Origin of the sequence: Vibrio sp. VP6 (assembly GCF_028823755.1) — a bacterium.
Classification (GTDB): domain Bacteria; phylum Pseudomonadota; class Gammaproteobacteria; order Enterobacterales; family Vibrionaceae; genus Vibrio; species Vibrio parahaemolyticus.
This window is the reverse complement of the sequence record NZ_JAPEID010000034.1, coordinates 1-50,819: the sequence shown is the minus strand read 5'-3', so window position 1 is coordinate 50,819 and position 50,819 is coordinate 1. Positions and strand designations below refer to the sequence as shown.

General features: G+C 46.4%; 50 protein-coding genes and 2 pseudogenes. 24 read left to right on the top strand and 28 right to left on the bottom strand.

Annotated features, from left to right (window positions below; genetic code table 11):
* The 3 genes from OU793_RS18740 to OU793_RS18730 form a co-directional block, all read right to left on the bottom strand.
* The coding region (locus OU793_RS18740; RefSeq protein WP_274647819.1) for a methyl-accepting chemotaxis protein at nucleotides 1-1,374 on the bottom strand (1,374 nt) is incomplete at its 3' end.
* A gap of 179 nt (nucleotides 1,375-1,553) precedes the next feature.
* Nucleotides 1,554-1,940 carry a thiol-disulfide oxidoreductase DCC family protein gene (locus tag OU793_RS18735; RefSeq protein ID WP_140203378.1) on the bottom strand — a complete coding sequence of 129 codons (387 nt, stop codon included), beginning with the start codon at nucleotides 1,938-1,940 and terminating at the stop codon, nucleotides 1,554-1,556.
* Nucleotide 1,941: 1 nt separating this feature from the next.
* Nucleotides 1,942-2,769 carry a DUF4344 domain-containing metallopeptidase gene (locus OU793_RS18730; RefSeq protein ID WP_159404248.1) on the bottom strand — a complete coding sequence of 276 codons (828 nt, stop codon included), beginning with the start codon at nucleotides 2,767-2,769 and terminating at the stop codon, nucleotides 1,942-1,944.
* Nucleotides 2,770-3,018: 249 nt separating this feature from the next.
* On the opposite strand from OU793_RS18730, the gene OU793_RS18725 reads away from it, so the two are divergent.
* Nucleotides 3,019-3,657 (top strand): CatB-related O-acetyltransferase, encoded by a 639-nt coding sequence (locus OU793_RS18725; protein ID WP_029999718.1) that lies wholly within the window; start codon nucleotides 3,019-3,021, stop codon nucleotides 3,655-3,657.
* Nucleotides 3,658-4,201: 544 nt separating this feature from the next.
* Nucleotides 4,202-5,437, top strand: coding sequence for a sodium/glutamate symporter (gene gltS / locus OU793_RS18720; RefSeq protein ID WP_005464899.1), 1,236 nt, complete (start codon nucleotides 4,202-4,204; stop codon nucleotides 5,435-5,437).
* A gap of 100 nt (nucleotides 5,438-5,537) precedes the next feature.
* Here gltS (OU793_RS18720) and OU793_RS18715 read toward each other — a convergent pair whose 3' ends face one another.
* Genes OU793_RS18715 through OU793_RS18705 form a run of 3 tightly spaced genes read right to left on the bottom strand, consistent with a single transcriptional unit; the run spans nucleotide 5,538 to nucleotide 7,593 of the window.
* Entirely contained in the window at nucleotides 5,538-6,368 is an 831-nt protein-coding gene (locus OU793_RS18715; protein WP_021450404.1) for a hypothetical protein, read from the bottom strand.
* On the bottom strand, nucleotides 6,368-7,225 hold the full coding sequence (locus OU793_RS18710; protein WP_025593511.1) for an ABC transporter ATP-binding protein: 858 nt from the start codon (nucleotides 7,223-7,225) through the stop codon (nucleotides 6,368-6,370). The genes OU793_RS18715 and OU793_RS18710 overlap by 1 nt, the downstream gene beginning before the upstream one ends.
* A complete protein-coding gene (locus OU793_RS18705) occupies nucleotides 7,222-7,593 on the bottom strand; it encodes a GntR family transcriptional regulator (RefSeq protein ID WP_005464887.1) in 372 nt (123 codons plus the stop codon). The genes OU793_RS18710 and OU793_RS18705 overlap by 4 nt, the downstream gene beginning before the upstream one ends.
* A 434-nt stretch (nucleotides 7,594-8,027) precedes the next feature.
* Between OU793_RS18705 and gltS (OU793_RS18700) the strand changes: the two are divergent.
* Together gltS (OU793_RS18700) and OU793_RS18695 are read left to right on the top strand one after the other, a co-directional pair.
* Nucleotides 8,028-9,247 (top strand): annotated as a pseudogene (gene gltS, locus OU793_RS18700) (sodium/glutamate symporter).
* A 177-nt stretch (nucleotides 9,248-9,424) separates the two neighbouring features.
* Entirely contained in the window at nucleotides 9,425-10,291 is an 867-nt protein-coding gene (locus tag OU793_RS18695; protein ID WP_042770798.1) for a hypothetical protein, read from the top strand.
* Nucleotides 10,292-10,418: 127 nt separating this feature from the next.
* Here OU793_RS18695 and nagB read toward each other — a convergent pair whose 3' ends face one another.
* Nucleotides 10,419-11,219 carry a glucosamine-6-phosphate deaminase gene (gene nagB / locus OU793_RS18690; protein WP_005464933.1) on the bottom strand — a complete coding sequence of 267 codons (801 nt, stop codon included), beginning with the start codon at nucleotides 11,217-11,219 and terminating at the stop codon, nucleotides 10,419-10,421.
* A gap of 385 nt (nucleotides 11,220-11,604) precedes the next feature.
* On the opposite strand from nagB, the gene OU793_RS18685 reads away from it, so the two are divergent.
* Nucleotides 11,605-11,856, top strand: a complete 252-nt coding sequence (locus tag OU793_RS18685; RefSeq protein WP_005464900.1) for a DUF3081 domain-containing protein — start codon at nucleotides 11,605-11,607, stop codon at nucleotides 11,854-11,856.
* A 151-nt stretch (nucleotides 11,857-12,007) separates the two neighbouring features.
* Here OU793_RS18685 and OU793_RS18680 read toward each other — a convergent pair whose 3' ends face one another.
* On the bottom strand, nucleotides 12,008-12,361 hold the full coding sequence (locus OU793_RS18680; RefSeq protein WP_005464927.1) for a DUF413 domain-containing protein: 354 nt from the start codon (nucleotides 12,359-12,361) through the stop codon (nucleotides 12,008-12,010).
* A 148-nt stretch (nucleotides 12,362-12,509) separates the two neighbouring features.
* Between OU793_RS18680 and OU793_RS18675 the strand changes: the two genes are divergently transcribed.
* Entirely contained in the window at nucleotides 12,510-13,409 is a 900-nt protein-coding gene (locus OU793_RS18675) for a LysR family transcriptional regulator (RefSeq protein WP_005464903.1), read from the top strand.
* A gap of 120 nt (nucleotides 13,410-13,529) precedes the next feature.
* Here OU793_RS18675 and OU793_RS18670 read toward each other — a convergent pair whose 3' ends face one another.
* From OU793_RS18670 to OU793_RS18660, 3 genes are all read right to left on the bottom strand, one after another.
* Nucleotides 13,530-14,225, bottom strand: coding sequence for a pirin family protein (locus OU793_RS18670; protein ID WP_140361947.1), 696 nt, complete (start codon nucleotides 14,223-14,225; stop codon nucleotides 13,530-13,532).
* Between the two features lie 21 nt (nucleotides 14,226-14,246).
* The gene (locus OU793_RS18665) at nucleotides 14,247-14,690 is read right to left on the bottom strand and encodes a DoxX family protein (RefSeq protein ID WP_015312747.1); all 444 of its coding nucleotides are present in this window, start codon (nucleotides 14,688-14,690) and stop codon (nucleotides 14,247-14,249) included.
* A 348-nt stretch (nucleotides 14,691-15,038) separates the two neighbouring features.
* Nucleotides 15,039-15,242 (bottom strand): hypothetical protein, encoded by a 204-nt coding sequence (locus tag OU793_RS18660; protein WP_005464930.1) that lies wholly within the window; start codon nucleotides 15,240-15,242, stop codon nucleotides 15,039-15,041.
* 180 nt (nucleotides 15,243-15,422) lie between these two features.
* On the opposite strand from OU793_RS18660, the pseudogene OU793_RS18655 reads away from it, so the two are divergent.
* The 3 genes and pseudogenes from OU793_RS18655 to OU793_RS18645 all read left to right on the top strand — a co-directional run bounded on the left by OU793_RS18655 (nucleotide 15,423) and on the right by OU793_RS18645 (nucleotide 18,185).
* A pseudogene (locus OU793_RS18655) lies at nucleotides 15,423-16,788 on the top strand (DNA-3-methyladenine glycosylase 2 family protein).
* Nucleotides 16,785-17,267 carry a methylated-DNA--[protein]-cysteine S-methyltransferase gene (locus OU793_RS18650; protein ID WP_005464913.1) on the top strand — a complete coding sequence of 161 codons (483 nt, stop codon included), beginning with the start codon at nucleotides 16,785-16,787 and terminating at the stop codon, nucleotides 17,265-17,267. Before OU793_RS18655 ends, OU793_RS18650 begins: the two are co-directional and overlap by 4 nt.
* Nucleotides 17,268-17,366: 99 nt before the next feature.
* Nucleotides 17,367-18,185, top strand: a complete 819-nt coding sequence (locus OU793_RS18645) for a hypothetical protein (protein WP_047122918.1) — start codon at nucleotides 17,367-17,369, stop codon at nucleotides 18,183-18,185.
* 83 nt (nucleotides 18,186-18,268) lie between these two features.
* Here the strand turns inward: OU793_RS18645 and OU793_RS18640 are convergent, their stop codons facing one another.
* Nucleotides 18,269-18,877, bottom strand: a complete 609-nt coding sequence (locus OU793_RS18640; RefSeq protein WP_005464880.1) for a YitT family protein — start codon at nucleotides 18,875-18,877, stop codon at nucleotides 18,269-18,271.
* Nucleotides 18,878-19,078: 201 nt separating this feature from the next.
* Between OU793_RS18640 and OU793_RS18635 the strand changes: the two genes are divergently transcribed.
* The gene (locus OU793_RS18635; RefSeq protein WP_005464875.1) at nucleotides 19,079-19,474 is read left to right on the top strand and encodes a GFA family protein; all 396 of its coding nucleotides are present in this window, start codon (nucleotides 19,079-19,081) and stop codon (nucleotides 19,472-19,474) included.
* Nucleotides 19,475-19,511: 37 nt separating this feature from the next.
* Here the strand turns inward: OU793_RS18635 and nhaD are convergent, their stop codons facing one another.
* Nucleotides 19,512-20,942: a sodium:proton antiporter NhaD gene (gene nhaD, locus OU793_RS18630; protein WP_005482814.1), complete on the bottom strand. Its 1,431-nt coding sequence runs from the start codon at nucleotides 20,940-20,942 to the stop codon at nucleotides 19,512-19,514.
* A 410-nt stretch (nucleotides 20,943-21,352) separates the two neighbouring features.
* Entirely contained in the window at nucleotides 21,353-22,378 is a 1,026-nt protein-coding gene (locus OU793_RS18625; RefSeq protein WP_274647818.1) for an acyltransferase, read from the bottom strand.
* A 253-nt stretch (nucleotides 22,379-22,631) separates the two neighbouring features.
* Here OU793_RS18625 and OU793_RS18620 point away from each other — a divergent pair, with 253 nt between their 5' ends.
* Both OU793_RS18620 and OU793_RS18615 read left to right on the top strand, forming a co-directional pair.
* Complete coding sequence (locus OU793_RS18620) at nucleotides 22,632-23,222, top strand: TetR/AcrR family transcriptional regulator (protein WP_005468576.1); 591 nt, start codon at nucleotides 22,632-22,634, stop codon at nucleotides 23,220-23,222.
* A gap of 120 nt (nucleotides 23,223-23,342) precedes the next feature.
* Nucleotides 23,343-24,200: an alpha/beta fold hydrolase gene (locus OU793_RS18615; RefSeq protein ID WP_159404249.1), complete on the top strand. Its 858-nt coding sequence runs from the start codon at nucleotides 23,343-23,345 to the stop codon at nucleotides 24,198-24,200.
* Nucleotides 24,201-24,315: 115 nt separating this feature from the next.
* On the opposite strand, the gene OU793_RS18610 is transcribed toward OU793_RS18615, so the two are convergent.
* A complete protein-coding gene (locus OU793_RS18610) occupies nucleotides 24,316-26,862 on the bottom strand; it encodes a glycosyl hydrolase family 18 protein (protein WP_159404250.1) in 2,547 nt (848 codons plus the stop codon).
* Between the two features lie 369 nt (nucleotides 26,863-27,231).
* Nucleotides 27,232-27,735, bottom strand: a complete 504-nt coding sequence (locus OU793_RS18605; RefSeq protein WP_053806383.1) for a DUF2850 domain-containing protein — start codon at nucleotides 27,733-27,735, stop codon at nucleotides 27,232-27,234.
* 324 nt (nucleotides 27,736-28,059) lie between these two features.
* Between OU793_RS18605 and OU793_RS18600 the strand changes: the two genes are divergently transcribed.
* The gene (locus OU793_RS18600) at nucleotides 28,060-28,344 is read left to right on the top strand and encodes a pyrimidine/purine nucleoside phosphorylase (RefSeq protein ID WP_005464991.1); all 285 of its coding nucleotides are present in this window, start codon (nucleotides 28,060-28,062) and stop codon (nucleotides 28,342-28,344) included.
* Nucleotides 28,345-28,514: 170 nt separating this feature from the next.
* A complete protein-coding gene (locus tag OU793_RS18595; RefSeq protein ID WP_005464981.1) occupies nucleotides 28,515-28,796 on the top strand; it encodes a hypothetical protein in 282 nt (93 codons plus the stop codon).
* A gap of 19 nt (nucleotides 28,797-28,815) precedes the next feature.
* On the opposite strand, the gene OU793_RS18590 is transcribed toward OU793_RS18595, so the two are convergent.
* The gene (locus tag OU793_RS18590; protein WP_005464995.1) at nucleotides 28,816-29,973 is read right to left on the bottom strand and encodes a GGDEF domain-containing protein; all 1,158 of its coding nucleotides are present in this window, start codon (nucleotides 29,971-29,973) and stop codon (nucleotides 28,816-28,818) included.
* Between the two features lie 575 nt (nucleotides 29,974-30,548).
* Between OU793_RS18590 and OU793_RS18585 the strand changes: the two genes are divergently transcribed.
* Nucleotides 30,549-31,889, top strand: a complete 1,341-nt coding sequence (locus OU793_RS18585; RefSeq protein ID WP_159404251.1) for an MATE family efflux transporter — start codon at nucleotides 30,549-30,551, stop codon at nucleotides 31,887-31,889.
* Nucleotides 31,890-31,993: 104 nt separating this feature from the next.
* Here OU793_RS18585 and OU793_RS18580 read toward each other — a convergent pair whose 3' ends face one another.
* From OU793_RS18580 to OU793_RS18570, 3 genes are all read right to left on the bottom strand, one after another.
* The gene (locus tag OU793_RS18580; RefSeq protein WP_159404252.1) at nucleotides 31,994-33,673 is read right to left on the bottom strand and encodes a pseudouridine synthase; all 1,680 of its coding nucleotides are present in this window, start codon (nucleotides 33,671-33,673) and stop codon (nucleotides 31,994-31,996) included.
* A 117-nt stretch (nucleotides 33,674-33,790) separates the two neighbouring features.
* Nucleotides 33,791-34,411: a DsbA family protein gene (locus OU793_RS18575; RefSeq protein ID WP_159404253.1), complete on the bottom strand. Its 621-nt coding sequence runs from the start codon at nucleotides 34,409-34,411 to the stop codon at nucleotides 33,791-33,793.
* Nucleotides 34,405-35,271: an MBL fold metallo-hydrolase gene (locus OU793_RS18570; protein ID WP_021450395.1), complete on the bottom strand. Its 867-nt coding sequence runs from the start codon at nucleotides 35,269-35,271 to the stop codon at nucleotides 34,405-34,407. The genes OU793_RS18575 and OU793_RS18570 overlap by 7 nt, the downstream gene beginning before the upstream one ends.
* Before the next feature lie 126 nt (nucleotides 35,272-35,397).
* Here OU793_RS18570 and OU793_RS18565 point away from each other — a divergent pair, with 126 nt between their 5' ends.
* Both OU793_RS18565 and OU793_RS18560 read left to right on the top strand, forming a co-directional pair.
* Nucleotides 35,398-36,285: a LysR family transcriptional regulator gene (locus OU793_RS18565; protein ID WP_020841638.1), complete on the top strand. Its 888-nt coding sequence runs from the start codon at nucleotides 35,398-35,400 to the stop codon at nucleotides 36,283-36,285.
* A gap of 95 nt (nucleotides 36,286-36,380) precedes the next feature.
* The gene (locus OU793_RS18560; RefSeq protein WP_159404254.1) at nucleotides 36,381-37,184 is read left to right on the top strand and encodes an HAD family hydrolase; all 804 of its coding nucleotides are present in this window, start codon (nucleotides 36,381-36,383) and stop codon (nucleotides 37,182-37,184) included.
* Between the two features lie 92 nt (nucleotides 37,185-37,276).
* Here OU793_RS18560 and OU793_RS18555 read toward each other — a convergent pair whose 3' ends face one another.
* The 5 genes from OU793_RS18555 to OU793_RS18535 form a co-directional block, all read right to left on the bottom strand.
* A complete protein-coding gene (locus tag OU793_RS18555; RefSeq protein WP_236578058.1) occupies nucleotides 37,277-37,666 on the bottom strand; it encodes a hypothetical protein in 390 nt (129 codons plus the stop codon).
* Nucleotides 37,667-37,690: 24 nt separating this feature from the next.
* The gene (locus OU793_RS18550; protein WP_005464959.1) at nucleotides 37,691-38,782 is read right to left on the bottom strand and encodes a diguanylate cyclase; all 1,092 of its coding nucleotides are present in this window, start codon (nucleotides 38,780-38,782) and stop codon (nucleotides 37,691-37,693) included.
* Nucleotides 38,782-39,243 (bottom strand): oxidoreductase, encoded by a 462-nt coding sequence (locus tag OU793_RS18545; RefSeq protein WP_005482833.1) that lies wholly within the window; start codon nucleotides 39,241-39,243, stop codon nucleotides 38,782-38,784. The genes OU793_RS18550 and OU793_RS18545 overlap by 1 nt, the downstream gene beginning before the upstream one ends.
* A gap of 445 nt (nucleotides 39,244-39,688) precedes the next feature.
* A complete protein-coding gene (gene fghA / locus OU793_RS18540; protein WP_159404256.1) occupies nucleotides 39,689-40,528 on the bottom strand; it encodes an S-formylglutathione hydrolase in 840 nt (279 codons plus the stop codon).
* A 61-nt stretch (nucleotides 40,529-40,589) separates the two neighbouring features.
* Nucleotides 40,590-41,738: an S-(hydroxymethyl)glutathione dehydrogenase/class III alcohol dehydrogenase gene (locus tag OU793_RS18535; RefSeq protein WP_005464962.1), complete on the bottom strand. Its 1,149-nt coding sequence runs from the start codon at nucleotides 41,736-41,738 to the stop codon at nucleotides 40,590-40,592.
* 293 nt (nucleotides 41,739-42,031) lie between these two features.
* Between OU793_RS18535 and OU793_RS18530 the strand changes: the two genes are divergently transcribed.
* On the top strand, nucleotides 42,032-42,838 hold the full coding sequence (locus tag OU793_RS18530) for an arylamine N-acetyltransferase (RefSeq protein WP_159404257.1): 807 nt from the start codon (nucleotides 42,032-42,034) through the stop codon (nucleotides 42,836-42,838).
* 80 nt (nucleotides 42,839-42,918) lie between these two features.
* Complete coding sequence (locus OU793_RS18525) at nucleotides 42,919-43,788, top strand: LysR family transcriptional regulator (RefSeq protein WP_005464972.1); 870 nt, start codon at nucleotides 42,919-42,921, stop codon at nucleotides 43,786-43,788.
* Here the strand turns inward: OU793_RS18525 and OU793_RS18520 are convergent, their stop codons facing one another.
* The 3 genes from OU793_RS18520 to kdgR all read right to left on the bottom strand — a co-directional run bounded on the left by OU793_RS18520 (nucleotide 43,789) and on the right by kdgR (nucleotide 47,236).
* The gene (locus OU793_RS18520; protein WP_021821216.1) at nucleotides 43,789-44,499 is read right to left on the bottom strand and encodes an exonuclease domain-containing protein; all 711 of its coding nucleotides are present in this window, start codon (nucleotides 44,497-44,499) and stop codon (nucleotides 43,789-43,791) included.
* Between the two features lie 2 nt (nucleotides 44,500-44,501).
* Nucleotides 44,502-46,370 carry a DUF294 nucleotidyltransferase-like domain-containing protein gene (locus OU793_RS18515; RefSeq protein ID WP_005482867.1) on the bottom strand — a complete coding sequence of 623 codons (1,869 nt, stop codon included), beginning with the start codon at nucleotides 46,368-46,370 and terminating at the stop codon, nucleotides 44,502-44,504.
* Between the two features lie 83 nt (nucleotides 46,371-46,453).
* The gene (kdgR, locus tag OU793_RS18510; protein WP_005460804.1) at nucleotides 46,454-47,236 is read right to left on the bottom strand and encodes a DNA-binding transcriptional regulator KdgR; all 783 of its coding nucleotides are present in this window, start codon (nucleotides 47,234-47,236) and stop codon (nucleotides 46,454-46,456) included.
* Between the two features lie 255 nt (nucleotides 47,237-47,491).
* Here kdgR and kduD point away from each other — a divergent pair, with 255 nt between their 5' ends.
* The 5 genes from kduD (at nucleotide 47,492) to OU793_RS18485 (ending at nucleotide 50,789) form a co-directional block, all read left to right on the top strand.
* Nucleotides 47,492-48,253: a 2-dehydro-3-deoxy-D-gluconate 5-dehydrogenase KduD gene (kduD, locus tag OU793_RS18505; protein ID WP_005482916.1), complete on the top strand. Its 762-nt coding sequence runs from the start codon at nucleotides 47,492-47,494 to the stop codon at nucleotides 48,251-48,253.
* An 18-nt stretch (nucleotides 48,254-48,271) separates the two neighbouring features.
* Entirely contained in the window at nucleotides 48,272-48,796 is a 525-nt protein-coding gene (locus OU793_RS18500; RefSeq protein WP_005497706.1) for a YgjV family protein, read from the top strand.
* Nucleotides 48,797-48,803: 7 nt separating this feature from the next.
* Nucleotides 48,804-49,124: a cupin domain-containing protein gene (locus OU793_RS18495; protein ID WP_005467181.1), complete on the top strand. Its 321-nt coding sequence runs from the start codon at nucleotides 48,804-48,806 to the stop codon at nucleotides 49,122-49,124.
* A 40-nt stretch (nucleotides 49,125-49,164) separates the two neighbouring features.
* Nucleotides 49,165-49,800 (top strand): RpiB/LacA/LacB family sugar-phosphate isomerase, encoded by a 636-nt coding sequence (locus tag OU793_RS18490; protein ID WP_005460779.1) that lies wholly within the window; start codon nucleotides 49,165-49,167, stop codon nucleotides 49,798-49,800.
* A 77-nt stretch (nucleotides 49,801-49,877) separates the two neighbouring features.
* Nucleotides 49,878-50,789 carry an alpha/beta hydrolase gene (locus tag OU793_RS18485; RefSeq protein WP_159404258.1) on the top strand — a complete coding sequence of 304 codons (912 nt, stop codon included), beginning with the start codon at nucleotides 49,878-49,880 and terminating at the stop codon, nucleotides 50,787-50,789.
* Nucleotides 50,790-50,819 lie beyond the last annotated feature (30 nt).

The window sequence follows — 50,819 nt, the reverse complement described above, 5'->3', positions numbered from 1 at the left end:
TTCCATCGCACGTACAGCGGCATCTGAGCCAGATTTTAGTTGCTCAATCATTTTATGGATATCGCCCGTACTGTCTTGAGTGCGGCTTGCAAGCTTGCGGACTTCATCTGCTACTACCGCGAATCCACGTCCTTGATCGCCAGCTCGCGCAGCTTCAATCGCGGCATTTAGCGCAAGCAAATTAGTTTGCTCGGCAATATCTTGAATCACTTCTAAAGATGATGAGATGTTTTGAACGTCGCTCTCTAAACGGGCAATCACAGTGCTCGCCTCTGAAACTTCGCTTGCCAGCTCTTCGACAGAATTCGCAGCGGAATCGACGATGTGTTTCGCTTGTTGAGCGTTTTCATCGGCGTGTCGCGCTGATTCTGCTGCTTGGTTAGCGTTGTTCGAAATCTCATGCGCGGTGGCTGTCATTTCCGTCATCGCTGCGGCAACTTGCTCGGTTTCTTCACGTTGACCGCCAGCGAGTTCGTCGACTTGAGAGGCGCGTTGCGACATGTTGTTGGTTTCTGCGACGACTTCTTCACCGACTTGAGTCACGCTCTTGATGATGCCCTGCAGGCTTTCAACAAAGATATTGAAGTTATGCGCTAACTGTTTGAACTCAGGTACGTTGGATTCGTGCATGCGTGCTGTAAGGTCGGCATCGCCTTGCGCGAAGGATTGGATCGAGGCATCAAACTGTTCGATTGGTCGCATGATGCTACGATTCACAAACACGGCGAAGATAGCAACCACGGCAGCGATAGAAACACAGAACAGCGCAATGGCCACTAGAGTCGTGTTGAGCGCGTCATGGGCTGAAGCTTCCATTTCTGCAATGACGGCATCAATGTCATCGGTGTAAAAGCCGGTACCGATCATTAAATCCCACTCAGGAATGAACATTGAGTAGCTCAATTTCGGTAGCGCTTCTGTTTGTCCTAGTTTCGGGAAGTAATAGGTAGTGAATTCACCCGTTTTGGCGTTTTTCAGCAAATCTTGAATCAGGTAATTACCTTTCTTGTCTTGCAGGTTATAGAAGTTCTCACCGATGCCTTTGTCGTTCTTGCCGACCACAACACGGACGCCTTTGGAGTTATAACCGAAGATGTAGCCCGTCTCACCAAATTCCAGCTCTCGTAAAACGGGAAGAGCTTCTTCTAATGTCGCATTTCTCTTGAGTAGCGGTTCAATCGCCGAGCGAGCCATCTGAACATAGTTTTTCAGCTCGGCTTTTTTCATCGCCATCATGGTGGTGTGGGTCTGATCAATTTGCTGTTGGTTATAAGCGTTAGTTTGCAGGTAGGTGAACCACATCATACCTAGTGCAATGGTGAGTACTGGAATGATGGAAAGAATATACAGTCGCTTTCTTATGGTTAGATTCATAGAGACTTCCTTACTTCTCGGCGCAGCGTTACGAAAAGGCAAAATTCAATCGATTTGCCGGATAAATATATAGCTATTTATTTTTGTAGTGATTGCAGATTAACCGACTTAGTAGGAGAGAAGTACTGGAAATGCACGATTTATCGCGAGCGTATTAACATTTTCAAGCGTGATCACAATTACCGAGAGCAGCGGCCAGAATTACAACGAGAAGTGCCCGTTAACCAATATGAGATGCGATACCTATTTTGGGCGAAGCGCAGATAAAGCCAGTCCACAACAGGTCTGATGAGTGGCCAGCGCAGTGGTGCATACAACCAACCTCGTCCAACAAGCTGCCAAGCTCGGTAGGTCACATCCAGCCCGAGGAGTAAATTTCCTTGGTTGTCCAAGGCATGCAAAATGGTGTTGGCACGATCAGGGTCGATTTGCGGGTAGGCCGAAAAAGCGTCGCTGTAAATATCAACGGTGTTTATCTCTTGCTTATGATCGTGTTGGCGTAATGCCTTCATCTCTTTGGCGCACAGTGGGCAAGTGCCGTCGTAGAAAATAGTCAGTTTAGTCATATCAATTCGTCATTGCATTGGGGCTGCTTGATGGTTTCTCGCTGTTTTTACGTGGCGATGCTTCTTTGGGTTCATTGTGCTGCAGGTAGTGCTGCCAGTTAGTGCGAATGTTTTCGTAATTGTATTGGCAGAAGTCTTTGCGATCTCGAAGGTAGTCTTTTTCTACTTCGTCGAGTAACGATTTGTACTGTTCAGGATCGCTGCCATACACCAAGCACAAAGTGGAGAAGTAACGCTGTAGGTCAAAACTGTGTTCGTCAATGTACTCGCCGAAATCGTAATAGTCGGGTCTGTCATCGGACTCAAACGCAAACATGTCGGCGGCACTGATGGCCATATCGGCGCCATCGTCTAAATAGTCGATCAGTAAAATAGTGGCGAAATTGTCAACGGCATCTTCTTCTTTCCCCAACACAGGGATGCTTTGATCCTCGATGTACGCATGCCCAGCTTCATGCAGCAAAGTGTGTAATAAGGTATCTAATGCACCAGTCTTTGGCGATTTTCCGTAGCGATCTTCATATTGGTTGTTGGAGAAGTAATTGAGCGACTCCAAGTAAAACGTATAAGGAATATGGATGGTGTGCGTGTCGGGATCGTACATAGGGCCATCTTCGCCGCCATAGATCAGAGTGAGCGGTTTACGAAAAGGGAAGTAGTCTTGAGAAAGTCGAACAAAAATCGGGTTCACATCGCTGCTTTGAATGGATTGCTCGGCAAGTTTGTCATAAGTTGTTTCTGCGGGCATGTACTCGATACGAATATTGTTCGCCGCGTTGGCAGAAGCGGCGCAGAGTAATAGTACAGGGAGATGCGATTGAATTTTCATGTTGAGCTCTTGTTATTTGAATGGCTTGCATAAAAATTATACATGTTTTTGGCGAATGAATAATCGGGATTGGCGTTTGTCACTCTGCGCCAATTCGTTTTATAGTTCGCCTAAAGGAGATCACTATGCCTAATCCACTGTTGTTACAACCCCGAATCCAATAGGCGTTGTTGACTGAGAACGCAGCAACAGCGCCACGAGAAATCGTTCCGTGGCAAAATTTTACTCTCTATTGAAGAGGCAAATGCCATGACTAAACATTGGTCTAAAGTTCAGTATCTGCACCAAGTGGTGCAAAACGCCAACATCCATATTAAAGGTACTCACAGTTATTACAGCGATTGCTGGGATAATGGTTTTGAGCAATCCGTCGTTCGTTATCTGCTGGGGGATGAAATCAGCAAGCAGTGGCAACCCCGTTGGGAAGTCGACCAACTCTATATTGGTGATTATGTTTGTATCGCCGCCGAAGCGGTGATTTTAATGGGTGGCAATCACAATCATCGAACCGATTGGTTCTGCTTGTATCCGTTTCTTGATGATGTCGAACGTTCCTATCAAAGCAGGGGCGACACGATTATCGGAGATGCTGTTTGGATTGGAATGCGCGCGATGATCATGCCAGGCGTTACGATTGGAGAGGGCGCGGTGATTGCTGCAAACAGTGTCGTAACGAAAAACGTGCCGCCGTACACCGTGGTAGCGGGCGCTCCTGCTAAGCCGATCAAAACTCGTTTTGGCCCAGAGACGATTGATAAGTTATTGGCTCTTAAGATGTATTCTTGGGATGAGGCTAAGTTTAACGCGCTTCGCTCTTTTATCTGTGGAAATGATATTGAGCAGTTAATCATTGCGGAAAGTAACTATAAAGATGGCGAATGTCACTGAAATGAGGAAAATTATCAGCGATATGTTATAATCTCGCTCCGTTGTGACGAAAACTATTGTTGCAGCTTGTGCGTTTCCTTGGCATCGATTCGTTTAAATCACCATGAGTCAGAGTTGAAAAACTACGATAGGAACAAGCAAACTCAATTGTTTGAACGCGATCTCGGCGTTTTGACGGTTACAGCGGGAAGGAACTTTGTTCGATAGTAATCGACGCATTCTGTTTAAGTAAGGGAGCCCATTGCGCGGTTCAGAAAGTGTCACTAGAAATTACTCACAACATTATACCCGGCGCATTGACCACGCGTTTTTGGTTGAGGCAAAGGGCATTTGAAGGAGCTGTAAAGGCTCCTTTCACATTTAAGGGCGGCAAACAGCAAACCATTGGCACAATGCTTAACAAGCGCCCTTAAACTAGCCTAAGGCGCATGACACCATCTAATGAGTATTTTCGGAAATAAAGCGAGAAAATTTGCTATTGAATGAAGGTTAAACTAACACTCAATCATTACGGAGGATGAAGAGAACAATAATAAGAGGCGATATGAATCATTTAATATCTGTAGGTGCACTGGAATCCTTCTTGGTTGCGATCAGTGTGCTTTTCTTGGGGCATTTTATTAATGCTAAGTTACCGATTTTAAAGAAGTTCAATATACCTGAGCCGATTGTAGGTGGCCTTATCGTAGCCTGCATCATTACTGCTCTTCATTTTAACGGTGTCGACTTAGAGTTTGATCTACCGTTACAAAACACCTTTATGCTGATGTTCTTTGCCACGGTTGGTTTAGCGGCAAACTACACTCAGTTGATGAAAGGAGGCGCGAAGGTTTTTATCTTCTTAGCGGTCGCGTCTTTCTATATCATCATTCAAAACGGTGTCGGCGTGTCACTTGCGGCGGCATTGGGTTTAGACCCATTAATGGGGTTAATCGCGGGTTCGATTACTCTGTCTGGTGGTCACGGCACGGGGGCGGCGTGGTCACAAACTTTCCAAGACGTGTACGGATTAAATAACGTTCTGGAAATCGCGATGGCATCGGCCACTTTTGGTTTGATCATCGGCGGTATCATTGGTAGCCCAGTGGCTCAACGCCTAGTGGAAAAACATGGTATCGAATCTGAGTACGGTCGTGGTGGTAGAGATGCCAAAACCCACGAGAAGTTCCCAGAGCTGGTGACGTACAACGAGTACGAAGAAGACAAAGTAACGGCGAAAAAGGTCGTGGAAAAACTCTTCTTCTTACTGATTTGTGTGACGGGTGCGAAGTACGTTGAACAGTGGGTGAGTACCTACGAAATCTCTTGGTTGATGATTCCTGATTTCGTTTACGCGCTGTTCATTGGTGTGATTATTACGAACTTCTTAGAGGTGACTAAGATTCGTAAGCTGGACGCTGAAACCGTCGATATGCTCGGTACGGTGTCGCTGTCTCTGTTCTTGGCGATGGCTCTCATGAGCTTGAAGCTATGGAACATCTTTGATTTGGCGATCCCATTCTTAGTGATTCTGGCGATTCAGTCGGTGATTTTGGCCATCTTCACCTACTACGTGACCTTTAAGGTAATGGGCAGCAACTACGATGCGGCGGTTATCTCGGGTGGTCACTGTGGTTTTGGTTTGGGTGCGACGCCAACAGCGGTGATGAACATGGGTTCTATTGTTAACCGTTTTGGTCCTTCGCCTCAGGCATTTATGGTGGTACCAATTGTTGGCGCGTTCTTTATCGACATCGTCAACTTAATCATCTTGCAAGGTTACATTTCTTTCCTTGGCTAGACGATTGGATAGATGAGCCCCTAAGGGTAAAAATAAAAACGGTCACAACGCAGGTTGTGACACTGTTTTTTTATGTGTCGATTTTTGTTCGAGTCGTTGTTTATTGAATGGTACGGCTGAACTTCAAACTTGCCGTCCACGCCAGTATCCCAATAAAGGCGTAGATGCCGACGTTGGCCAAACCCGCTTCAGGAATCGCACTGAATGGGTTAGAGGCGATGATCGCATGCAGAGGCAAATAGAGCACGGCTGAGAAGAACTGATCCAACCCGTAGTAACCAAACATCGCAATTGGCATCCAACGTAGCGCATAAATCGCGATGAAGAGAATCACCAACGGCGAGTTTACCTTCTGAGAAATTGCCATCGCGCAAAGTGCTAGTGGCAGCATCAACACGCCTGCGAGCGCCATTCTTGCTAAGAACTCCACCCAGTGCAGCAGCACGTAGCCAAGCGAAGTTTGACGATAGAGCAAAGCCAGTTGTTGGTCGGTCGAAATATTAAGTAACCACAGCATAAAATCAGCCGCCAAAACGAGGCCAGAACACACCAGCGGGATCACCAACAAACCAAACGTCAGCTTCACGAGGTGCGTTTTTAGATCGCTAACTGGCATACTGCGCCAAAACATAATGCTGCCTTCGGCACGCTCTTTACGCAGCGTTCTAGGGAAGTACTGAATGGCAAGTAACATAGACAGCAAACCAGCGCCACCAGTGATCAGCATGTTGACGTCGTCCCCAAGTTCTTTGTGAATATCACTCACATCGCCACCGAGGCTCATTTCGAAAAACATGTTGTGTTGCAACGTGGTGTTACTCATCAAACTAATAAAAAGCAACGCTCCACACGCCAACATAAACAAAGGTAAGCGCAATACTAGTGGGTTTTCTAACCACTCTTTACGCAACATTGCGACGACTGAGCGCATTATGCTGCCTCCTTTTGTAACGCTAAAAACAGATCTGCCAGTTTCACACCATGCACATCGCCAAGCCCCGCCACTTGATCAGCGTATTGTGAAGACAATAGCCATTTCGTTGTGCCCAATCCTTTTTGTGAAGAGAGTGGGTGCATCGCTTCAATTTGCGTACGGTGTTCGTCATTGGCATCGAGAATAAAGTAGTCTTCACTGATGCTGTCCATTGAGGTTTGCAGCACCGGGCGACCGTGTTTAAGAATCAACACATCGGTTAACAGATGTTCGATCTCGGAAACTTCATGGCTGGTGATGATCAGAACGCGTTCACCATCATGAAACCATTCCAGTAAATGACGGTAGAAGGTGTCGCGGTAAACCAAATCCAAACCAAGAGTTGGTTCATCCAAAATCAGGATTTGTGTATTGGTTGCGATCACAATGGCAAGGTGCAATTGCACTTTCATCCCTTTCGAAAGGGCTCTGATTTTCGCACGTGGTTTGATGTCGGTTTGACGAAGCAGCGCATCTGCTTTGCTGCGATTGAAACCCGGGTGAACCCCTTCGGTATAACTCAGAAGCTGAGAGACCGTCATCCAATCTGGCAAAACATTCACATCTGAGATGTACGACAAATTCTGCATGATCTTGTCACGCTGCATCATGGGCTCGAAGCCATTGATGCGAATAGTCCCTTCGTAGTCGTGGGCGCCGAGTAGGGCGTTAATAAGCGTCGACTTACCCGCGCCATTGTGGCCGAGTAAACCAAGCACTTGACCAGCATGTAAGTCAAAACTCACATCATGAAGCGCCTCTCCTTGTTGGCGGTACTGCTTGGAGACGTTTTTTACACTGACTAATGCGCTCATTGGTCACCTTTCATATGGGGGTTGAGTTGCTGGACAAGTTCATCAACTGACATGTCCAGACGTTGTAATGTATCGGCTATTTGAGGAATTTGCTGTTCAAGAAAGCGAGCCTTTTCCGCAGAGCGCAATTGTTGAATCGCCCCTTGTGCGACAAACATGCCTTGACCACGTTTTTTCTCCACCAGTCCTTCATCAACAAGTAACTGATAGCCTTTCATGACGGTAAGGTGGTTAATTTTCATATCGGCAGAGATACTGCGGACGGAGGGTAAAGCCTCGCCTTCTTTCCAGACGCCCTGCAATATTTGTTGGGTGATTTGATCAGCCAACTGGCGAAAAATCGGTTGGCGATCATGCCAATGCGTCATGATAAACATCCTATGGCTGAATTGGTGTTATATATATGTATAACACTAGGTTTGAGAAATAGAAAGAATTAATCTTTTTGCCATCACACAACAGGGTGTTTATGGCGTCCGTTTTCGACACGTTGCACCGAATATTTGCACGCAATCGGATGCGTTTTTTCTATTTCAAATTGATATAAAAACAACCACTTCTCATAAGTTGAGAATCCGCAATTAGAGGTACTTCAGAGCGTGAGAAACTTACGACAAAACTTGTGTTTATCACTGAGTGAGAATTTATTGAATATTAAAATTAAAACATTCTTATCTAGTGAGAATTAGAGTGGAATTCACCCTAGAAAAATAAGGACTCAATAGGCAACCTGATTGGATTCGTTACCTATCTCTCGTTGAAGCATTACTCAGCGGATGAGAAAAAGGAAAAAAGAGGTTTTATGAATCATGTTATTTCAATCGGCCCACAGGAGTCGTTTCTATTTGTGTGTTGTTCCTAGGGCAATTTATCAACACCAAACTTCCAATTTTAAAAAAATTTAATATCCCAGAACCGATTGTTGGTGGGTTAGTCATCGCCTGTGTGATTACCGCAATGCACTTTAATGGCGTTGATTTATCCTTCGATTTACCACTGCAAAATACCTTTATGTTGATGTTTTTTGCCACCGTTGGATTAGCGGCAAACTACACCCAGCTGATCAAAGGTGGTGCGAAGGTGTTTATCTTTCTCGCGGTGGCATCAGCGTACATTCTTATTCAAAACGCCGTTGGTGTGTCTTTGGCGACCGCATTGGGCTTAGATCCGCTAATGGGCTTAATTGCGGGTTCCATTACGCTTTCTGGTGGTCACGGAACCGGCGCAGCTTGGTCGCAGACTTTCCAAGATATGTACGGGCTACATAACGTACTTGAGGTTGCGATGGCATCTGCGACGTTTGGCTTGGTGATTGGCGGCATCATCGGCAGCCCAGTGGCACAGCGTTTGATAGACAAAAACAACCTAGAATCGGAATACGGCCGTACAAATCAAAGTCACCAACGTTTTCCTGAACTCGTGACTTATAACGAGCACGAAGAAGACCGAGTTACTGCAAAGAAAGTGGTCGAAAGCTTGTCGATTATTTTGTTGTGTGTGACAGGGGCGGGTTATCTAGAAAACTGGGTGAGCAGCTTTGGCATCAAATGGTTGATGATTCCGGACTTTGTCTACGCGTTGTTTATTGGTGTGGTGATCACCAACATCATGGAAGTGACGAAAGTTCGCAAAGTCGACTTAGAAACCGTGGATATTCTCGGTACGGTTTCATTGTCGCTGTTCCTAGCAATGGCGCTCATGAGCTTAAAACTGTGGAACATTTTTGATCTAGCCATTCCGTTCTTGATCATCCTTGCCGTGCAGTCGGTAATTCTTGCGGTGTTCGCTTACTACGTGACATTCCGCGTCATGGGTAGCAACTACGACGCGGCGGTAATTTCTAGTGGACACTGCGGTTTTGGTTTGGGGGCGACACCAACAGCCGTGATGAACATGGGGTCTATCGTGAACCGTTTCGGCCCGTCACCACAGGCGTTTATGGTGGTGCCGATTGTCGGTGCATTTTTCATCGACATCGTTAACTTAGTGATTTTGCAAGGCTGCATCGCCTTTATCAAATAATCGGCGAAAGGCGTAACCACGCCAATTTTAAGATCATTTAAAGCCAAAGCCAGTCGTAAAAGACTGGCTTTTTTGTTTCTTGGTATGAATCTTTCTCATTCTTGCTTCAAGCAATGAAATCAATGCGTTAATATCATTCACAGGATGTTATTTTCCCTGCAGCAGGAGGCTCCACACATGTCAGAAAAAATATCGACATCAGCATTAGCGAAAATGCGCAATATTGACGCCAAGCTGCTGTTTTCAGATCTCAAACGCGCCGGTTACATCACTCGCCAAGGGGAAAAATGGATCCTGACGGAAGAGGGCGCTAAGTTCGGCGGTGAATATGTTGACCACCCCAAGTTTGGGCAGTTTATTGTCTGGCCTACGAACTTGCATATTGAGCTGAATCCTACCTCTGGAAAAACACTAAGTGCCACACAACTTGGCGATAAACTTCGCCTTAATGCCAAGCGAATCAACCAATTGTTGAGTGAGCTAGGCTGGATAAGTAAATCAGAAGACGGATGGCAAGTCACCGAAGCGGGCATTCGAGCGGGTGGTCAACAGCGTGCAGATAAAGAATCACAAAACACCTTTGTGGTTTGGCACGATGTCGTTTTGCGCAACAAGCGCTTGAAGCAATCTGTAGTGGAGTTTTTGGGGCAAGATGCGGAGTCGCACTCTACTGACAAATCCTACTCCAGTTTTCGTCAAAAATTCGAAGCCAAACACCGGACTTTGGATGGGCATTATGTTCGTTCAAAAGGGGAGTTATTAATTGATAACTGGTTGTATTTGGCTGGCATTGTCCATGCTTACGAGCGACAACTCCCGATAGAACAAGAAGTGATGAGCGATTTTTATCTTCCTGCTGGCAAGCTGTACCTTCAGTTTTGGGGAAGTGATAGCGGAGAGACGCCAGAAAAAGAGCGAGAAGCCATTCGCGCGGTGTATCAGCAACACAACTTCAATTTGATCGAAGTAGAGCCAAGTGAACTAGACAAGCTGGATGAAGTATTGCCAAAACGTCTGCGCCAATTTGGCATCCAAGCGTACTGAGGTTCTTCTCAAATGAACGAAGATGCTTGCGATGTGATGGTATTTGTCATGCCCAGAAACGAAAAAACCCGTGATGATTCACGGGTTTTGTGTTTTTAGCGGTTATCTTGGCTCATTGCCCGAAGGATTAGAAGCCTTTGATGTTTTCCGCTTCTAGCTCAGAGAAGTACTTAACTGTCTTCACTTTAAGCTCTTGTTGTGAAGGCTCGTCACATACGATCACTGCTTTAGGGTGCAGCTGAAGAGCAGAAACTGTCCATAGGTGGTTTACACAACCTTCAACAGCCGCTTCTAGTGCAAGTGCTTTGTTGTGACCAGTCACTAGGATCATCACTTCTTCTGCGTCTAGTAGTGTGCCTACACCGATAGTCAGTGCGTATTTAGGAACTTGGTTGATGTCGCCATCAAAGAAGCGAGAGTTCGCGATACGAGTATCTTCAGTTAGTGTCTTGATGCGAGTGCGAGAAGACAGAGAAGACGCTGGCTCGTTGAATGCGATGTGACCGTCGTTACCTACGCCGCCCATGAATAGGTTGATTTTGCCGTAAGACTTGATTTTGTCTTCGTAGCGTTTGCATTCTGCTTCGTGGTTGTCAGTGTTGCCGTTCAACAGGTTGATATTTTCTTCTTGAATATCAATGTGGTTGAAGAAGTTGTTGTACATGAATGAACGGTATGATTCTGGGTGATCCGCAGGGATACCGATGTATTCATCCATGTTGAAAGTGACAACGTGTTTGAAACTTACTTCACCAGCTTGGTAAAGCTCGATCAGTGCTTTGTAAGTTGCTAGAGGAGTGCCACCAGTTGGTAGACCCAGAACGAATGGACGCTCAGCAGTAGGTTTGAAATCGTTGATACGCTTAGCGATGTGCGCAGCTGCCCACTTACCTACTTGTGCTGCTCGAGTTAACGGGATAAGTCTCATTTTGTGCCCCTAGTTATTGGAATTTAAGATGTTCTGAAACATTAATTCGCATTATAAAATAAGTAATGGCGAACTGCTATTGTTTTAGGTCAAAAATTTGCTTTTTCTTTAACCAATGTTGCCTTTTGCAACCAGTTTTACGTTTGCTTTACGCTAAATTGTTAACTTGTGAGTGTTTTTGGGTCACTTTAGTTCATTGATAGATGCGTAAAATTTATGGCTTGAATTAAGTTATAAAGTAAACATCAAGCGTCGATGTTCTGGGTTTATTGGATGGTAAGTGGCGGAAAAAATTCAAATATTTTGATCTCACTCAACCTCGTACATGGCAGGTAAATCATTCCTTAACCATAATTACAGCGTGTGAACAGATAGGGATATCACTATGAAAAACGAATTGGATCCAAGCAAAGTGCTACAAGCGTACGAAAACGTCATGAACAACGGTTCGCCAACGGAGTTCGGTAAGATCTATGAAGGTGTGGAGGCGTTCTCGGATTACGATGGTTACAACGTCTTTTTAAGAGGCAACGGCGTGGAGCTGAAAGTGGGTTTCCACAACACGTATCACCTAGAGTACGAGCAGGAGCACTTAAAAGAAACGTTTTTGAAAAAGATTGCGATGCTGGCGAAATAGGTCGACATTTCCCATGCACCAAAATCGCAGATATTAAAAAAGCCCTCGGGAGAACGCGCCCTTGGGCTTTAGGAGAAGAAATGGGTCAGAAGCGTTCACTCACACCGAATGATGAACGTTTGTTGAACATCTGACGTTTGGTTATTTCTTATTAATCGTCTTCAGCCAAACTCTCTTCTGCATAGTCGTCAGCCGCATCTGGTTTGTTGCGACCGTTTAGCGTATGGAAGCGCTTACGACCACGAGCCAATTGGGTGTATTTTAACCAAGTGCGCTCGATTTTAGTTTTCGCTTTGCCTGGGTTTTCTAGCACCTTGACGAAGTGTTTCTCTTCGCTATTCTCAGGTGTTAACTCGCCTGACTCTAAGCCAAGCATAGTATCCCCATAAATTGTTAGGATTTCCTCTTCCGAAAGAGTAAAATCGCCAGACTTTGCAAAGCCGCGTGGGAATTTTACGTTGTCGTAAAAACGTTTTTTGCCATGACGGAATTCAGTGTCAGACATGTCAACAGCCTCTGTAACCGTTATTGATGAATGTAGTGAACTACGGCGAAAATTAGGCGCAAAGCTAACAAAAGAAAAACAAAACTTTTTTGTCGTCAAGATTTTAATTAATTGTTAATCTGGTTTGATATTAACCAGGAGTTGGTTTATGGATGTTAAGGTCTTTAGAACATTTTTAGAGCTGGCAAAGGTTCGTCACTTCGGACGCGCAGCTGAGAACCTGTATATTACGCAAGCAGCGGTCAGTGCCCGCATCAAACAATTGGAAAGTTACTTCGATACGCAATTGTTTATTCGTGATCGAAATAACATAAAGCTGACCTCAGCAGGGGAACGCTTAATCAGTTATGCCGAAGTTATGGTCACCACATTGCAGCAAGCAAAACTGGAATTATCACTTGAAGATGGAAAAGCATTACAGCTCACCATGGGCGGTACGCCGAACATTTGGGATGCGTATTTGCAAAACTGTTTGAGTATTGTGACGGATTCTTTCGGCGGTTACGGCTTTATGGCCGAGGTGATGGGTCGTGAAATGCTAAGTCGTAGCTTATTAGAGCGCACGTTAGATATGGCATTTGCGTTTGACCAAATCAAAGCTGATGAGCTTAATTGTAAAAAAGTCGCGGATGTTGTCCTTGTGCTGGTTTCTACCGAGCAAGATTCATTAGATACGGTGTTTGAGCACAAATATGTGTATGTGGATTGGGGAACACGCTTCGCTTCTGAGCACTCTGAGCGTCACCCTAAAATTCCGGCTCCGTACCTGCGCACATCGACTGCGCGTATTGCTTTGGACTTCATTTTAGAGAAAGGCGGCGCGGCGTATCTGCCGGTGTCTCTCGTAGAGCCGTTTATTGCGAATGGGCAGCTCTACAAGGTGTCTGGAGTGGAAGATTGGTACCGACCTATCTACTTAAGCTATCGCAAAGCCAGCACGTCTGTAGAAGCGATTAAACAGGTCGAAGAGATTGTGAAAGAAATTGATCCTCTCACGGCTTACAGCTTGCAACAGATTGGGTCTGCATCATCGGACGCAAACCATTAACGCTTGGCGTCAATGAAAACGGAAAAATGAAAAGCCCCCTTGGCGTTTGCCTTGGGGGCTTTCTTTTTTAAGTGAGATTTATCACCGGATGGCGATAGTTCGATATCTATGAACCGATAGTTACGGCAAGTCAAAGATTAGCGCAGTAACTGATTGATTGGTCAGGTTACGAAATGTCACCTTGCTCTGTGCTTCGATTTTAGCGCCATCACCGCCCGTTAGCAGGGTGTTGTCGATATGCAGCTCTCCCGATACTTGATGAACGTAAACATTTCTTCCAGAGTGGATGTCGAAGGCGAGTTCGCGATTCGGCTCCAAAATCAATTGATACAAATACGCATCTTGTTTGATGTGCAGTGTGCCACTCTCTCCCGTTGGGGTTGCAATGGTGGTTAACCCTGCATTACGTCCAAAATCTTTTTGCTGGTAGCCCGGTTTATTCCCAAAGGTGTTAGGTTGAATCCAAATTTGCAAAAAGCGTAAAGGGTCTGTTTCTGATGCGTTATATTCGCTGTGGTAAATGCCTTTACCTGCCGACATCAGCTGAAACTCTCCCGCAGGTAACGTTTGTACATTGCCTTCACTGTCTTTGTGCGCAATAACACCTTCTAGCACATAACTGATGATCTCCATGTCGCGGTGACCATGAGTATCAAAGCCTGCGTTGGGTTGAACTAAGTCATCGTTGATGACTCGCAGTTCAGAAAAGCTCATGTGTTTTGGATCGTAATAGCTACCAAAAGAAAACGTATGTTTGCTGTCTAGCCAGCCAAAGTTTGCTCGACCTCGGTCTTCGGCGTGTCTTACGGTGATCATCAGTGCCTCCAGTGTCCGTGGTTAGGAGAATTTTTTGTTTAGGAAGTTATCTAACGCCGCTTTACCTGCGCCAGAAAAGGCCAGTGAAACACTTGCTGCTAGCAGAGCTAGGCCAAATTCGTAGCCGTTGTTTGCCATAAATAAGCCGTTTTCGAAGTGCACTGAGAAAATCGCCACAACCATAGTGAATGAGAGTGCGACTGCCGCAGGGCGTGTCAGCAAACCAAGTAGAATAAACAAGCCGCCGAAAAATTCTGCGCTACCAGCAAGAAATGCCATCAATACGCCAGGGCCAAGTCCAATTGATGCCATCCATTGTCCTGTGCCTTCCAAGCCGTAGCCGCCAAACCAACCAAACAGTTTCTGAGCGCCGTGCGCCATAAAGATGATGCCGATAGGGATACGTAGTGCCAGTGCGCTGTAACCTGATTGTGATGTCGTGATTTTGTGTAAAAGTGTTTTCATGATGCTGTCCTCGATATGTTTGTTTCAGTGGGAGTGTGTCTGCTCCTGAGCTGTTGAGAACAGTTTAGGCGTGGTTGATGAGGTTATTAATTGGCTTTATTTGACCTTCTCGTTCAATAAATTCGAATTAGTGTATTTTAATGTTTTTGCTCAGATGCTTATCTGTAATTTATTGGGAGTAAGATTGGCTAATTTAGCGATTTTAACGACAACTAAGTCGTAAATTTCGATGGATTTGGTATGTGAGAGAAAAGATATTGTTGATCAAAACGCAAAAAAAAGAGCACAGGGGGCTGTGCTCATTGCTTTCACGATTACAAGGGAGAAAGGTGTGTCCAAAGTAGAAGATCAAAGGTTCATCAAACTTTCTAACGACTCCTCGACATTGTTGTAGTGATAGGTCCGAATATTCACGCCATCTGTGGCATTGATTTGAATTTCTGAAATTTCGTTACCTGAGTCACGTTCGATGATCCCAATGGAGTGATCAACGGATTTACTGGTAATAACCTTTTGGTTTCTTAGTACAATTACGCAAGTATGTAAGTCCATGCCAATTCCCTTTAGCCGACGTTGTTGTGATGTTCTGGATTTAACTTTAGTGTACAAATTCGCTAATGCCAATAAATCTCAATATTGAGTTCCGAAAATGGCTAATCTTCATTTGTTCTGCGTTCTACAATGAAGTTATATCGAGTTGTTTCCACAGAATGCACGAGCAAGGATCGCTTCATGTTTATCCATCCTCATACATCGTTGACCTTCGAGCAGTGCCAAAAGGCGCGAGTGTCGCGAGACAGCCGTTTTGATGGGCGATTTTACGTCGCGGTAAAAACCACAGGGATTTTCTGCCGACCGATTTGTCCGGCGAACCTACCCAAAGAAGAAAATGTAGAGTACTTCACCGATAAAGCCCAAGCACTTAAAGCGGGTTATCGTCCTTGTTTGCGTTGTCGCCCAGACAGCGCGCCGGGATCGTGGGCATGGAAAGGCGTAGAAACAACATTTCAACGCGCGATTTCGTTGATTGATCGAGGAGAGCTACATCACCACTCGGTGTCTGAACTGGCAGAGCGCGTTGGTATTTCTGATCGTTACTTGCGTATGTTGTTCGAGCAGTATCTCGGCATGTCACCAAAACAGTACGCGCAATATCAGCAGTTAATGTTCGCCAAACAGTTGCTGCATTCCAGTTCGATGTCGGTTACGGAAGTACTTCGCCGCTGGTTTTAACAGTACGCGCCGTTTCAACGATGCCTTCCAAAAGTTTCTGAAGCTCACGCCTTCTCAAGTTCGTCGAAGAGAATTTGATGGCGTGAGCACGAATCGAATTGCGTTGTCTTATCGTGGCGAGTTGAATTGGCAACACATGCTGGATTTTTACCGACTAAGAGCCATTGAGGGCGTGGAGCGGGTGAGCGGCGAGAGTTACCAACGCAACGTTTGTCTGGATAACAGCAAAGCGTGGTTTAAGGCGAGCAAAGGTGAAGGAAACCTTGAGCTTGAATTCGAAATTGAAGAGGTTGCGAAGCTGCAAAACTTAGTGTCTGGAGTGCGGCGTATGTTCGATCTCGACACCGATATCTGTACTGTCGAGCAGCATTTGGATTATGTGGCACCGGGGCTTGTTTCGAACCGAGGCATTCGGATTCCTGGGGTGTGGAATGCTTGGGAAGCCGGGGTTAGAGCAGTTTTGGGTCAACAAGTGTCGGTCAAGGCCGCGATAGGCCAGCTTAACTTATTGGTAAAAACGCTCAGTGGTGATGCTGACAAGCGCTTTTTCCCGACGCCAGATGCGATTGCGAATGCCGACGTGAGTTTTTTGCGGATGCCGCAAAGTCGTAAAGAGACGTTGGTGCGTTTCGCTCAGTTTATGCAAAACAACGCGGAGACGGATCCGCAACAATGGTTAGCGCTGAAAGGCATTGGACCTTGGACGGTCAGTTATGCTCAACTGCGTGGGCAATCCCAACCCGATTGCTTTTTAGATAAAGACTTAGTGGTGAAAAAAGCGATGCAGCGCTACCCATCACTCAATACGCACACCGCAGCCCCTTGGGGAAGCTACGCAACGTTTCACTTATGGAATCAATCATGAACACAGTTTATACCGAGATGCCGAGCCCACTAGGTGCGGTCACTATCCAATCTAACGCTGAGGGCTTACTTGGCATTTGGTTTGAGACTTGTACGACCAAGCCAAGTGAATTGGGGCGAAGAGATGATCAGCATCCGATTTTGCGCCAAGCCGTCACCCAGTTGGACGAATACTTTTCGGGTCTGCGCAACGAATTTGATTTGCCTTTGGCAGCGACAGGTACCGATTTTCAAAATCAAGTGTGGCATGCGTTAACGACCATTCCATACGGCGAGACGTGGAGCTATCAAGATCTCGCCAACGCGATTGGCAACCCGAAAGCCGTACGTGCGGTTGGGTTAGCAAATGGCAAGAACCCTATTTCCATTGTGGTGCCTTGTCATCGCGTTATTGGTAAAAGTGGCAAACTGACTGGGTATGCTGGTGGGGTAGAACGCAAACAACGTTTGCTCGCATTAGAGCAAGGTACACCACTTTAAGTGAGGCGATTCTCATATTGTTGTTTGGCGTGCAACGCACGGTTGAGAATTGTGTAGAGTGGTTTATTTACGAACAAGATAACAAAGGATAACAAGGGCATGTCTTTCAAAATGGATTTTGATGCATTCATGAGTGAGTGTTGGCAGCTGCACGAGGAAAAGCCAGTACAGGTTTATGCTCAGCTAGAAACGGCGCTGAATGAGGTGGAAGCGCTCAGCCAAGTTGAGCGAATATTTACACTGATGCTGCACACCGCAATTGGTCACCTTGAACGTCCCGAACGGTTTCTTGCCTGTTTAGACCGCTTAGATGATCGCGCCATTACCGAGAGTTTTGCGTTTAAACGTAGCATCGCCGTTGCACGCTTTTTTGTCGATGGCACTGAGGATGTGGCATTGCTAGAGGAGCAAGATCAGCGTCGCGTGTTCTCTCTTATTGCGAACGAACTTTCTGCTCTTACTCAGCTTGAACCAGCGAGTCAATGGTTGGCGAAAGCCGCATTAGGAATGACACCACACGATGCAGAAGAGGTGCTAGCGCGTTCGATCGCAATCACCGCAAACAACTTGGCTTGTCAGTATGAAGAGCTCTCAGAGCGTACTGACGAGCAAAAAGCGAGGATGTTAGAGTCTGCAAGGCTAGCACTGGATTATTGGAAAATAGCGGGCGGTTGGATGCAGGAAGAGCGTGCAGAATATCGTTTGGCGATGAGCTTGCTGAAAGCCGATGCACCTAAAGAAGCCAAAGTGCATGCTGAACGATGTGAAGCCATTTGTCTGCAAAACGGCGGCGATGCGTTTGAGCTTTTTTATGCGCATGACTTATTGATGCAAGTGCATTTTCAACTTAGCCAGCAATGCAAAAAACAATTGGATGCGCAGGTGCAGCAATACTGCACAACCAGCGAACTGGCGTAGGTTTGCCGCCACAGCAAAAAGCCCCGAGCTAATGGCTAGGGGCTTTTGGGCTGTCTAAACACTTTCGTATTTCTAGGTGTTGATTATGCCGTTTGCGGTTTTGGCTGGTATCGTCCAGGTTTGTGGTTCATCGCCAAAATCAAGTTGGTCGCAATGGCACCAAGAACGGAGAGAGCGATAAGGTGCACATCCACAATAAACAGTGACATCACCACGATGGCACAATCGAGCGCCATCTGAATTTTGCCCGCTCGAATCCCAAAGCGTTCCTGAAGGTACAAGGCCAAAATATTAAAGCCGCCCAAACTCATCTTGTGACGAAATATCACCAGCATACCAATACCGATCAATCCACCGCCCAACAACGCTGCGTAAAAAGGTTCGATTCGGGAAATTTCGATCACGTGGTGCAAATGGTCGACCGCGAAGGAGACAATAGAAACGGCAATAAAGGTATTAACCGTAAACCTCCAGCCCATGCGCATCACAGACAGAATATAAAAAGGCAGGTTAAGGGCGAAAAATATTTGACCAAAACTGAAGTCACTGACTTTGGTCAGAAAGATGGCCAAGCCAGCGGTGCCGCCAGTCAGTAATCCTACTTTGCTGAAAAATATCACCCCAAGTGACACCAACGCGCTACCGAGCGTCAGAGCCAAGAGGTTTTCTCTTAGGCTATGATCTTTATCCATAAAACAATTTCCTTGGTTTAAAAACCGCGGCGGAGACAATCTGTCTATCGAACGCGGTAAACAGTCACCAAAATAGCGACTAATAAATCGACCGATAAAATGTCGCGAAAAGTGACCAATGTCGAGTTTTTGGACAAGATTATGATGATGTTAAGCTGTTTAACATAATGTACACATGAATAAAAACAACAAGGAAAAGCGATGATTAAGCAAGTTGGCAACACTCAAATTAACCCCCTGCATCGACTGACCTGTCACTGCGGAAAAGTCGAACTGGAACTTACGTTACCCAACGGAATTGAAAAGCCGAGACGCTGTGATTGCTCTATGTGTCGTCGTCGAGGTGCGATTGTGGCTTCAGTACCTTTGAGTGGTATTCGTATCGTTCAAGGTGACGATGTTTTAAAGCTCTACCAATTTAATACGCATACCGCGAAGCATTTTTTCTGTAGTGAATGTGGCATTTACACACACCATCAACGCCGATCAGATCCAAGTGAGTACGGTTACAACGTGGGATGTTTAGAGGGCGTTAATCCGTACGAATTGGGTGATATTGAAGTGATGGATGGCGTGAACCATCCATCGGATCGTTAGACTAAGTAGCTAGGCGTGTCATTGAGGTTCGTTGGGATTAGGTAAACAAGCCGCCGTTCATCCACAAATGAGCGGCAATACTGGCGGCGTAGCCCAGAGCGATCACGGGCGTCCATTTTAAGTGGCCAAAGAAAGTGTATTGGCCACGCGCTGCGCCCATCAAAGCCACACCCGCGGCAGAACCAATCGACAACAAACTACCCCCTACGCCCGCAGTGAGCGTAACAAGCAACCAGTTACCAGTGGACATGCTTGGGTCCATCGTTAGTACCGCGAACATGACCGGAATGTTATCGACAATGGCAGAAAGCACACCAACCATCACGTTCGCCCAAACCGGATTCCATTGGGTGTACATGACGTTTGAAACCAATTCGAGATAACCGAGCAAGCTCAAGCCGCCTACACACATCACGACGCCATAGAAGAACAGCAAGGTATCCCATTCGGCGCGAGAAACACGATGGAATACGTCAAACGGTACGACAGAGCCTAAACGTTTCAGCGCATGATCGTCCCCATTCGCAATCGCCATGGCCGCTTTTTTCGCGAGCGAATGTTTGAGGGTTTTTCTTAAGAAGTACCCGAAGAATTGTAGGTACGCCAAGCCCATCATCATGCCAACCACGGGTGGGAAGTGAAGAACAGCATGGAAGGAGACAGCCGTAGCGATCGTGAGGACAAACAGCAGCACAATGCGCCTTGCGCCACGTTTTAATTCGACATGCTCGTGGATGGTATTGGGTTTGGTGTTCGGTACAAAAAGGGACATTAAAAACGCTGGCACGACATAGTTTATTAGAGAAGGGACAAACAATGGCATGAATTCAGAGAACCGCACGTGCCCGGCTTGCCAAACCATCAAGGTTGTAATGTCACCAAATGGGCTGAATGCCCCGCCCGCGTTGGCTGCGATAACGATGTTGATGCAAGCAAGATTGACGAACCTAGGATTGTCGCCAGACACTTTCATTACCACCGCGCACATCAAAAGGGCCGTGGTTAAGTTATCGGCGATTGGAGAGATAACAAACGCCAGAAAGCCTGTCAGCCAAAACAGTTTTTTGAACCCGAACCCTTTCCCGACCATCCACGCTTGTAGAGCATCAAAGAGTTTGCGCTCTTCCATCGCGTTTATGTAGGTCATCGCGACGAGCAAAAACAGCAACAGCTCGGCGTACTCAAGTAGGTTATGTTCCAACGCCGCTTTTGCCACGTCTTGCTGGTGGTGCTGGGCGAAGGTGTAACCAATCAAAATCCAAATCAGACCTGCCGCGAGAAGTACAGGTTTGGATTTTCTCATCTTCAAATACTCTTCGAGCATGACCAGAATATAAGCGATCGAGAAAAGAATGAGAGCGATATAGCCTACGGCGGAGTTCACCAGATTAAGATCACCGGATGCCGCTGCAAAGCTGGAACTAGAGAACAACAAACAGCAGAAAGCCACAATAGGATAGATTGGCATAGACATTTCTCCCTTGTCTTGTTGGAGAAATATTAGCCATAAATTAAGGGGTTAGTTGTGAGAGAGCTCGAATTAACAGTAGGAGTTAAGATTTGGGTAGCTTGCGCCACTATTTTCTGAGTGACGCAATGCTCGCCGCGCCAAATAAGATCGCAACAGCGTATAAACCATAAGTTAGCCAATGGCTAATTTCTAGAAAAGGAATGAGTCCCTGACCTGCCCACATACAGCCTCCGTTTAATGAGCAATGTTGTAATAGTCGGGTCAATCTAAAGCAAATGAACAATGTTTTTTGTGAGTGACGGCAAATTCTGAAGGATTAGAAAGTCAAATTTTGGTGAGTGAGAGAGAACTCTCACTTTAAAAATCAATACGCTAACACTAAAGTGTTAGCGTATTGCTGAATCCATTTAGCGGAGTAGGGCTTTTTTCAGTGGAGATGCTTCAATTGCCCTTACCAATAACAAGGTCACGACGAGAGTGGCAGGAAACAAGAAGGCATCTTTTGCTAAGTCTTGTAATCCTAAAAAGCCCGCTATGTTCATCATGACAATAATGACCAACAGATGGCTCACGTAAACGCCTAAAACACTTGGGGCCCACTTAAATACCCACGACATGTTGCCAAAATTAGGATGAACTAACAGCCACATGAACACGCCGAGCGACCAAATGACGGTACCAAACAAGAAGTCATTAGAGTTGAAGGCCACATCGTACTGCATCAACCAGTAGGCTTCACCAAAGTGCAGAGCCATACCGAGGAGAATCAGGCGAATGGTGTTGTTGCGTGACCAAAGCCACTGTTTTTCTCGAATCAAGTAGCCAAATACCACAAGCAAGGTACTGAAAAATGGCCCATTACGAGTGAAAAACGGAGCAGGTAAATCGGTGAGAGGTGCATAGCTGCCTGCCAAAACACCATAGACGTAAAGCAGCACTGCTGTTGGAAGAAGTAACTGTGTCATGCCAATTCGAACTAAGAAGGCGATGATAGCGACCGCAATCACCAATGCTGGAATAAACCACAGGTGGACAAGCCCGCCTTCTAGTAATGAATTCAGTGGTGCAGACGCTAAGTATCCCCAGTAGCCTTGTCGTTCGGCAAGGTATCCCGCTTCTGCTACGACTTGCCATTGGAACGGCATGAGTAAGCTGATCACGCTCCAAACCAACCAAATTTTCATTAGAGGTTTCGCATAGTTGACTAAAGTTTCGAGTGGATTGCTGCTCAGCTTAGGTTGGATAAGGTAACCAGAAATAAGGAAAAAAAGTGGAACCGCAAAACGAGCGAGCTGATTAAGAAGATAACCAACCCAAGGTACGCCATCCCACTGCCAATAAGTGAGGACCATTTGGCAATGCAGCCCCACAATTGCCACCATGGCAATGATGCGTGCAAATTCTAAACTGGCTATTTTTCGGTTTGTCGCCATACGTTACTTACCTAAATGAATAAAAAACTTCAGCGAAAGTAACAGTTCGCGACGCACTTCATGCATGAAAAAATCAACACATTGCAGCTTGAACCTTAGCAATGTCTGAATTTAAGACTCACTTCAAACTTCTTGATTCCGCATCTATTAACCCACTCAATAGGTCGATCTTAGCGAGAAAATGACATGGATAGATGGTTAGACCAGTTAACTCTTCATTGCAAAAAAGAACGACCGTGCTAAAACTACAGTTATGAAAAAAGGAAAAGTAACGAAAGAGTTCATTCTGCAGCGCGCATTTGAAATTGCCAGTGAAGACGGCTTAGAAAGCCTCACCATTGGCGAACTAGCGAAGCAGTGTGGAATGTCCAAAAGTGGTCTGTTTGCTCACTTTAACTCCAAGTTGAATTTGCAGCTTTCCGTGCTTGAGTACGCAAACCAAGTGTTTGCTGAAAGAGTGATTGAACCTGCACGCGGGCTTGGTGATGGCAATATTGAGCGGAAAATCCGAGGGTTGTTGGATTCTTGGATGACGTGGAACCATTCATTTCAAGGCAGCTGTATGTTCCTTGATGCGTGGAATGATGCCGCAGACAAAAATTGTCCGTTACAAGCGGCATTACGTAAAGCGATTGATACTTGGTTAAGTTATCTAGAAATTCAAATTGCGAAAGGCAAAGAAAACCAAGAGTTTATAAGCGACTTAGATACTCGTCAGGCGACGTTCGATTTATACGGGCAATACCTGAGCGCGCATGTTTTCTATTCGATCAAAGGTGAGGAAGAGAGCTTACGCCTATTTTGGCAAGGCATCGACAACTTGCTTGCTCGATGGAGAGGTTAACACCGTCTACGGGTAACGAAGATTCATTTTAAAGAGCGACAGAGTTCGCTCTTTCTTATCAGCATAAAAAGCACGACCGTTCTATTTTTGCTAAGTGTGCTGATAACTAAGGAAAAGATCATGAGTGAGAAAATCTATTTTAATACCTCGCAGCGTTTTAGTGTGAAGCGTAGTCTCGTCAACATCAGTACCCGCTTGCACCACACATTAGCCCCATCGCATGCGAAGAAAACGGCGCGAAAACTGCTGCTTACTCCAGCGCGTACGCAACCAAAAAATGCGGAGCCACAAGGATTAGTTAAAGCAGAAATCCAAGGGCACACTGGGGCTATCAAAACGTATTCGTTGGGTCAGGGGCCTGTGTGGGTTCTGACTCATGGTTGGTCGGGCACGGCGAGCCAGTTTTATCCGTTGATGGAACATATCGCGGCTTGTGAATTTACAGCGTTGGCTTACGATCATCCAGCACATGGTGAAAGTGATGGTCAATATGGCCATATTCCGGGCTTTGTGCGTGGTTTGGAAGAGGTTCTAGACTCGGTAGAAGAAGGCGTCGCTGGATTGGTTGGACATAGTATGGGAACTGCGTCTGCACTTGAGTGCCGTCATCATAAGTTGGAAAACAAGCCACTGCTATTGATTGCGCCAGTGTTGAATTACGTAGAGAACTTGTTTGGCAGCATTGCGCGTTCTGGCTATTCAATGAAACTGTTCAAAGCGGTGGTATCGGAAGTGGAAGATCAGTATGGCTACCCATTGCAATCGATCGACCCTCTGAAGCGACTCTCGGAGCGAGCGGCACCCACGATCATCGTGCATGATGAGCAAGATAAATTCACTAAACACAGCATTTCCGCTCAAGCCGCTGACGAGATTGAAAATGTTGAGTTGGTGACAACACAAGGTCAAGGCCATGGGCGAGTCATGAAGTGTGAGCAAGTATTTAGCAGCTTTGACCGCTTGATTGAGCGCGTGTAGTTATTGGCTTAATGATGTTTAAGCACAATGAAAAAAGAAAGGACAGCCGGGGGCTGTCCTTTCTTTTTTAGCTTTAGCTTCTGTGAGTGCAAAGTTTACACTCAGAATGTTAGGCTTAGTTACAGTTAGCTACGCCAACTTCTTTCCATACACCCCATTCGCCAGACTTGCTTGGATCGTCACCCTGAGTCCACCATTTCGCTTCCCACGTTTTACCTGCGTGAGTCACTTGGTTGCCACCTGTGTACACTGCGCTCGCATCCCATGCGTTGTCACAAGTACCTGGGTTTGGATCGGTTGTGTGCTGTGCAACAACCACTGTCGCGCTTGCCGATGAAGACGCTTTACCGTCGCTCACACTTACAGTGAAACTTAGGCTTGTGTCTTGCGGGTATTCCGCAGCAGTGAACGTCACTTTAGAGCCGTTTACCGTTGCGTTCAGACCTTGAGGTAGAGTCCAGTTGAAAGTAAGAGTATCGTTGTCTGCATCGCTAGACGCAGATGCATCTACAACCACAACGTCACCAGCGTTTGCTGTTGCTGGAGCAACAACTTGCGCTACTGGCGCGTTGTTCACTGGGTCAACTACACCTGCTGGCTTCACAGTTACGACAACAAGGTCAGATGCCGTTGCACCTTCGTTGTCAGTCACTGTCAGCTTGAAGGTTAACTGCTCTTCAACAGTAACTTCTGTTGCATCAAAGCTTGCTTTCGCTGTGTTTGCGCCAGCTAGTACCACTGCTGTGCCAGATACTTGTTCCCACGCGTAACTCGCGATAGTGCCGTCAGAGTCTTTCGATTGGCTACCATCTAGAACCACACTTGCTGGGCCAGTTACCGATTGATCTGCGCCAGCTGCGGCTGTTGGTTTACGGTTTGGTTGAGGAACCACACCGCCAGCCATACCTTCGTGCATTGCGTTGAGAATGTCGCCGTTATCCGCGTCGATTTCCCAAGAGAATAGACCCGCAAGACCCAGAGATTTCGCGTAGCTACCTTTTGCTAGCACTGAGCGATGGTCATCAAATGTGATCAACTCACCCGTTGTACGGTTCCATACCCATGGTGCTTCAGCTTGTGCATCGTAGCCGTACTCGAAGCCGTTAATGCCAGTGTTGTTTGCACCTAGCATGAATGACTTAATGCCTTTGTAGTCGATTACGCCATCTTCCCAAACACCTTGTGCAGTGCTGCCTTTCAGTTTACCTGTCGCAGTACCTGTCATTGGGTCGTTTGGATCAGTGAGCGTATCCGGTGTTACGCCTTCCCAGCCACGGCCGTACATTGCAGTACCAAGGACTAGCTTGTTCGCAGGGACGCCTTGAGCAAGAAGAAGTTGGATACCGTTATCTGCTGTATACGCAGGGCCTTTGTAAGCTTCGCCGTTTTCATCTACGCCGCTGCCGTCACATTGGCCAGGGCGCATGAACGAACCACAGTAAAGTGCTGTTTGGTGACCAGGAACGTTGTTCCAGCCGCCGTAGAAGTCGTAAGTCATCGCGAAGATGTAGTCCATGTATTGAACGGCATCTGCGTAGTTTACGTCTTCAATTTTGTCGTAGCCGACACCGATTGCTGAAGTTAGCTCGTAAGTACGGCCAGTTTCTGCTTCTAGCTCATCTAGCATTGCGCGCAGTTCACGCATCAATGCAACGTAAGCTGGACCATCGTTTACTGGGTCGCCTTTATCTGCTGCAGCACCGCCGCCACCAGGGAATTCCCAGTCAATATCTACACCATCGTAGAATTTCCAAGTTTTCAGGAATTTCTTAACCGATGCCACGAATGTGTCGCGGTTCGCTTTATTAACGAAATCGTAGAATGGGTCAGACAGTGTCCAGCCACCGATAGATGGGATGATTTTTAGATCAGGGTTACGTTGTTTCAATGCCATTAGCATTGCGTAGTTACCCTTGATAGGCGTGCTGTACTCGTGGCCAGCTTGCGGGAAGCTCTTCTGGTAAGCGGCCCATGGGTCATGGATTACCACTTCGTAATCAGGCACACCGCGACATGCAGTTTGAAGAGCGTTAAAGCTGTTACCACCAACAGACTTAACAGATTCGTTTGGACCACAGATTGGAATAAAGCCGTAAAGGATGTGAGTTAAGTTGTCGGCTGGCATGTTGTCTACGGTGTAGTTACGACCATAGATGCCCCATTCAACAAAGTACGTACCCATCACGACGCTAGGGTCGGTGTTGTATGTTTTGTTGTTTGGATCAACGTTCATCGTTAGTGGCTTCAAGTGAGAGCCATCTGTATCCGCGATGGTGATTTCTGCAGGAGCACTTTTCGAACAGCCTGTAGCATCACACGCTTCAATTTCCATTTGGTACAAGCCGCCTTGGCCGTAATCAAATGTTGCTGTGGTTTGGCCGCCAGTGATAGCGCCTGTTGCGACTTTTACGCCATCAAAATAGATGTTGTAAGTGTCGCCAGGTGTACCGCTCCACTGGTTGAATTTAACGGTGATTTTAGCTTGGTCATGGTATTTCACCATGTCGTAGTAGCCAGATGTGGTTTCCATAGCCAGTTCAATTTTAGAAAATTGAAGGTTATTAGAACCGTACATATCGACACTTGGTGCGGTCGGAGCTGCGACTGCAGCACCTGATAGCGCTAAAGCAACCCCAGCTGCACATAGGTTAAATCGAATCATAACTTCTCTCTCAATCCTTGGATTCATGTTCTTTCGTGAACATAAGCTGCTCTTGCACCAGATAAGATGATCAGATTTACACCACGTGCAAAAGCATCACACTCAGCATTTCAGAGAGTTTTTTTTCGTCAAAAAAAATTAAAACGGTTTTCGAGTCACATGAGAGAACTTAAATAAAACCCACACTCTGTTACACGGAAAATGTAAGACTGAGTCAATAATTTATAAATATTTGGCAGGAATTAAATTAATTGTTTACTCAATTTTGGTGGGTATAAATGCGACGAATATCTTATTTGATTGTTTATTAAGGTTTTATTTCATCGCGTAGAAGTGCCTTAGGACGGTAAAATAGTGGTAAAAAACGTGCTAGTCGCGACTGAAATGTTCACTCAGAGCGGCTCGTCGTTTTGATGCTGCGCCCACTTCTGAACCTTGAATAGTATGCTCAAATCCCTTTCGAATGAATCGCTGATCTGGGATTCGAGGTTCAATTCGGCGTATTTGTGGTGACAGATGAGAGCCAGAAAGTTGATACGCGGTTTCACCTAATCCGGTATTTAAGGTGATGACTTTGCCATCAAACGCAAATTCCGTCGTGATCAAACGATGATTTCGATACACCCCATCGGATGTAAAAATAAGGCGTTCGGTTTGATAAGGTGGAGCACCAATTTCGATCCACTCACCATAGACGTGTTCGGGGTCGATGTAATCTTGGTAGGAGACGTGGAGCTGATAAGCGAAAAAAGCCACCAAACTGCAGACAAAAATAACGAACGCACTTTTGATCATCTTAAGCTGGTGTCGAGCCCAAAATGAAAGTTGCGGTTCTTTATCTTGTTTCCTTTTCCTGCGAGCGGGTATGGCCATGAGTACTCTTATCGTCCTTTTTTAATATGGTGGAAACCTTCCGCACTAAAAACAAACAATCTCGCCGTTGCGACCCAGAAACTATGATCTAATGTCCACTTTTACAATCGGATACACTATTACTGATTGATTTGTCGTTAATGATTGACTCCTTAGTGATTAAGAATGGACTGCAAATTTCGAATTATTCTTTCCTGTTGCGTTAGCCAAATTCTGTGCTGATTAACTGAGTTCTCAATTCGGTAGAATCTCTGTGCTTTAAAGGCTTGAGTCGCAGAAAAAAACAGGGTAAAAAAGAGCGGACTTTTGATAAGGAAACCAATAATGAGTATTAAGGAAAATAGCTATTTTGCAGGCGGTGTAAAGTCACTAGGTTTTAACCAGCACGGACAGGATGTTAGTGTCGGTGTGATGCTTCCGGGCGAGTACACATTTGGTACGCAGGCTCCTGAGCGCATGACAGTCGTTAAAGGTGCTCTCGTGGTGAAACGCGTAGGTGAAGCCGACTGGACAACCTACAGCAGCGGTGAGTCGTTTGATGTTGAAGGTAACTCATCATTTGAGCTGCAAGTGAAAGACGCAACGGCTTACTTGTGCGAATACCTATAATCGGTACAAATGCTGAATTGCTTTAAGCCACCTTCGGGTGGCTTTTTTAGTTGCGTAATTTCCTTGAACTGGCGCACGAGATATCGCTTAGAATTCGGTATCTTGGCGCTATTTATGCGCAACTGTGTATATACTTAGTATAAGTACACCCATCAACCAAGGAGGAAGTGATGGCAGTACAACGTAAGCATTCTGATCTCCCTCCTCGCTACGAAGCGAGCGATTTAACGAATGAACAGCGACACCGCTTTACTGAAGTAGCGAACGCGGCGCACAAAAGACGCAAGTTTTACAAACAGGCGATAGAAAAAAGCTTGGTCGGAAAAATGAAGGAGCGAGCTTTTAAGCCAGTGATTGCACCACAACAAGGAAAACCAAGCCGGGCGCGTCAAGCCTTCTGGTTGATCGTGTTTTTAGCGCTTGGGTTGTGGGCGATGCACTTTTTTGCATAATCGGGCGACTCACAGAGGCTTAGCACGCCTCTGTCATCTCAAGCATTGATTCTTGTTGTTTGCGCAGCTCACCAGCATGAGAACAATGTTCGTAAAACGCGTACTGATTTTTACCCGTGTGTTTCGCGGCATACATCGCTTTGTCTGCGCAGCGGGTAAGCTCTGATAAATCGTTGGCGTCTTGTTTATAGATTGCGGCTCCTACGCTCATCGTCAGCTCATTATAGGTATCGTAGTTTTGATATCCCTTTGGGAACAAATTAACGATGCGATCCAAAATGCCATCTAGGTCTTGTTTACTGCGCACATCGTAAAGCATTAACACGAACTCATCGCCTGCGAAGCGCGCAATGGAGTAGTCATGTTTATCGGTTTTTCGGTCGCTGTTACGAATGCTTTTCTTCAATCGAGTTGCAAATGCTTTCAACACTTGGTCGCCAACATCGTGGCCATAGGTGTCGTTGATGTACTTAAAATTGTCGATATCGAGAAAAACCAACGCGGTGACACTGCGTTCGTCTGAGTGGTCAATGTCGTGCAGTTTTGCTCTGGCCCACGTTTCAAAGCTCCAACGATTCGCTAAGCCCGTCAGTTGGTCTAGGTAGGCTAACTCCTCAATCCCTTCTCGGTAAAGGGTTTGAATGTAGCTGACGACTTTTGCGTAGTAGTAGGAGAAGGTATGGCAGACAAAACTGATGGCTATCAAGGTGAACATGAATCGGCGTTCGATCATATCGCCAGTGGCAGGTAAGCCGTCTAAAAACGTAATGCCAAAGAAAACCAAAATCATGTAGGTAGCGCTAAAGAGTAAACCGACTTTGAACTCGTTAATCAAAATGATGGTTGCGACGATGGGGTAGAGCCACAATAACTTTCCGGAGGGCGCATCATTAAAAAGAAGCAGTAATAACCCCTCAAACATGATGACGGCGCTGAGCAGTAAATCGGCATATTTGTGATGCCTTTGCACTTTTATGAGATAGCAGATCCCTAAGCAGGCGATGGCACTGAAGGCATGTAAAACGCTTAACCCCCAATGATTTTCGAGCGATTGGACGATAGCGCCGTACACCAATAGTGTGGCGGCAATGCTAGAACACAGAAAAACGATTTTCTTTTTTCTCGTCGAGCGGATATCCGCCATTTCTTCTAGGCGAGCCCCGGCCAATGTCGACATCTTCTATCCCTACTTAAATTGATATGTACGTCTATTCTAGGCGGTATTTTAGCGATAAATAGAATAACAAAATCGCCAAATGTGAACTTAGTCATGTTGCGAGGTGATTGAATCTTGTAAGGAATTTTCTGGGTGTGACGACGCCAAGGGTTTTGTTTATTACGATATCTATCGATATGTAGCCTGCAATATGGTGATGACGGTTACAAAGTTACCTTGATGTGTGCACGTTGATAAATACAGATAATGCATAAAAACGGCTGTTAGCGAGTCGATTCTCAATTCGCTGAATGGCGTCATTTAACGGCGTTAAGCCACTTATCAACCGCGTACCTATTGAGCTCATTGTTCGTCAGTCGATGATCTCTAAGCTCCGTCAATGAGTCGCGTGGGCTTGAAAAATCATTAGAAATATTTTCCTCAAATGACAGGAATTATTGTTGTCGTTGTGACCAATCTCCGACTAAAATCCGCGCTGAATCTCAGTTTCATCTCAAACGAATCCCGAATTACTTTTTATAGACTGCCTCACAGTTCTCTGCGAGGCAGTTTTAGTTGTTGGAAAGGTTAAAAACATGCCTAAAAGCCAAAACATCAACCAACGAATGTCCATCGTGGCATTAGCTTGGCCGATTCTTGTCGAAATTTTGCTACGGACGGCTTTAGGAACCAGTGACGTGTTCATGCTCAGTGGCTACTCGGACAAAGCCGTATCCGCTGTTGGTGTGATCACGCAGATTACTTTTTTCTTAATCATCGTTTCGACGTTTGTCAGCAGCGGAACGGGGATTTTGATTGCCCAATACAATGGCGCAGGGCGCGAGCAAGAGTCTGTGAATGTCGGTGTAGCAAGTATGGCGCTGTCTGTCATCATCGGTGTGCTATTGAGTGTGATTGCCGTGCTTGGCGCGATATTCCTGCTCCCGTATTACGGTTTGGAGGCACAAGTCGAGCAATACGCACGTGAATATTTGCTGATCAGCGGAGCGATGACGTTCAACGTCACCATAGGCATAGTCTTTACGACCATTCTGCGTAGCCATGGCTATTCACGCTCTCCAATGGTGGTGAACTTGATCTCGGGTGTGTTCAACATCATTGGTAACTATATTGCGCTTTACCAGCCATTCGGTTTACCTGTGTATGGTGTGCAAGGTGTAGCAATAGCAACCGTCGTCAGCCAAGTCATCGGTACGTTAATGTTATGGTTTATTCTCGCTCGCAGCAGCATTGAACTACCGATGTCGACCATGAAACAAGTGCCCGCAGAGATTTACAAAAAGATCTTAAAAATCGGCGGTATGAACGCGGGTGAAGTGCTGTCTTACAACGTGGCGCAAATCTGCATTGTGTACTTTGTGGTGCAAATGGGGACGGCATCGTTGGCAGCTTTCACTTATGCGCAAAACATTGCCCGTTTCTCGTTTGCTTTCGCGTTGGCAATTGGTCAGGCTGCGCAAATTCAGACTGGTTACTACATCGGCAAAGGTTGGGTGAGCAGCATTTTAAAACGCGTACAAATCTACTTCTTAGTGGGATTTGTGGCATCAACGGCGGCAACCACACTGATTTACCTGTTTAGAGAAGAGATTCTGCGCGTATTTACCGATCAACCAGAGATACTCGCATTGGCAGGTTCGTTAGTCATGGGCTCAATTTTGCTCGAGGCCGGACGTGTGTTTAACCTGATTTTTATCGCGGGGCTCAAAGGCGCGGGTGACATCAAGTTCCCAGTGCAAATGGGGATTTTGAGTATGTGGGGACTAGGCGTGCTTTTCTCTTACATCTTTGGCATCCACTTGGGTTATGGCGTTTTAGGGGCTTGGATGGCAATCGCACTCGATGAATGGGTACGTGGTATCATCATGGCAAGGCGTTGGCGCTCTCAGGTGTGGACCAAGTTTAAGGTGAGCTAACGGTTTTCGGTATCGCGCATCGCGCATCACGCTTATTCTGTTGTTAGAAACCAAAAAAGGCACTGTTAGTCAGTGCCTTTTTGTTATTTAAAATCTGGAAGACGTTAGAATTCGCACTCAGCTTTGAACACCATGCGCTCTTTGCTGTATGGATGATCCAGCTCTAGCATCTCAGCATGCAGGTGTAAGCGATTCGCTTTTTCGCCGTATAAACCATCACCAACCATTGGCATGTTTAACCCCATGTGATGAGCACTGTGTACACGTAGTTGGTGAGTTCGCCCGGTTTTCGGATACATGTATACCTTGCTGCGTCCATCTTTGACTTCAATCAGTTGCCAGTAGGTTTCTGCATGTTTCCCGTGTTCAAAACACACCAGTTGACGTGGGCGGTCGTCGGGGTCACCACGCATTGGCAGTGAAATTTCCCCTTCCGGCTCGTTCAATACGCCTTCGAGCAGGGCCATATAACGTTTTTGTACGCCGCGAGCCATAAACTGTTTTTGCAGACTTTTGTTCGCGCGCTTAGTTAAGGCAAACGCCAAAATGCCAGAGGTTGCCATGTCGAGGCGATGAATCACAAACGGCCCTTCCACATCAGGGAACATCGCTTGTAGGCGAGTATAAGCAGAGTCTTTGATGGTTTTACCCGGCACTGAAAGTAAGCCCGAGGGCTTGTTGACGACGACCATAGCGTCGTCTTGGTAGATTATCTCTAGCTCTTTGTCTTCTGCCCAATTCTCCGCCAATGGGTTAGGTTCGACATCCAGTCCTTGCATCATATGGCCCAAAATCGGCTGACATTTGCTGTTGCACGATGGGTAGAATTTTTTGTGTTGGCGAACTTCAGACTTTGGCGAAACACCCCACCAAAATTCTGCCAACGCCAGCGGTTTGAATTCGTGTTTAAACGCGTATTGGATCAGTTTTGGCGCAGCACATTCCCCTGCACCTGCTGGTGGTATTGGGTTTGTGGTGTCCGCAAAAATGTCCACCAAGTCGCGTGCTTCGCCATGGCTGTTTAGGAAGCGGTATTGTTTATGCAGTTTGTGCTGTAAAGCGTTGGAGAGTGTCTTGCGCTGCTCTTTCAGGTGAGCAAGTTGCTGCTCTAACTCGGCCAATCGCGCTTCTTTGATTGCAAGCTTTTCATCCCACGCTTGCTTTAAGTATTTGAGAACGTTTTTCTCGGCGACACTTTGCTTACCCAACTCATTCAACAAGATTTTGAGATCATCGGCATTGAGCGTTTGCTCGCCCTGTTGGCGCTGTCGCTTGCGTGCGGCGCGGCCATCAATCATCACTTGGCGCTGTGTTTGCTCTTCTTGCTGATAAGCGGCTCGGTCGGCTTGGATTTGCGCTTTAAGCTCCGCCAATTCCGGATTCGCGGCACAGGTTTTGTACTCCGCATTGGCGGCGTTGATGGCATCTGTCTCTGCGCGGAAGAAGCCTTCATCGGTCAGCATGTCGTATACAGGAGGGACAAATCCTGGAATCAAGTTTTGGTCGGCAATTTTGCCAGAAAACGCACTTAAAAAGCCGAGCTCGCCTTGAGGGCTTTCTACCAGCAATACGCCAAACATTTTACCTCGCCCCGTTTCTTCATTAACCAAACCAAAATCGTGTTCGAAGTCGGTTTGCGCTAATAAGTGCTGCTGCAATTGCTTTGCGGCCATAACGCAAAGAGGATGCGGCGTGTAGTAGAACGGAAACGTAAACTGCGTTGGTAGTTCATAGTCAGAAGTATCAGCAGTAAAACGAGTAAAACAATGTTCAGGCGAGTGCATGGTGGGTATCCGCGCGAGTAAAAATTCGAGCGAGGATTGTACCTGTTTGAGTCAGGATTGCCATGTCGGTGTTGGCACTCGCTCTTGGATTAAGAACAAGAGCGAGTGGGGAAGAGCTTATTGCAGTTTTTGTAATGCAAGCTTCCACTGCGCCGGTTTGTCGTAGTAGGTCGAGTGCGGCAAGGTCAAGTACTCGCCATTTACTTCTGCAATTAGGGTTGGATAACCACCAACGTGTAACTGGCGCATCAACTGTCGGCTAGAGCGAATTCTCTCGTTTAGTTCGGCTTCGCTTAACGTCATGTTTTGCTCCCACACATCGTTTGCTAAACCTAGCGATTCTGCAATGGCTTTGAGCGTCGATGCTTCATTCACTTTTAACCCGAGCTGGTAATGCGCGGATTGGATGGCCTTTAGCATGTGCCATGGATTCAGCCCCATTTTCTCCGCACTCAAGATCGCTTGTGTTGGTAGGTAAGAATCAAGAACAAACGTATCTTCGCTTTTCACGCGTTGCAGATATGCTTCACCAAACGTTGCTCCGGTTTCGGTTGCGATACGAGCGTCACTGTTGATGATGTGCTGACGAAATTCAGATTCAATCGCGCGTTTCTCAATCATGCCGCCGGGATGAAGCTCTACCTTAAATTGAGAGGTGTCCATCAAGGCTTCGATGAGTGGTGATGCCCCGTAGCACCAACCACACATGGGATCGAAGAAGTAATGCACGGTTACCATGACATTTCACCAGTATGCACTTTCGCACCGATTTCTAGCGCGATTGGCAATTGAGCTTCTGGGTATTTCGCTGACATGGTGTCAATGAGTTGAACGCTGTTATTGCTGTGTTTTTTCGCTTGCTGAAAATCCTGCAAGTATTGTTGCGAGTAGCGAATGGTGTCTGCGTTCAGCTTTGTGCCTGCTTTCATGTGACCAGGAATGACCACTTGAGGTTTAAGCGCAAGCATCTCGCTAAGTTGTTGCTCCCAAGCATTGATGGCGGTTTGGTCAGCGGCATCGGCCATCCACAAATGTACGTTTGAGTACACGGCTACGTTACCTAGAATCGCTTTGTTATCTGGAATCCATAGGTAAGGGCGGTGTGCTGATGTGCCATGGTTACCACGAATTTCAATCTTATGACCTTCTAGCTCTAATGATGCTTTATCGTACGCGACAGGGATCACTGGTTTTACCGGTGCGTTTGCGCCCAGCTTTGGTCCCCAGTACGCCAGCTTTCCAGCCAATTTCTCTTGAATAATTTTTTGAACCGCAGGCGTTGCGATGATCTGCGCATCAGGGAACTGTTGGTGTAGGGCCTCTGCGCCAAAGTAGTAGTCTGGGTCCGCTTGGCTGATAAAAATGGTTTTAAGCGTTTTGCCTGAGTCCAACACTTTGGCGGCAATGCGCATCGCGTCAGCTTTGGTGAAGCCAGTGTCGATGACCATGGCGTCAGTCTCACCGTATACCAAGGTTGAGTTAACGTGGAAGCTGTTACCGTCGGCGTTGTAAACCTCAAGAGTAAGGGGAGAGTGGTTTGCCGCTAGGACAGGGCTTGCCATTAAAACGGATGCAGCAATCAAAGTGAATTTTTTCATAATAAGCTCCTAAAGAATTTGGGGCCAAGCGACGATGGCTTGGGAACGGGAGCTATATTAGGAAATTGATACGCTCGGAAAAATACACAATAATGTGCATCACTATTTCTTATTTCGAGCAAATGTATGGACAGAGTAACGGCAGCAAAAGTATTTGTGGATGTGGTGTATTCTGGCAGTTTTACTGCGACCGCAGAGCGGTTAGACATGTCTCGGCCTATGGTGACTCGTTATGTAGAGGCGATGGAGAACTGGCTGCAAACTCGTTTGTTGCACCGCACCACGCGCAAGGTGTCGCTCACCACCGCAGGGGAGCGCAGCTTGCCTCAGATTGAGCGCTGGTTAAAACAGGCCGATACGTTGACGTCGAACATTGCCGTTGATGGTGAGCTGTCCGGAAAAATCCGTCTCGCGTCTAGCACTTCATTTGGATTCTCACAGTTGATCCCAGCTGTAAACAGTTTTATGCAAAAGCACCCCAAAGTGCATATCGACATAGATCTGCAAGATTCAGTGAGTGATCTAACCGAGCAACGTATCGATCTGGCAATCCGAATTGCGTCAGATCCCGATCCTTCTTTGATTGGTAAGCCGATTGCGGTGTGTGAATCGGTGTTGGTGGCATCGCCACAATACTTGCAAACTCACCACGCGATCGCGCATCCGCGAGATTTATCTTCACACGACTGTTTGGGTTACAAAAACTTTGAGCGTCACGTGTGGCATTTGTCTCAGGGCGACCAGTTCGAATCAGTGGGAATTGAGTGTCGCCTAACCAGCAATGAGGCCACGGCGTTATTGCATGGCGCGTTACAAGGCATGGGTATTTCGATGCTGCCAACCTATTTGAGCAATATCTATCTGCAATCGGGTCAGCTTGAGTCGGTGTTGCCGAATTGGAAGCCAAATGATCTCAACATTTATGCGCTGTATTCATCGCGTAAACACTTGTCTCCTGCGGTGAGAGCCTTCATCGATCACAGTGAAGATTACTTTAAACTGCACCCTTGGTAATCGCGAAAGGCGTCGTTATCCCGACTTGAGATTCATACAAGATCCTGTACCTTACATGGATATATTTTTCGCAGCGTCATTTAGAGTTTTAGTTAATGTCACAAGTTCGCATCAAATTTATTGCTTCCGATATGGATGGCACTTTGCTTGACCAATACGGTCGTTTGGATCCAGAGTTTTTCGACCTGTTTTTGCAACTGGAAGAGCAAGGCATTTTGTTCTCCGCTGCGTCTGGTCGTCAGTATTACAGTCTGCGAGACACGTTCGCGCCAATCAAAGATCGAGTGTTGTATGTGGCCGAAAACGGCACCTTGGTGATGTACCAAGACAAAGAGCTCTACAGTTGCACCATTCCTAAAGCGGAAGTGGCGGAGATTGTGCAAGCGGCTCGTGAAATTGACGGAGCGAACATCGTATTGTGTGGCAAGCGCTCGGCGTACATCGAAACGCATGATCAGCAATCACTGGAAGAGTTTCAAAAGTACTACCACCGCTGTGAATATGTGCCGGATTTGCTTGAGGTCGAAGACGAGTTCATCAAGGTAGCGATTTGTCACTTTGACGGTTCGGAAGAGCTCCTGTTCCCGACCATGAACACGAAGTTTGGCGCAACGCATAAAGTTGTAGTGAGCGCAAAAATTTGGCTGGATGTGATGAATGCCGAGGCGTCTAAAGGTGCGGCCATTCAGCATCTTCAAGAGACGATGAATTTTACTCCGGCAGAAACTATGACGTTTGGTGACTACCTCAATGACCTCGAAATGCTGCAAGTCAGTGAGCATTCGTACGCGGTTGCCAACGCGCACGAAGAGATTAAGAAAATTGCTCGTTATTCTGCGCCAAGCAACCAAGAGGCTGGGGTACTCAAAGTGATTAAAGAGAAAGTATTAGCGAAGTAACGCTCATTCTTTCGATGTTATTTTCTTCTTCACGTAAAAAGCCCCGCAGTGTATGCGGGGCTTTGTTTTTTGGGGGGAGTAAGGTTCCCGTTTTAGCGTACGTACTTGGCGGTTGCACTGACTAAAAAGTGTTGCAATTTCCCGTCTGATTTTGGCACCCACAAGTCGTTATGATAATGGTAAATACGGCCATTGACGGTCACAGACAAGGTATTATCATCCGTTTTCTCCATGCGAATAAACTGATCCGAAGTGACCAAAAACGGCTCTTGCTCTTCAATGCTCTGACCCGTTGCCAATACGAAGTAGCCGAATCGGTTACCAGCATCCGGATCGGTTGAGTAGATTCGATGTCCAACGAGGCTGTAGTCGTCGTTGAGTGCCTGCTCAAGCGTTTTTTGCCCGATGGTTTCGTGCGATGGGATAAATACCCAAGCCAACACACCTGCCGCAATGACTGCCAGTAGAAGCAATACTTGCATGAACTTTCTCATCATAAATACCGTTTAACGTTGAAATTTCATTTTGTACATGCGCTTATCCGCTATGCTGATAAGAAAGTCAACATTATCGCTGTCACTTGGGTAGTGCGCGACGCCAATACTGGTCGACAGTGACGATACGTTGTTTGCGTTCAGAACCGGAGTATCAAACACGGAATGGATGTGTTTTTTCGCCTCCTCTGCATCGACGTCTGAGGACTCAATCACGACAGCAAACTCGTCTCCACCCATCCGATAGGTACTGAAGCTATCAATATTCATGTCTTTCAATCGCTTGGCAATTTCGCACAACACTGTATCACCAGCTTGGTGGCCGTACGTGTCATTCACGTTTTTGAACCCGTTTAGATCCAACAGACACAAAGAAAAAGCCGTTCGGTTGCGAGTGTTATTTCTCAACGTGACAAACAGAGCATTACGGTTGCCAAGGCCAGTAAGGGGGTCACTCAACGCCAGCTTACGATGGAAGTGCGATTCTCTGTAGAAGAAGTAAGTCAGCGACAAAATCGACAAGACGAAAGTGGCAAACAGCATGTATTGCGCTTTCATCAATCGTTGGCTTTCATCTTTTTGTGTCTCGTACACTTGGCTGGTTAAGCGAAAGTTCTGGTTCACAAACTCCACTAAGTTTAAATACAGCGTTTGAGTGGCGCGATAAAACTGAGCTGCCGCTTGGCTGTCGCCGGTTTTGGCTTCCACCAACAGTGGTTCTAACTCTTTAAACTCATTAAACAGTTGCAAAAAATATTGCTGAATGTGATTGCGAGAAAAAAAGGTGTAGACGTCTTTACTATTTATTAATAAATCAAAACGGCTCCAAGCAAGCTCATACTGAAGTTCTGCACCTTCTATTTTTAAAACATTTTCGTCCAGTCGACGAGCTTCACTGACGAGCTCAGAAAGTTCTTTCGATAACTGGAATAAAAACCATGTCGCTTGTTTTTGCTCATCAGTAAAACTTTGCGCTAAGACCCGAGTTTGTTGGAGCAATATGACATTTGCGAGCAATAAAGAAGTGGCAAAAACCAAAAGGAGCATTTTGCTGGTCGTCGAATAATTTTTTTGTTTAATTGGGTAAGCTTCTGATAACTTCATTATTTTTGTTTTATTTTCATCTCATTAACTTGCCACACCATTTGGGCATGATATTCATTGTGATCCAATTCAGGATATTGACTGAGAGGGTATATCACCCAGTAAGGGCCTTTATTTCTCACTTTGATGTAATGATGATCTTGCTGGTACGCCAAAATTGGCTGATAACGAACAATATCTTTGCGAGATAAGGTGGAGTGATAGTTGTTTAAACTGCCGATATCGACTTGCTCTGGAATGCTTCCATAAACATGAGTCAGCAGCGTGCTGAGCTTTACACCAAGAAACTCTGAAGATTGTTGAATCCAAGGTAAATCAGTGGTGTAGCTGGTGGTTGGGAGAGATTGAAGCTCTTCCAGTTTAAGTGTGACGCTAGGTTGCTGAGGACTACTAAAAGTAATGGAATTGGCAGAAAGGAATGGTGCGAACAGCAGCAAACTGAGTGATACAATTTTTTTCATCATACGCCCTTTTGTTTTTTATTCTTTTTACCGAGCTAGAACAAAAAGTTGCTAGCGGTAAATTATTTATGATTTTAATGACAAAGCCAACCGTATGAGATTTTATAATATGTTATGTTTGAAAAGTAACTGTAGGTTTACTTCACGTCAAGGTTCTTTAGTGACTTCTTAATTAAAAGGTCATTAAAAAGAAATTATTATCGAGTTATATGACGATTTAACGTCATTTAGCCGAATTTCAATGAAAATCCATACCATTCTCACTTAATGAACTCTCGCTCAGAACTAAGATTGAATTTAAGATTTAAATAATGAGCTCAACATGTTTGGTGTGCGTTGGGTTTTATTGGAATAATTGCACTTATTTATTAAATACGTCATACAATAAAGCCACCTAATTTGGTGGCTTTATTTTTATATATCATCAAGTTATTTTTATTGTTATTTACGCAAATAAATATTTTGCGTGAAAGTTTAAATGATTGTCTATAAAGCTCGATATAAAGTAATAACTGTGGTCGTAGCCAGATTGCATTCTCAGATTCAATTCTGAACCGTGTTGTTTTGCTGCGGCTAATAAGACTTCCGGTTTGAGTTGCTCACTCAAGAAACCGTCCGCACCGCCTTGATCAACCAAAATTGGTAAGGGTGATTTTTCTTTCTTCAAAAGCTCACTTGCATCGTATTGCTTCCAACTTTCGATATCAGTGCCCAAGTATGCGGTGAATGCTTTTTGTCCCCACGGACACTGCATTGGGTTGCTGATTGGGCTAAATGCTGAAATCGAGCGGTATAGTGTCGGATTCTTAAGGCCAATGGTGAGCGCACCGTGTCCGCCCATGCTGTGACCAGAGATTGATTTCACATCCGATACTGGGAAGTTGGCTTCGATGATGGCTGGCAGCTCTTGCGTGACGTAGTCGTACATATGGTAATGCAGTGACCACGGTGCTTGAGTGGCGTTGAGGTAAAAGCCTGCGCCTTGGCCTAAGTCGTAACTTGCATCATCGGCAACGCCTTCACCACGCGGGCTGGTGTCCGGAGCAATGATGGCAATCCCAAGTTCTGCCGCCATACGAAATGCGCCGGCTTTCTGCATAAAGTTTTCATCGGTGCAGGTTAAGCCCGACAACCAGTATAAAGCGGGTACTGGGTTGGATTTGGTTGCATTCGGCGGCAAGAAAATCGCAAAACGCATGGTGCAGTTCAACGCTTTAGAATCGTGCGTATATTGTTTGTGCCAACCGCCAAACACTTTGGTTTGGCTTACATTTTCAATGGTCATGGATAAACTCTCTAACAACAGAATGAATTCAGGCTCCCCTTACGGAGAGCCTGAGTCAGCATTACTTATCCATATGGATAACGGTACGGATGCTCTTACCTTCGTGCATCAGATCAAATGCTTTGTTTACGTCTTCCAAGCCCATCGTGTGAGTAATGAACTCTTGTAAGCCAAACTCACCCGCCATGTAGCGGTTTACGATTTCTGGAAGCTCAGAGCGACCTTTCACGCCACCGAACGCACTGCCGCGCCATACACGACCCGTAACCAGCTGGAATGGACGAGTTGAGATCTCTTGACCTGCACCCGCAACACCGATGATCACCGACTCACCCCAACCTTTGTGACAGCACTCAAGCGCTTGACGCATTACGTTGACGTTACCGATACATTCGAATGAGTAATCCACACCACCATCCGTCATTTCAACAATCACTTCTTGAATTGGTTTGTCGAATTTTTGTGGGTTGATGACGTCTGTAGCACCAAGTTGTTTAGCTAGGTCGAATTTGCTTTCGTTGATGTCGATACCGATGATGCGGCTTGCACCTGCCATGCGCGCACCGATGATCGCTGAAAGACCGATGCCGCCCAGACCAAAGATCGCAACCGTGTCGCCTTTTTCAACTTTTGCAGTGTTCAGAACCGCGCCCATACCAGTCGTTACGCCACAACCTAGTAGACACACTTCTTCAAGAGGCGCTTGCTTGTTCACTTTGGCTAATGAAATTTCAGGCAGCACTGTGTACTCAGAGAAAGTAGAACAACCCATGTAGTGGAAGATGGTTTCACCGTTGATAGAAAAACGGCTTGTACCATCTGGCATCAGACCTTTACCTTGTGTTTCACGAACGGCCTGACAAAGGTTGGTTTTGCCCGATTTACAGAACTTACACTCGCCACATTCAGCGGTGTAAAGAGGAATCACGTGGTCGCCAACCTCAACGCTGGTAACACCTTCGCCAACCATTTCAACAATACCGCCACCTTCGTGACCAAGAATCGAAGGGAAGATGCCTTCTGGATCGTCGCCTGACAGAGTGAACGCATCAGTATGACAAACACCTGTCGCGACGATGCGCACTAGCACTTCACCCGCTTTAGGAAGCTGTACATCCACTTCTTCCATTTTCAGTGGCTCGCCAGCCGCCCACGCAACCATTGCCTTGGATTTGATGTGAGTTTGACCAGGTTTGATTTCAAGAGTCATTGGATTTTCCTTTATATTCTCAGTATATGGAGTGACGTAATAAGCGTAGTTAAGGTTTGCTTCCTGCGCTGCGTCGTTTTGTTGGTGTCCATTCTAGGTGTTTCAATAAAAATGATAATCCGTCCATTTTGAAAATGATTTTTACATATACGTAATAATGTTAAGGTGAGTGGACAACAAGAGTGTGATGCCTCCTCAAAACAGAAGGGAAAACGGAAAAGGCGATTGACCTGAGGTTAGGTAGAGGGACTAGAGTAGAAAACAATCAACCCATCAGATAAGTAAGAGTGATTATGAATAAGACGGATCTGAACGCCTATTTAACTAAGCTCGGTTTGCCGAGTGAGTTACCCGCCGATTTGGAGTCATTGCACAAGATTCACGTAGCGCAGCACCGTTGCCTGCCGTTTGAGAACTTTGATATTTCGTTGCAGCGTGGCATCTCTGTTGAGATTGAAGACATCATTCAAAAAACCGTGTATCACTCCCGTGGTGGCTACTGCTTTGAACTGAATGGCTTAATGCTCGATGTGCTCAAGACCCTCGGGTTTGAAGCGCGCAGCTTACTTGGGCGTGTTCACGTGATGGGGACGCCGACAGGTCGCAGCCATCAAATCACGTTGGTGACGCTGGATGAACAAGCATGGATTGTCGATGTAGGCTTTGGCTCCAATACGCCGCGCGCGCCATTGCCGTTTATCCTCAACCAAGTGATTCAGACGGATTTACAAACCTTCCGCTTTGTTGAAGATGCCCAGTTTGGTTACTTCCTTCAAGTGTTGTCAACGGACGGAACGGACACGTGGAATAACCTTTATAGCTTCGATTTAGAGTTTGTGTTTGCGGGTGATATCACGTGTGGCAACTTTTTTACCTCCACTTCTCCTCACTCGCGTTTTACCAGCGCAAGAGTCGCGGCGAAAGCAACAGAAAGTGGGTTGGTGACATTGCTTAACTACACACTCAAATACACCAGCGAAGGTGAGCAGACAGAATTGGAGTTAGAGCCAGGCCAAGCCTATCTGGATGCATTGAAAGAATACTTCGGCATTGAGCTTGATGCGCAGTACGGCGATCTTCGTCCGTTGCCTGACGCCTAAAATTCTCACGTTTTCAAAGCGTAGCGCGACGAGAACATTTTCATCACTATTTGTCTAAAAGAGGTCGACAGGAATACAGCATGGCGAATTGGGAAGGGGTCAGCGAATTTGTTGCTGTGGCGGAAACCAACAGTTTTACCGGAGCAGCAGCTAAGCTGAAAACATCGGTGGCACAAATCAGTCGTCGGGTATCGGCACTTGAAGAACGACTTGCGGTGAAATTGCTGCATCGCACGACGCGAAAAGTCTCCCTGTCCGAAGCCGGACAACTCTATTACCAGCAGTGTAAACATTTGGTGGAAGGGTTAGAACTGGCCGAGCTTGCCGTAACGCAAATGCAGACCGAACCGCGCGGTTTACTGCGCGTGACGGCTCCTGTGACGTATGGGGAAATGAACCTCGCGCCGCTTTTGCATCAGTTTTTGGAAAAGTACCCGCGTGTGGATCTTGATTTAGTGCTGACCAACCAAAAGCTGGATTTGATTGAGCAAGGTGTGGACGTAGCGATTCGTCTTGGCCGCTTGCAAGATTCCAGCATGATCGCCAAGCGTCTTTCCTCACGTCAAACCTACGTGTGTGCCAGTCCGATGTACTTGGAGCGTTTCGGTGAGCCACATACGTTGTCGGAATTGGGACGGCATCAGTGCTTGGTTGGCTCGGTCGACTATTGGCACTTTAAGGAAAATAAACGCGATAAATCTTTACGTGTGTCGGGACGGATAAAATGCAACAGCGGTTTTGCTTTGGTGGACGCAGCGAAACGCGGGCTTGGTTTAGTGCAGCTGCCGGATTACTACGTTCAAGAAGCGTTAGATAGTGGTGAGTTAGTCGAAGTACTGACCGATTACCGCGACGATCGCGAAGGCATTTGGGCGCTGTATCCGCAAAGTCGCAATTTGTCGCCAAAAGTGCGGTTATTGATCGACTTTTTGGCGCAAGAGTTGGCGTGATCAGCGCATCAACTGACGCAACGTGACATCCGGAAGCGCGGTCAGTTTTTTACTTTGCACCAAGAACAATTCCGCGCACGCCAAGGCATCACTGGCGGCTGAGTGCGATAAGTACCCCGGCAGGTGATAGTAGCGGCGCAAATCGTCTAACTGATAACTGCTGTGCGCGCCGCTTTTCCCTGCGTAGCTAAACTGCTTTTCGATTTGCAGCGTGTCGACAAAATACGCGGGGAAATCCTCTACTTGGTAGCGAGAGGAAAAATAAGCGTGAATGAAGGCTTTTTCAATGCAGCATCCGTGGGCGAGCACTACTTTTCCTGTGATGCGTTCCAACAACCGATTCATGCCTTCATCCAATGGCAGTCCTTTGGCGAGATCTTGCGGAGTTAAGCCATTAATTTTCGCTGTTTCTGGTTTGATGAATTGTCCATGACAAATGTACCACTCTTTGGAGCTGGCGATATCAATGCCGTCCAGCGTTAGGTCAACTACGCCAATCGATAAGATTTTATCGCCTTGTGCGTCCACGCCTGTGGTTTCAAAGTCCAACGCAACAAAACTCAAATCCCTCAAGGTCGTTGAGTCATCCACCAAAGGCCGTTGAAGATAGTCTTTCAGCACCATTGGCCAATCGTCAATAACGTGAATGGCTTGGCGTTTTTGCTCAGGAGAGAGCGGCGTTTCCCACCGCTTAAACCAACGTTTAATCATGGTTACGCCCCTTTCACAAACTTCAGTTTCGCGACATCTTGCAGCTCACTGATGATCTTAAATGCATCTTTTAAGTGCTTGCGTTCAAAGCTACTGAAATCATCGGGTGCGATGTGGTTGTCAGGTGTGGTGCCTGCCAGAATCGCATTGAGTTGATGACGGAAACGTACCTGAGTAATAAAGCGATAAGCGCCAATGATGTTTTCAACACTGTCTTTCGACAATGTTCCGTGCTGGGCTGCGTAGCGAAAACGCTCTTCTGTGCCAGTTAACGAGCCGCCAGCGGCAAGACTGAAAATACGCGCCAGATCGATGATCAGATTCAAGGCGTACTTTTTGATGTTTAACGTGTTGCTGTTTTCCCCACCTTTTTCCAACACCAAATTGTTGAAAATGCCAAGTGGCGGCTGAGTGTCAATCGCATCGCGCACCAAAGCCGGAATAAAGCTCGGGCTCTTTTGAATGCAATCATGCAAGTGTTGTTGGATTTGGTCGACAAACTCGCGGTTGCCGTGAATGGCACGCACTTCAAGGAATACGCTAATGCTCAATAATTTGTTGTATTCTGGGCTGGCCACCCATTTCTGATAGTACTCTTTCCAACGACGAATTGGCTGACACCACTTTGGTGACGCTGCCATGTACTTGCCGTCACAAAGCGGATAACCGCACGCCGCTAAACCATTACACACCCGCATGGCAAGGTGAGTGAAGTACAGTTTATGTTCTTCGGTGGCGTCATCGGAAAGCACAATCGCACTGTCTTGGTCTGACAGCATGTGCACTTCGTTACGGGCGTGAGAGCCTGCAACCAACCACGCGTAATCACATGGCGGTGGGCCCAACAGTTCTTCATTGAGCTGGATGATGCGGCGCGTGAAAGCGTCCATGATCATCGACATCACTCGACCCTGAATTTCCGCACTCACACCGCTTTCCACCAACGCTTGGAAAATGGTTTGACGTTCTTCTTTCAACGCCGCCAGCGCGTTGAGTGAACTCGCGTATTTGATTTTCTCAATTAAGAACAAAGACTGCGTGCGGTGGTTATGCACTAAATGTGTTGTCGTTAGAAGTCCTTTCACTTGCTTACCATGTACCACGGGCAAACAGCGAATGTTGTATTGCAGCATCAAGGAAATGGCTTGAATCACTTTAGCATCGTCTTCGATCAACACGGGGTTTGGCGTCATCACGTCGGCAATGGGTTGATTGGTATCCATGTCTTGCGCGACGACCGATTTCGTCATATCTCGGTCGGTGACTAAGCCAATAATTTCGCCTTCTTTCATCACAACGGCACAGGAGCTGCGTTGTTTGCCGCACATGGTTTGCGCCACACTGCGGATAGAGTCGTTCACATCGACAATCGCAATGTTTTCGCTGGCGATCTCGCCAACAGTACGAAAGAACAGCCCTTTTTCTTCTTTCCGACAAACGTACTTCACCGCAGAACTCAAGCGCACATTGGCTTGGGCGGCAAAATAGTCGGCAAATTCTGGGTGTTCTTCGCTGACCAGTTTTAGCTCAGAATGGGGGATCAAATAGAGCAATGAATCTTCAATCGCTTCCGCTTGGTAACCATCTTCGGCATTTTCGAGTGGGTCGAGGAAAGTAAAACCAAATTGGTCATCTTGCCCAAGGCGTGCACGCAGTTCGCCATTAGGCGTGCGCTGTTCAATGGCACCGGTTCGGATGATGTAGAGGTAACGTTGATCGCACAAGGCGCTAAAACCGATGGTTTCACCCCTCACGAGGTACTTGACCTTGACGGAGTTCGCGATGCTTTCAACCACAGGTTCTGGCAGTTTATCAAAGGGGTCAATTTTGATTAAAAAGTCGAAGATGTTTGGAGTGACGGATGTGCCCATGGTTTACCTCTAAAATGAACCGGTGTTTCAACATTGTTCTAAGTGGCAAAAAAAGCAGCCTCGCGGCTGCCTATTGTTTCTGATTATGCCGGGTAATCGTGGTAACCCAATTGCTCAGAAATGTTTTTACCTGCTTGATGCAGTAAGCCGACGTAATATTCCATTCTCTCTTCATCGAAACGGATGGTTGGGAATGAGATAGACAAGCCAGCAATGATTTGACCAAAGCGGTCATAAATCGGCGCAGCGATACAACGAAGACCTGGTTCTTGCTCTTCGTTATCTTCTGCATAGTGGAAATCGCGCACTTTCGCCAATTCTTCTAGCACTTGATCGGTGTTTTCCAATGTTTTTTCTGTGTGCTTAATGAACTCGACATCGCTCAATACGTCACGAACGAAGCTCTCGTCGCGCTCAGAAAGCAGCACTTTACCAATCGCAGTACTGTAGAGCGGATTGCGACGACCGATGCGCGATTGCATGCGTAGGTTGTAGCCAGAGTCGATTTTGTGGATGTAAATGATGGCATTTTCATCCAGCGCACCAAGGTGCAAGGCTTCGTTGGTTTGTTCTGAAATGTGGCGCATTTCTTTGTCGGCCAGTTCGATCAGATCGACGTACTCAAGCGATTTTGCGCCTAACTCGAACAGCTTAAGTGTTAGAGAGTACTTATCCGCTTCGCCTTCTTGAGACACGTAACCGAGCGATTTCATGGTTTGCAGAAAACGGTAAGTAGTCGCTTTCGACATCATTAGACGTTGTGAAAGCTCTGAAACGCCGATGGCTTTCTGTTCACCAAGTGCTTGAAGAATATGAAAAACCTTAAGTACTGACGAAACCGCTTCAGGCTGAGTCGACTTTTCCATTGTTGCCCCTTTCATTCTTAGTTTTCTGCATTATATCGCTGAAAAATTTAAGAACCAGTATTTTTAAAATGCCTTTTCAAAAATTTGAAACCGCGCAATTAAAGAATCCAGAAAAACAAGATCGCAATCAATATTTTTAAAACGCCTTTTCAAAAAAAATTGCAAACAGTTTCTTTTTGGGTCAGGATGAATGCATACAAAGTGACATGGCCAAGACGCCAAATCACGACATTACCTACTATTGAGGAAAACGACATGATTCTTGATTCATTTAACCTTGAGGGAAAAGTGGCCATTGTTACTGGTTGTGACACTGGTCTTGGTCAAGGTATGGCGCTTGGTCTAGCAAAAGCGGGCTGTGACATTGTTGGCGTAAACATCAGCGAACCAACAGAAACGATTGAGAAAGTAGAGGCTGAAGGCCGTAAGTTCGTCGATATCCGCGCTAACTTAATGAAACTAGACGACATCCCAACTATCGTTGACCGCGCAGTAACCGAACTTGGTCGCATTGATATCCTAGTGAACAACGCGGGCATCATTCGTCGTAACGACGCCATCGAGTTTTCTGAGCAAGATTGGGATGACGTAATGAACATCAACGTGAAGTCTGTGTTCTTTATGTCTCAAGCGGTTGCAAAACAGTTCATCGCGCAAGGTGAAGGCGGCAAGATCATCAACATCGCATCAATGCTTTCTTTCCAAGGCGGTATTCGCGTGCCTTCTTACACTGCGTCTAAAAGTGGCGTAATGGGTGTGACTCGCCTAATGGCAAACGAATGGGCAAGCCACGGCATCAACGTAAACGCGATTGCTCCGGGTTACATGGCAACCAACAACACGGCGGCATTGCGTGCCGATGAACAGCGCAACAAAGAAATCGTAGACCGTATTCCTGCTGCTCGTTGGGGTACGCCAGAAGATCTAGCTGGCCCTTGTGTATTCCTAGCGTCTAAAGCTGCGGATTACATCAACGGCTACACCATCGCAGTAGATGGTGGCTGGCTAGCGCGCTAATCGAGTTGCGAGAAGGTGATGGTGGATACCACGATATTAGCGCAAGCTTTAGGGTTTATTAGTTTTGGTTTGGGATTCTCCGTCTTCTACCAGAAGAATGACAGGCACCTAAAAATCTTGATGCTGATTTTTAACCTCAATCATCTTCTCCACTTTTTATTGCTGGGTTCGATGGTCTCTGCGCTGAGCGCATTGCTGTCGGCGCTCAGAACGACCACGGCGATTTTTGTCTCGTCGAAACGAGTCGCTGCTGTCTTTATTGTGATCAGTTTAGTCAGTGGCTTTTGGGTAGCAGAGCAATGGCGTGATTTATGGCCGATTATCGGGACGGTGATTGGTACATACTCGGTGTTCTGCTTGTCAGGGATCAGGATGCGCATTGGCTTTTTGCTCGGCGCGTCTTGCTGGCTAACCAATAATATTCTGGTGGGTTCCATTGGTGGAACGCTGTTAGAAATGACCGTGATCGTGATGAATTTATTGACGATTTATCGCTTACATCGTCAGCAATCAGAATCCATGATTAATCAATCAAGTTATTAGGTGAACCATGTTCGTATTTAACCAAGACATTCCGATGGAAGATCTCGGCGAGGGGATTTCACGCAAAGTACTGGCACACAGCGACAACATGATGTCGGTAGAAGTGCACTTTGAAGAAGGTGCAATTGGTGCGATGCACTCACACCCGCACGAGCAGCTGACTTACGTGCTTTCTGGTGAGTTTGAATTCACCATCGGTGATGAGAAAAAAATCGTCAAAACGGGCGATACTATGTACAAAGAACCAAACATTGAGCATGGCTGCGTTTGTCTGAAAGCGGGTGTACTTATCGATACTTTCACCCCAATGCGCAAAGATTTTGTTTAAGAATTGAAATTTGAATGCGGAGTTTCCGCAGGAGTAACACATGAAAATTGCACTAATGATGGAAAACAGCCAAGCAGCGAAAAACGCAATGGTGGCTGGCGAGCTTAACTCTGTAGCAGGTGGCCTTGGTCACGATGTTTTCAATGTTGGTATGACGGATGAAAACGACCATCACCTAACTTACATTCACCTAGGTATCATGGCGAGCATTCTGCTGAACTCAAAAGCTGTGGACTTCGTGGTAACTGGTTGTGGTACTGGCCAAGGTGCATTGATGTCTTGCAACCTACACCCTGGCGTTGTTTGTGGTTACTGCCTAGAGCCATCAGACGCGTTCCTGTTCAACCAAATCAATAACGGCAACGCGATTTCTCTAGCATTTGCGAAAGGTTTTGGTTGGGCGGGTGAATTGAACGTTCGTTACATCTTCGAAAAAGCGTTCACAGGCAAGCGCGGCGAAGGTTACCCAATTGAGCGAGCAGCACCTCAGCAAGCGAACGCAGCTATCCTAAACAACGTGAAATCAGCGGTAGCAAAAGACGTGGTTGAAGGTCTACGTGCTATCGACCAAGAGCTAGTGAAAACTGCAGTAGGCAGCACGCAATTCCAAGAGTGTTTCTTCGCGCACTGCCAAGTACCTGAAATTGCAGAATATGTGAAGTCGCTACTAGACTAAGCACTCATTTTATCGGGAAATAGGTTAAGGCCAGCCATTGTGCTGGCTTTTTTTGTTTTTAAGCCGGAGAAAATGCCATGCACGTTGCGCCGATTACTTCACTACAGACTTGGTTTCCTGAGCATCCCGTTTTGCCTTTGTGGTCTGAGCCTCAAATCCCCTCCCATCTGGTGCAAAGTTATCAAGAAAGAAATCCGAACGAGTTGTTACCAGATCGCGCTGTGTTTGACATCACGCATCCCGAAATTGTCGTGTTTGAACCAGAGCAATCCAACGGGATGGGTATTTTATTGATGCCCGGTGGCGGTTATCAGCGAGTCTCGGTGGATAAAGAAGGGGCGGACAGCGCACACGTGTTGAACCAAGCAGGTTTTACCGTGTTTGTGATGACCTATCGCATGCCAAACGAAGGGCACGAATTTGGATCTTGGACGCCACTGGCGGACGCGCAGCGAGCAATGCGTTTGGTGCGTCGGTTGCCTTTGGCGTCTCACTTATCATCGATTGGTGTTTTAGGTTTCTCGGCTGGAGGACACGTTGCAGCGAGCTTAGCGACGAATCACGCATTGGATATTTATCCTCTTCAAGATGAGGCGGAGCGTGTATCTGCCAAGCCCGATTTTTGCGCTTTGATGTACCCGGTGATCAGTATGAATACCGACATCGCGCACATGGGCTCGCGTGCCGAGTTACTGGCTAATTTGGAACGTGAATCTGACCTTCTCCGATTCTCGCTAGAAAAACAGGTGACGTCAGACATGCCGCCTTGTTTTCTTTTACATGCCAGTGACGATACTGCTGTGAGTGTGGAAAACAGCGTCGTGTTTTGGCAAGCACTTCGCCAGCACGAAATCTCGACCGAAATGCACTTGTTTGAGCAAGGTAAACACGGTTTTGGCATTCGCGATGCACAAGGTTTGCCTGTCGCGGCGTGGCCGCAATTGCTCGCTGCATGGCTAAAAAATCTGGCCGAGAAAGCACGCAGATAGATCAAGTTCACGAAATAAATGAACCGTCGT

What these genes read in the sequence shown, in the direction of transcription:
- OU793_RS18735 (WP_140203378.1), bottom strand. Translation starts at nt 1,940, where the DNA reads ATGACTAAACTGACTATTTTCTACGACGGCACTTGCCCACTGTGCGCC.
- OU793_RS18730 (WP_159404248.1), bottom strand. Translation starts at nt 2,769, where the DNA reads ATGAAAATTCAATCGCATCTCCCTGTACTATTACTCTGCGCCGCTTCT.
- OU793_RS18725 (WP_029999718.1), top strand. Translation starts at nt 3,019, where the DNA reads ATGACTAAACATTGGTCTAAAGTTCAGTATCTGCACCAAGTGGTGCAA.
- gltS (WP_005464899.1), top strand. Translation starts at nt 4,202, where the DNA reads ATGAATCATTTAATATCTGTAGGTGCACTGGAATCCTTCTTGGTTGCG.
- OU793_RS18715 (WP_021450404.1), bottom strand. Translation starts at nt 6,368, where the DNA reads ATGCGCTCAGTCGTCGCAATGTTGCGTAAAGAGTGGTTAGAAAACCCA.
- OU793_RS18710 (WP_025593511.1), bottom strand. Translation starts at nt 7,225, where the DNA reads ATGAGCGCATTAGTCAGTGTAAAAAACGTCTCCAAGCAGTACCGCCAA.
- OU793_RS18705 (WP_005464887.1), bottom strand. Translation starts at nt 7,593, where the DNA reads ATGACGCATTGGCATGATCGCCAACCGATTTTTCGCCAGTTGGCTGAT.
- OU793_RS18695 (WP_042770798.1), top strand. Translation starts at nt 9,425, where the DNA reads ATGTCAGAAAAAATATCGACATCAGCATTAGCGAAAATGCGCAATATT.
- nagB (WP_005464933.1), bottom strand. Translation starts at nt 11,219, where the DNA reads ATGAGACTTATCCCGTTAACTCGAGCAGCACAAGTAGGTAAGTGGGCA.
- OU793_RS18685 (WP_005464900.1), top strand. Translation starts at nt 11,605, where the DNA reads ATGAAAAACGAATTGGATCCAAGCAAAGTGCTACAAGCGTACGAAAAC.
- OU793_RS18680 (WP_005464927.1), bottom strand. Translation starts at nt 12,361, where the DNA reads ATGTCTGACACTGAATTCCGTCATGGCAAAAAACGTTTTTACGACAAC.
- OU793_RS18675 (WP_005464903.1), top strand. Translation starts at nt 12,510, where the DNA reads ATGGATGTTAAGGTCTTTAGAACATTTTTAGAGCTGGCAAAGGTTCGT.
- OU793_RS18670 (WP_140361947.1), bottom strand. Translation starts at nt 14,225, where the DNA reads ATGATCACCGTAAGACACGCCGAAGACCGAGGTCGAGCAAACTTTGGC.
- OU793_RS18665 (WP_015312747.1), bottom strand. Translation starts at nt 14,690, where the DNA reads ATGAAAACACTTTTACACAAAATCACGACATCACAATCAGGTTACAGC.
- OU793_RS18660 (WP_005464930.1), bottom strand. Translation starts at nt 15,242, where the DNA reads ATGGACTTACATACTTGCGTAATTGTACTAAGAAACCAAAAGGTTATT.
- OU793_RS18650 (WP_005464913.1), top strand. Translation starts at nt 16,785, where the DNA reads ATGAACACAGTTTATACCGAGATGCCGAGCCCACTAGGTGCGGTCACT.
- OU793_RS18645 (WP_047122918.1), top strand. Translation starts at nt 17,367, where the DNA reads ATGTCTTTCAAAATGGATTTTGATGCATTCATGAGTGAGTGTTGGCAG.
- OU793_RS18640 (WP_005464880.1), bottom strand. Translation starts at nt 18,877, where the DNA reads ATGGATAAAGATCATAGCCTAAGAGAAAACCTCTTGGCTCTGACGCTC.
- OU793_RS18635 (WP_005464875.1), top strand. Translation starts at nt 19,079, where the DNA reads ATGATTAAGCAAGTTGGCAACACTCAAATTAACCCCCTGCATCGACTG.
- nhaD (WP_005482814.1), bottom strand. Translation starts at nt 20,942, where the DNA reads ATGCCAATCTATCCTATTGTGGCTTTCTGCTGTTTGTTGTTCTCTAGT.
- OU793_RS18625 (WP_274647818.1), bottom strand. Translation starts at nt 22,378, where the DNA reads ATGGCGACAAACCGAAAAATAGCCAGTTTAGAATTTGCACGCATCATT.
- OU793_RS18620 (WP_005468576.1), top strand. Translation starts at nt 22,632, where the DNA reads ATGAAAAAAGGAAAAGTAACGAAAGAGTTCATTCTGCAGCGCGCATTT.
- OU793_RS18615 (WP_159404249.1), top strand. Translation starts at nt 23,343, where the DNA reads ATGAGTGAGAAAATCTATTTTAATACCTCGCAGCGTTTTAGTGTGAAG.
- OU793_RS18610 (WP_159404250.1), bottom strand. Translation starts at nt 26,862, where the DNA reads ATGATTCGATTTAACCTATGTGCAGCTGGGGTTGCTTTAGCGCTATCA.
- OU793_RS18605 (WP_053806383.1), bottom strand. Translation starts at nt 27,735, where the DNA reads ATGGCCATACCCGCTCGCAGGAAAAGGAAACAAGATAAAGAACCGCAA.
- OU793_RS18600 (WP_005464991.1), top strand. Translation starts at nt 28,060, where the DNA reads ATGAGTATTAAGGAAAATAGCTATTTTGCAGGCGGTGTAAAGTCACTA.
- OU793_RS18595 (WP_005464981.1), top strand. Translation starts at nt 28,515, where the DNA reads ATGGCAGTACAACGTAAGCATTCTGATCTCCCTCCTCGCTACGAAGCG.
- OU793_RS18590 (WP_005464995.1), bottom strand. Translation starts at nt 29,973, where the DNA reads ATGTCGACATTGGCCGGGGCTCGCCTAGAAGAAATGGCGGATATCCGC.
- OU793_RS18585 (WP_159404251.1), top strand. Translation starts at nt 30,549, where the DNA reads ATGCCTAAAAGCCAAAACATCAACCAACGAATGTCCATCGTGGCATTA.
- OU793_RS18580 (WP_159404252.1), bottom strand. Translation starts at nt 33,673, where the DNA reads ATGCACTCGCCTGAACATTGTTTTACTCGTTTTACTGCTGATACTTCT.
- OU793_RS18575 (WP_159404253.1), bottom strand. Translation starts at nt 34,411, where the DNA reads ATGGTAACCGTGCATTACTTCTTCGATCCCATGTGTGGTTGGTGCTAC.
- OU793_RS18570 (WP_021450395.1), bottom strand. Translation starts at nt 35,271, where the DNA reads ATGAAAAAATTCACTTTGATTGCTGCATCCGTTTTAATGGCAAGCCCT.
- OU793_RS18565 (WP_020841638.1), top strand. Translation starts at nt 35,398, where the DNA reads ATGGACAGAGTAACGGCAGCAAAAGTATTTGTGGATGTGGTGTATTCT.
- OU793_RS18560 (WP_159404254.1), top strand. Translation starts at nt 36,381, where the DNA reads ATGTCACAAGTTCGCATCAAATTTATTGCTTCCGATATGGATGGCACT.
- OU793_RS18555 (WP_236578058.1), bottom strand. Translation starts at nt 37,666, where the DNA reads ATGCAAGTATTGCTTCTACTGGCAGTCATTGCGGCAGGTGTGTTGGCT.
- OU793_RS18550 (WP_005464959.1), bottom strand. Translation starts at nt 38,782, where the DNA reads ATGAAGTTATCAGAAGCTTACCCAATTAAACAAAAAAATTATTCGACG.
- OU793_RS18545 (WP_005482833.1), bottom strand. Translation starts at nt 39,243, where the DNA reads ATGAAAAAAATTGTATCACTCAGTTTGCTGCTGTTCGCACCATTCCTT.
- fghA (WP_159404256.1), bottom strand. Translation starts at nt 40,528, where the DNA reads ATGACCATTGAAAATGTAAGCCAAACCAAAGTGTTTGGCGGTTGGCAC.
- OU793_RS18535 (WP_005464962.1), bottom strand. Translation starts at nt 41,738, where the DNA reads ATGACTCTTGAAATCAAACCTGGTCAAACTCACATCAAATCCAAGGCA.
- OU793_RS18530 (WP_159404257.1), top strand. Translation starts at nt 42,032, where the DNA reads ATGAATAAGACGGATCTGAACGCCTATTTAACTAAGCTCGGTTTGCCG.
- OU793_RS18525 (WP_005464972.1), top strand. Translation starts at nt 42,919, where the DNA reads ATGGCGAATTGGGAAGGGGTCAGCGAATTTGTTGCTGTGGCGGAAACC.
- OU793_RS18520 (WP_021821216.1), bottom strand. Translation starts at nt 44,499, where the DNA reads ATGATTAAACGTTGGTTTAAGCGGTGGGAAACGCCGCTCTCTCCTGAG.
- OU793_RS18515 (WP_005482867.1), bottom strand. Translation starts at nt 46,370, where the DNA reads ATGGGCACATCCGTCACTCCAAACATCTTCGACTTTTTAATCAAAATT.
- kdgR (WP_005460804.1), bottom strand. Translation starts at nt 47,236, where the DNA reads ATGGAAAAGTCGACTCAGCCTGAAGCGGTTTCGTCAGTACTTAAGGTT.
- kduD (WP_005482916.1), top strand. Translation starts at nt 47,492, where the DNA reads ATGATTCTTGATTCATTTAACCTTGAGGGAAAAGTGGCCATTGTTACT.
- OU793_RS18500 (WP_005497706.1), top strand. Translation starts at nt 48,272, where the DNA reads ATGGTGGATACCACGATATTAGCGCAAGCTTTAGGGTTTATTAGTTTT.
- OU793_RS18495 (WP_005467181.1), top strand. Translation starts at nt 48,804, where the DNA reads ATGTTCGTATTTAACCAAGACATTCCGATGGAAGATCTCGGCGAGGGG.
- OU793_RS18490 (WP_005460779.1), top strand. Translation starts at nt 49,165, where the DNA reads ATGAAAATTGCACTAATGATGGAAAACAGCCAAGCAGCGAAAAACGCA.
- OU793_RS18485 (WP_159404258.1), top strand. Translation starts at nt 49,878, where the DNA reads ATGCACGTTGCGCCGATTACTTCACTACAGACTTGGTTTCCTGAGCAT.